This is a genomic window from Gemmatimonadota bacterium, from assembly GCA_021295815.1.
Classification (GTDB): Bacteria; Gemmatimonadota; Gemmatimonadetes; order Longimicrobiales; family Gaopeijiaceae; genus JAGWBQ01.
The window spans coordinates 1-55983 of record JAGWBQ010000020.1; the positions used below are offsets into that span (position 1 = coordinate 1).

General features: G+C 66.6%; 55 protein-coding genes (1 of these 55 only partly in view). 33 read left to right on the forward strand and 22 right to left on the reverse strand.

The window, feature by feature from the left end; genetic code table 11:
• Positions 1–216: 216 nt before the first annotated feature.
• Entirely contained in the window at positions 217–942 is a 726-nt protein-coding gene (locus tag J4G12_08750; GenBank protein ID MCE2455884.1) for an SOS response-associated peptidase, read from the reverse strand.
• A 466-nt stretch (positions 943–1408) separates the two neighbouring features.
• On the opposite strand from J4G12_08750, the gene J4G12_08755 reads away from it, so the two are divergent.
• From J4G12_08755 to J4G12_08795, 9 genes are all read left to right on the forward strand, one after another.
• Positions 1409–1831 (forward strand): 6-carboxytetrahydropterin synthase, encoded by a 423-nt coding sequence (locus J4G12_08755; GenBank protein ID MCE2455885.1) that lies wholly within the window; start codon positions 1409–1411, stop codon positions 1829–1831.
• 32 nt (positions 1832–1863) lie between these two features.
• A complete protein-coding gene (gene folE / locus J4G12_08760; protein MCE2455886.1) occupies positions 1864–2409 on the forward strand; it encodes a GTP cyclohydrolase I FolE in 546 nt (181 codons plus the stop codon).
• 6 nt (positions 2410–2415) lie between these two features.
• Positions 2416–3030 (forward strand): hypothetical protein, encoded by a 615-nt coding sequence (locus J4G12_08765; GenBank protein ID MCE2455887.1) that lies wholly within the window; start codon positions 2416–2418, stop codon positions 3028–3030.
• A gap of 151 nt (positions 3031–3181) precedes the next feature.
• Entirely contained in the window at positions 3182–3634 is a 453-nt protein-coding gene (locus J4G12_08770; GenBank protein ID MCE2455888.1) for a tetratricopeptide repeat protein, read from the forward strand.
• Positions 3631–4062 carry an OsmC family protein gene (locus tag J4G12_08775; GenBank protein MCE2455889.1) on the forward strand — a complete coding sequence of 144 codons (432 nt, stop codon included), beginning with the start codon at positions 3631–3633 and terminating at the stop codon, positions 4060–4062. Before J4G12_08770 ends, J4G12_08775 begins: the two co-directional genes overlap by 4 nt.
• Positions 4055–5992 carry a long-chain fatty acid--CoA ligase gene (locus J4G12_08780; protein MCE2455890.1) on the forward strand — a complete coding sequence of 646 codons (1938 nt, stop codon included), beginning with the start codon at positions 4055–4057 and terminating at the stop codon, positions 5990–5992. Before J4G12_08775 ends, J4G12_08780 begins: the two co-directional genes overlap by 8 nt.
• The gene (locus tag J4G12_08785) at positions 5989–6303 is read left to right on the forward strand and encodes a divalent-cation tolerance protein CutA (GenBank protein ID MCE2455891.1); all 315 of its coding nucleotides are present in this window, start codon (positions 5989–5991) and stop codon (positions 6301–6303) included. Before J4G12_08780 ends, J4G12_08785 begins: the two co-directional genes overlap by 4 nt.
• A gap of 194 nt (positions 6304–6497) precedes the next feature.
• On the forward strand, positions 6498–6650 hold the full coding sequence (locus tag J4G12_08790) for a hypothetical protein (GenBank protein MCE2455892.1): 153 nt from the start codon (positions 6498–6500) through the stop codon (positions 6648–6650).
• Entirely contained in the window at positions 6647–7024 is a 378-nt protein-coding gene (locus tag J4G12_08795; GenBank protein MCE2455893.1) for a hypothetical protein, read from the forward strand. Before J4G12_08790 ends, J4G12_08795 begins: the two co-directional genes overlap by 4 nt.
• Positions 7025–7108: 84 nt before the next feature.
• Here J4G12_08795 and J4G12_08800 read toward each other — a convergent pair whose 3' ends face one another.
• Genes J4G12_08800 through J4G12_08810 form a run of 3 tightly spaced genes read right to left on the reverse strand, consistent with a single transcriptional unit; the run spans position 7109 to position 10195 of the window.
• The gene (locus tag J4G12_08800) at positions 7109–8668 is read right to left on the reverse strand and encodes a DUF445 family protein (protein MCE2455894.1); all 1560 of its coding nucleotides are present in this window, start codon (positions 8666–8668) and stop codon (positions 7109–7111) included.
• Between the two features lie 34 nt (positions 8669–8702).
• Positions 8703–9641: a hypothetical protein gene (locus J4G12_08805; protein MCE2455895.1), complete on the reverse strand. Its 939-nt coding sequence runs from the start codon at positions 9639–9641 to the stop codon at positions 8703–8705.
• Positions 9642–9655: 14 nt separating this feature from the next.
• Positions 9656–10195, reverse strand: a complete 540-nt coding sequence (locus tag J4G12_08810) for a hypothetical protein (GenBank protein MCE2455896.1) — start codon at positions 10193–10195, stop codon at positions 9656–9658.
• A gap of 309 nt (positions 10196–10504) precedes the next feature.
• Here J4G12_08810 and J4G12_08815 point away from each other — a divergent pair, with 309 nt between their 5' ends.
• The 14 genes from J4G12_08815 (at position 10505) to J4G12_08880 (ending at position 26600) form a co-directional block, all read left to right on the forward strand.
• Entirely contained in the window at positions 10505–13300 is a 2796-nt protein-coding gene (locus J4G12_08815; GenBank protein MCE2455897.1) for a TonB-dependent receptor, read from the forward strand.
• A 46-nt stretch (positions 13301–13346) separates the two neighbouring features.
• Positions 13347–15143 carry a fibronectin type III domain-containing protein gene (locus tag J4G12_08820; GenBank protein MCE2455898.1) on the forward strand — a complete coding sequence of 599 codons (1797 nt, stop codon included), beginning with the start codon at positions 13347–13349 and terminating at the stop codon, positions 15141–15143.
• A 34-nt stretch (positions 15144–15177) separates the two neighbouring features.
• On the forward strand, positions 15178–15687 hold the full coding sequence (locus tag J4G12_08825) for a hypothetical protein (GenBank protein MCE2455899.1): 510 nt from the start codon (positions 15178–15180) through the stop codon (positions 15685–15687).
• Positions 15632–16990: a 2-isopropylmalate synthase gene (locus tag J4G12_08830; GenBank protein ID MCE2455900.1), complete on the forward strand. Its 1359-nt coding sequence runs from the start codon at positions 15632–15634 to the stop codon at positions 16988–16990. The genes J4G12_08825 and J4G12_08830 overlap by 56 nt, the downstream gene beginning before the upstream one ends.
• The gene (locus tag J4G12_08835) at positions 16987–17733 is read left to right on the forward strand and encodes a response regulator transcription factor (GenBank protein ID MCE2455901.1); all 747 of its coding nucleotides are present in this window, start codon (positions 16987–16989) and stop codon (positions 17731–17733) included. The genes J4G12_08830 and J4G12_08835 overlap by 4 nt, the downstream gene beginning before the upstream one ends.
• A 57-nt stretch (positions 17734–17790) precedes the next feature.
• Complete coding sequence (locus tag J4G12_08840) at positions 17791–19590, forward strand: PAS-domain containing protein (protein ID MCE2455902.1); 1800 nt, start codon at positions 17791–17793, stop codon at positions 19588–19590.
• Positions 19574–20587 carry a PstS family phosphate ABC transporter substrate-binding protein gene (locus J4G12_08845; GenBank protein MCE2455903.1) on the forward strand — a complete coding sequence of 338 codons (1014 nt, stop codon included), beginning with the start codon at positions 19574–19576 and terminating at the stop codon, positions 20585–20587. Before J4G12_08840 ends, J4G12_08845 begins: the two co-directional genes overlap by 17 nt.
• Entirely contained in the window at positions 20584–21537 is a 954-nt protein-coding gene (pstC, locus tag J4G12_08850) for a phosphate ABC transporter permease subunit PstC (protein ID MCE2455904.1), read from the forward strand. Before J4G12_08845 ends, pstC begins: the two co-directional genes overlap by 4 nt.
• Complete coding sequence (gene pstA, locus J4G12_08855; GenBank protein MCE2455905.1) at positions 21534–22472, forward strand: phosphate ABC transporter permease PstA; 939 nt, start codon at positions 21534–21536, stop codon at positions 22470–22472. Before pstC ends, pstA begins: the two co-directional genes overlap by 4 nt.
• 4 nt (positions 22473–22476) lie before the next feature.
• On the forward strand, positions 22477–23259 hold the full coding sequence (gene pstB / locus J4G12_08860; GenBank protein ID MCE2455906.1) for a phosphate ABC transporter ATP-binding protein: 783 nt from the start codon (positions 22477–22479) through the stop codon (positions 23257–23259).
• The gene (gene phoU / locus J4G12_08865; protein ID MCE2455907.1) at positions 23259–24008 is read left to right on the forward strand and encodes a phosphate signaling complex protein PhoU; all 750 of its coding nucleotides are present in this window, start codon (positions 23259–23261) and stop codon (positions 24006–24008) included. The genes pstB and phoU overlap by 1 nt, the downstream gene beginning before the upstream one ends.
• A gap of 104 nt (positions 24009–24112) precedes the next feature.
• Positions 24113–24628, forward strand: a complete 516-nt coding sequence (locus J4G12_08870; GenBank protein ID MCE2455908.1) for a TRAP transporter small permease subunit — start codon at positions 24113–24115, stop codon at positions 24626–24628.
• Positions 24625–25980, forward strand: a complete 1356-nt coding sequence (locus tag J4G12_08875) for a TRAP transporter large permease subunit (GenBank protein ID MCE2455909.1) — start codon at positions 24625–24627, stop codon at positions 25978–25980. The genes J4G12_08870 and J4G12_08875 overlap by 4 nt, the downstream gene beginning before the upstream one ends.
• A complete protein-coding gene (locus J4G12_08880) occupies positions 25980–26600 on the forward strand; it encodes a DNA-3-methyladenine glycosylase 2 family protein (protein MCE2455910.1) in 621 nt (206 codons plus the stop codon). Before J4G12_08875 ends, J4G12_08880 begins: the two co-directional genes overlap by 1 nt.
• A gap of 93 nt (positions 26601–26693) precedes the next feature.
• Here the strand turns inward: J4G12_08880 and J4G12_08885 are convergent, their stop codons facing one another.
• Positions 26694–27920, reverse strand: a complete 1227-nt coding sequence (locus J4G12_08885; protein ID MCE2455911.1) for a 6-bladed beta-propeller — start codon at positions 27918–27920, stop codon at positions 26694–26696.
• 1501 nt (positions 27921–29421) lie between these two features.
• On the opposite strand from J4G12_08885, the gene J4G12_08890 reads away from it, so the two are divergent.
• Positions 29422–29910, forward strand: a complete 489-nt coding sequence (locus J4G12_08890; protein ID MCE2455912.1) for a hypothetical protein — start codon at positions 29422–29424, stop codon at positions 29908–29910.
• A gap of 369 nt (positions 29911–30279) precedes the next feature.
• Here the strand turns inward: J4G12_08890 and J4G12_08895 are convergent, their stop codons facing one another.
• The 7 genes from J4G12_08895 to J4G12_08925 form a co-directional block, all read right to left on the reverse strand.
• Positions 30280–30432 carry a hypothetical protein gene (locus tag J4G12_08895; GenBank protein MCE2455913.1) on the reverse strand — a complete coding sequence of 51 codons (153 nt, stop codon included), beginning with the start codon at positions 30430–30432 and terminating at the stop codon, positions 30280–30282.
• A gap of 40 nt (positions 30433–30472) precedes the next feature.
• The gene (locus J4G12_08900) at positions 30473–31669 is read right to left on the reverse strand and encodes a M56 family metallopeptidase (protein MCE2455914.1); all 1197 of its coding nucleotides are present in this window, start codon (positions 31667–31669) and stop codon (positions 30473–30475) included.
• The gene (locus J4G12_08905; protein ID MCE2455915.1) at positions 31666–32052 is read right to left on the reverse strand and encodes a BlaI/MecI/CopY family transcriptional regulator; all 387 of its coding nucleotides are present in this window, start codon (positions 32050–32052) and stop codon (positions 31666–31668) included. The genes J4G12_08900 and J4G12_08905 overlap by 4 nt, the downstream gene beginning before the upstream one ends.
• A 52-nt stretch (positions 32053–32104) precedes the next feature.
• Positions 32105–33010 carry a hypothetical protein gene (locus J4G12_08910; protein ID MCE2455916.1) on the reverse strand — a complete coding sequence of 302 codons (906 nt, stop codon included), beginning with the start codon at positions 33008–33010 and terminating at the stop codon, positions 32105–32107.
• Between the two features lie 171 nt (positions 33011–33181).
• The gene (locus tag J4G12_08915; protein MCE2455917.1) at positions 33182–35428 is read right to left on the reverse strand and encodes an acetate--CoA ligase family protein; all 2247 of its coding nucleotides are present in this window, start codon (positions 35426–35428) and stop codon (positions 33182–33184) included.
• An 8-nt stretch (positions 35429–35436) separates the two neighbouring features.
• Positions 35437–36249: an enoyl-CoA hydratase/isomerase family protein gene (locus tag J4G12_08920; protein ID MCE2455918.1), complete on the reverse strand. Its 813-nt coding sequence runs from the start codon at positions 36247–36249 to the stop codon at positions 35437–35439.
• 20 nt (positions 36250–36269) lie between these two features.
• The gene (locus J4G12_08925; GenBank protein ID MCE2455919.1) at positions 36270–36455 is read right to left on the reverse strand and encodes a hypothetical protein; all 186 of its coding nucleotides are present in this window, start codon (positions 36453–36455) and stop codon (positions 36270–36272) included.
• Here J4G12_08925 and J4G12_08930 point away from each other — a divergent pair.
• Together J4G12_08930 and J4G12_08935 are read left to right on the forward strand one after the other, a co-directional pair.
• Positions 36421–36933 carry a metal-dependent transcriptional regulator gene (locus tag J4G12_08930; protein ID MCE2455920.1) on the forward strand — a complete coding sequence of 171 codons (513 nt, stop codon included), beginning with the start codon at positions 36421–36423 and terminating at the stop codon, positions 36931–36933. The genes J4G12_08925 and J4G12_08930 overlap by 35 nt on opposite strands.
• 144 nt (positions 36934–37077) lie before the next feature.
• Positions 37078–37983 carry a cache domain-containing protein gene (locus J4G12_08935; GenBank protein ID MCE2455921.1) on the forward strand — a complete coding sequence of 302 codons (906 nt, stop codon included), beginning with the start codon at positions 37078–37080 and terminating at the stop codon, positions 37981–37983.
• Between the two features lie 48 nt (positions 37984–38031).
• Here J4G12_08935 and J4G12_08940 read toward each other — a convergent pair whose 3' ends face one another.
• A complete protein-coding gene (locus J4G12_08940) occupies positions 38032–38880 on the reverse strand; it encodes a Ku protein (GenBank protein MCE2455922.1) in 849 nt (282 codons plus the stop codon).
• A 35-nt stretch (positions 38881–38915) separates the two neighbouring features.
• Between J4G12_08940 and J4G12_08945 the strand changes: the two genes are divergently transcribed.
• Together J4G12_08945 and ligD are read left to right on the forward strand one after the other, a co-directional pair.
• Positions 38916–39242 (forward strand): TipAS antibiotic-recognition domain-containing protein, encoded by a 327-nt coding sequence (locus J4G12_08945; GenBank protein ID MCE2455923.1) that lies wholly within the window; start codon positions 38916–38918, stop codon positions 39240–39242.
• On the forward strand, positions 39239–41707 hold the full coding sequence (gene ligD / locus J4G12_08950) for a DNA ligase D (GenBank protein MCE2455924.1): 2469 nt from the start codon (positions 39239–39241) through the stop codon (positions 41705–41707). Before J4G12_08945 ends, ligD begins: the two co-directional genes overlap by 4 nt.
• Positions 41708–41746: 39 nt before the next feature.
• Here ligD and J4G12_08955 read toward each other — a convergent pair whose 3' ends face one another.
• The 5 genes from J4G12_08955 to J4G12_08975 form a co-directional block, all read right to left on the reverse strand.
• Positions 41747–43276, reverse strand: coding sequence for a peptide MFS transporter (locus J4G12_08955; protein MCE2455925.1), 1530 nt, complete (start codon positions 43274–43276; stop codon positions 41747–41749).
• Positions 43277–43472: 196 nt separating this feature from the next.
• Entirely contained in the window at positions 43473–44252 is a 780-nt protein-coding gene (locus J4G12_08960; protein MCE2455926.1) for a VOC family protein, read from the reverse strand.
• Positions 44253–44343: 91 nt separating this feature from the next.
• The gene (locus tag J4G12_08965) at positions 44344–45285 is read right to left on the reverse strand and encodes a DUF1684 domain-containing protein (protein ID MCE2455927.1); all 942 of its coding nucleotides are present in this window, start codon (positions 45283–45285) and stop codon (positions 44344–44346) included.
• Positions 45286–45440: 155 nt separating this feature from the next.
• A complete protein-coding gene (locus J4G12_08970) occupies positions 45441–46646 on the reverse strand; it encodes an efflux RND transporter periplasmic adaptor subunit (protein ID MCE2455928.1) in 1206 nt (401 codons plus the stop codon).
• 17 nt (positions 46647–46663) lie between these two features.
• Complete coding sequence (locus tag J4G12_08975) at positions 46664–48199, reverse strand: efflux transporter outer membrane subunit (protein ID MCE2455929.1); 1536 nt, start codon at positions 48197–48199, stop codon at positions 46664–46666.
• 259 nt (positions 48200–48458) lie between these two features.
• Here J4G12_08975 and J4G12_08980 point away from each other — a divergent pair, with 259 nt between their 5' ends.
• The 3 genes from J4G12_08980 (at position 48459) to J4G12_08990 (ending at position 50464) form a co-directional block, all read left to right on the forward strand.
• Positions 48459–48677, forward strand: coding sequence for a hypothetical protein (locus J4G12_08980; protein ID MCE2455930.1), 219 nt, complete (start codon positions 48459–48461; stop codon positions 48675–48677).
• Positions 48678–48785: 108 nt separating this feature from the next.
• Complete coding sequence (locus J4G12_08985) at positions 48786–49934, forward strand: glycosyltransferase family 1 protein (GenBank protein MCE2455931.1); 1149 nt, start codon at positions 48786–48788, stop codon at positions 49932–49934.
• Complete coding sequence (locus tag J4G12_08990; GenBank protein MCE2455932.1) at positions 49931–50464, forward strand: phosphatase PAP2 family protein; 534 nt, start codon at positions 49931–49933, stop codon at positions 50462–50464. Before J4G12_08985 ends, J4G12_08990 begins: the two co-directional genes overlap by 4 nt.
• A 17-nt stretch (positions 50465–50481) precedes the next feature.
• Here the strand turns inward: J4G12_08990 and J4G12_08995 are convergent, their stop codons facing one another.
• Genes J4G12_08995 through J4G12_09005 form a run of 3 tightly spaced genes read right to left on the reverse strand, consistent with a single transcriptional unit; the run spans position 50482 to position 53317 of the window.
• Entirely contained in the window at positions 50482–52488 is a 2007-nt protein-coding gene (locus tag J4G12_08995; protein MCE2455933.1) for a PQQ-binding-like beta-propeller repeat protein, read from the reverse strand.
• On the reverse strand, positions 52485–52862 hold the full coding sequence (locus J4G12_09000) for a cupin domain-containing protein (GenBank protein ID MCE2455934.1): 378 nt from the start codon (positions 52860–52862) through the stop codon (positions 52485–52487). The genes J4G12_08995 and J4G12_09000 overlap by 4 nt, the downstream gene beginning before the upstream one ends.
• A 44-nt stretch (positions 52863–52906) precedes the next feature.
• Entirely contained in the window at positions 52907–53317 is a 411-nt protein-coding gene (locus tag J4G12_09005) for a hypothetical protein (GenBank protein ID MCE2455935.1), read from the reverse strand.
• 109 nt (positions 53318–53426) lie between these two features.
• On the opposite strand from J4G12_09005, the gene J4G12_09010 reads away from it, so the two are divergent.
• Positions 53427–53915 (forward strand): low molecular weight phosphotyrosine protein phosphatase, encoded by a 489-nt coding sequence (locus J4G12_09010; GenBank protein ID MCE2455936.1) that lies wholly within the window; start codon positions 53427–53429, stop codon positions 53913–53915.
• Positions 53916–54032: 117 nt separating this feature from the next.
• On the opposite strand, the gene J4G12_09015 is transcribed toward J4G12_09010, so the two are convergent.
• Complete coding sequence (locus J4G12_09015) at positions 54033–55214, reverse strand: pyridoxal phosphate-dependent aminotransferase (protein ID MCE2455937.1); 1182 nt, start codon at positions 55212–55214, stop codon at positions 54033–54035.
• A gap of 260 nt (positions 55215–55474) precedes the next feature.
• On the opposite strand from J4G12_09015, the gene J4G12_09020 reads away from it, so the two are divergent.
• Positions 55475–55983, forward strand: the 5' portion of a protein-coding gene (locus J4G12_09020) for a 6-bladed beta-propeller (protein ID MCE2455938.1). It continues 109 nt past the right edge of the window; the window shows 509 of its 618 coding nt (coding positions 1–509); its start codon is at positions 55475–55477; its stop codon lies beyond the right edge, outside the window.

Genomic DNA, 55983 nt, shown 5'->3' on the forward strand with positions numbered 1-55983 from the left:
TCGAGGGCGTCCGCAACGAATCCCCCACCGCTCCCGCTCGCCAAGGCCTCAGACTCAGGCTCGACTTCGTCTTCTGAGTCGCAGCCGACGCCGCGAGCGCCACCCGCCATGCGTTCCGCCCCACCCAGGCTTCCGGCGACCTCCGCCTCGACCTCCGTCGTCGCCGGTCCGCCACAAGATCCAGTGATTCCGTAGGGCTATCTCTGGAACGCGACACTAGAAAAATGATCCCTGTTCCTCCGCAGGGGGGCGGGTGTCCCAATCGGTGGGCTCCCTGATCGTTTCGCCGCACGGGTCCGCGCAGGACGGATCGTCGAAACGCACGTTGTTGACTCGACGGCCCACGGGGACGAGCTCCAGCCGGTCGTCGGCCGAGGGGTGCAGGCACGTTCGGGCGACGTCGTCGAAGCGGCCGGTGAGCCAATCCTCTTCGGTTCTCGCGTCGAGCACGACCGGCATCCGACCATGAAGGGGGCGCAGCAACCGGTTCGCGGCGGTGGTCAGGATCACGCCCGACCTTGCGCTTCTCTCCGCCGAGGCGGGCGCAAGCAGCGCGGCCAGCGCCATGGGCCTACCGTCCCTGCGCCGAACAAGGTAGGCGCGCTTCACGCCGGACTCATTGCGCCACTCGTAGAAGGCGTCCGCAAGCACCGCGCCCCGATCCGAGCGTACCAGGTCCCTGAAGAGCGGCCGCCTGGCTACGGTTTCCGAACGCGCGTTGATGACGAGCCTAGATGCCGGCCCATCCGGCCGGATACCCCAACTGACGAACTCCAGGGCGCGTCCACGCCTGCCTCCGCCGCGAACGACGAGGATCGGCTCGGTCGGTGCGAGGTTGTAACGTGGGCGGGGAGGATCCGGGAGTTCGAGGCGCGGAGGAAGGGCGCCGAAGATCTCGGCCAGATCCTCGGGGAGGCTCCAGAGAGCGATTCTGCCGCACATGCCCGATCTTACTTGGAGGGGACCTAGGCCGCCACCTACCGGCTCGATGGGGTTCCGGCCACGGTGGCCGGTCCCCGCCTCCTCTCCCCGGGGCACGGGGGCCGGGAGGCCTTCCGACATTACCCCTTGTCACCGGGCCTCCGTCCATGTACCTTCCGGTCGCGTGTGGGAAGGCCGTGTTTTGAGCCAACACTTGAGACTTCGGGACTGATCTCGCGGTGGACGTCAAGCCCCCGATGAGGGGACTTCGGAATCTGCGGGGATGTTGCAAAACTTACTCCCGGGCTTCAGACCAGCCCTTCCCATGCGCCGAGGGTCGGGCATTTTGCCGCATGGCGGGTGCTCGGCCCCGTTTTTTCTCCCGGCATTCCATTCGGCCCGTGGACAAAATTTCGCACGGAAAAGCGGCGCGGCGCATCGGCGGCTTGCGCGGAGTGTCCGTCACCGCCGGCCGCCCGTTGACGTGATTCCGCGAGTGCGGGTCACCCGCCGCCTTCACTTTTCGTCCGCGCACCGCCTGTTCAATCCGGATTGGTCCGACGAGCGGAACCGGGAGATCTTCGGCGACTGCTCGAATCCGGCCTGGCACGGACACAACTACGACCTCGACTTGACGGTCGAGGGGCCGGTGGATCCGGAGACCGGATACGTCATCGACCTCAAACTGCTCAAGGACATCGTCGAGCGTCGGGTGATCGCCCATGTGGACCATCGCAATTTGAACACGCAGGTCGATTGGCTGGAAGGCGTCAACCCCACCACCGAGAATCTCGCCGTGGCGATTTGGGATCGGCTGGAAGGGACCCTGCCCGCAGGCGTCAACCTCTCTCGAATCGTCCTCCACGAGACCGAACGCAACTCGGTCGAGTATGCCGGGCCGGGCCGTTGAGCCCGTCCCCCGGGAGCCTCAGGGAAGCCTCGCTGGAAGAGATCTTCGTGGAAGTGCTCAGGCGGATCGGCGAGGACCCGACCCGGGAAGGGCTGCTGCTGACGCCCCAACGGATGGCCGAAGCGTACGCCTTTCTGACCAAGGGTTACGCCGAGGAACCGCAGGAGGCGGCCGGGTCGGGCGTCTTCGAGGCCGAGGGCGGCGGCATGGTGATCGTGCGCGACATAGAGCTCTACTCCCTCTGCGAGCACCATCTGCTCCCGTTCTACGGCAGGGCCCACGTCGCGTACATACCCGACGGACGCATACTCGGGCTCTCCAAGCTCGCTCGCCTGGTCGAGGTCTTCGCGCGCCGCCTTCAAATACAGGAGCGTCTGACCGATCAGGTGGCCGACGCGATCCGCGACACGATCGCGCCCCGGGGCGTGGGCGTGGTGATCGAGGCTTCGCACCTGTGCATGATGATGCGGGGTGTGGAGAAACAGAATTCGGTTACCATCACCTCCGCCATGCGCGGCGTCTTCCTCGACGACGTTCGCACCCGCTCGGAGTTCGTCGAGCTGGTCAAGAAGCGCTGATCGGAGGTGCATCCCTACCTCACCGACGTGCTCACCTGCCCTCGCTGCGGTCCGGACTTCGGCCTCGTGCTTCGGGCGGACGAGATGGCGGACGGGCGGGTGCGCGCGGGGTCCATGGGATGCCCGAACTGCCGCGACGCCTTTCCTGTCGCCGCCGGATTCGCCGATCTGCGGGCGCCGCCCCGCCGCGAGCTCCTCGGTCCGACACCTCGCAAGCCGATGATCGACGCCGCGAACCTCCCGGCTCTGCTCGGCCTGGTCGACGGAACCGGCCGGATTGTCCTGGCGGGCGCTCCAGCGGTCCTGGGAGAGGAGATCGCGCAAGTGCTCCCGAACGCCGACGTGGTGGGGATCGACGACTCTCTCGGCGGCCGGCCCGAGTCGCGGCTCTGGAGCCGCATGGCGGCGCGCCCCGGCTTTCCCTTTCGCACCGGCGTAGCTCGCGGCTGCGTGGTGGATGCCCGGCTCGGAGATCGGATCCTTGAAGAAGCGGTGCGCGTCGCGATGCCGAGGTCCCGGATCGTGATCACCCATGCGGACGAGGCGGTCGCGGAGTGGATCGCTGAAAGCCCCGCGAAAACGCTCGTTTCCGGAGGTATCACCGTGGTGGCGACGGGGTAGAAGGACGCCTGGTGCAGGACCGCACGCGGCGGGCTCCCTCAAGGGTGCGCATCGGTTATTCCGTCCGGGGCATCTTGGTGGTACGTTATCCTGCGTGCCATCGCTACCGAGGGCATCGCCGAGCACCGGGATCGGAGCTATAGGATCATCCATGGCCATCTGGGGCAACATCTTCAAGCGTCAGCGACGAACCTTGGAAAAGGTGGATTACCTGCAGGAGGGCGCCGACCTGCTCTCCAGCGGCAAGTTCAAGGAGGCGCTGACCTCGTTCAAGTTGGCCCTGCGAGACGCCCCCCGCGATGCCTGGATCCTCCAGCAGATCGCGATCTGCCATACCAGGATCGGCATGACGCACGAGGCCGAGAGGAATTACCGGCTCGTCCTGGAAGCGGATCCCGACGCCCCCGGAGCTCATTACGGGCTGGCCTTTCTCCTGCTGCGAGAGCAGAAGGTGGAGGAGGCCGCTCAGCACCTGGAGGCATTTCTGGCAAAGGCCCCGACCATACCGGAGGCTGCCGAACACGTCAACCACGCCGCGACGACCCTCGAAGGACTGAAGATCGAGCTGGCCCGGGGCGGGGCGGGCGAGGGAGGTCGGCGATGACGAAGTCCGATCTGAGAAGAGCTCGTCTGACCTGGTCCGGCGAGGGTCTGAGTTTCACAGGCGGCCCGGAGGGCGTTCCGGCCGTGACCATCGACGGTGACCGCGGCGACGGGCCCTCCCCGATGGACACCCTCCTCCTGGCGCTCGCGGGGTGCATGGCTATCGACGTGCGCTACGTGCTGGAAAAATCGAGGGTCCCGCTCACGGCTCTCGAGGTGGAGATCAGGGGAAGGCATGCCGAAGATATTCCCCGTAAGTTCACTCACATCGAACTTCTCTACCTGGTCGACGGCCCCGAGGCCGAGCACCGGCCCAGGGTGGACCGGGCTATCGAGCTCTCCCGCGACAAGTACTGCTCGGTCCTGCATTCCCTCGACCCGGCCATCGCTTTCAGCATCGAGGTCGAGGTCGGCGGGCACGATGGATGACGACCTGAAGGCATTTTCAACCCAGGGATCTCTGCCGGCGGACGCCACCCTCACCGGGTTCTTCGCCGAAGCCGTGGATCGCCATGGAGATGACAGGGCTCTCGAGTACGTCGATTCCTCCGGGACGCCGAGGGGATACACGTACGCGCAGGTCTTCGAGCTGGTGCGCCGCATAGCCGATGCGCTCGCGAGAAGTGGAATCGAGCGCGGGGAACGGGTCGCGATCATCTCCGGCAATCGTCCCGAGTGGGCCCTGGCGGATTACGGCTGCCTGGCGGCGGGGGCGGTGGTGGTACCGATCTACCCGACGCTTACCGCGCCGCAGGTCGCCTACGTGCTTCGCGATTCCGGGGCCCGACTCGTCATGGCGGAGAACGACGAGCAGGCCGAGAAGGCGGTCCGGGCGAACGAGGAACTCGACACGCCGGTCGAAGTGGTCCGTTTCGAGACTCGACCGCCCGGCGGCTCCTGTCCGCTGGGAATGGACCGGTTGGCCGGAGGGATGGACGGGCTGGCCGAACTGGGCCGGGTGGTGGAGCCCGACGGATCCGAAGCCCCGCCGCACGGGCCGGGTGGACAAGACGCCCCGGTTTCGTTGGGAGCGTTCATGGCCGAGGCAACCGACGAGGACGCCTCCGACCCCGAGGCCTTCAGGGCCAAGCTTCTCACCGTCGCGCCGGACGATGTCGCCACCATCATCTACACGTCGGGGACCACCGGTGACCCCAAAGGCGTCGTGCTGAGCCATCACAACATCGCCTCGAACGTCCACGCGAGCGCCGAGGCCATCAGGCTGGGACCGGAGGACACCACCCTCTCCTTCCTGCCTCTCTCCCATGTCTTCCAGCGAATGGTCGACTATCTCTGCTTCTGGAGGGGATGCAGGATCGCCTACCCGCGCGTGGTTCCCGACACGCTCATGGAGGACATGCGCATCCTCCGGCCCACCATGGTCGCCGCGGTTCCCAGGATTTACGAGCGGATACACGCCCAAGTGACCTCGGCGCGGGGCCTGAAGGGCCGATTGGTCGGCCGGGCCGTCAAGATCGCCGACCGGGTGGCGGAGCGCAGGCTGGCCGGCAAGGAGCCTTCCGCCCTCCTTCGCCGCGAGTACGGTCTGTACGACAGGATCGTCTTTTCCAAGGTGAAAGCGGCAGTTGGCGGCAGGGTGCGTTTCTTCGTAAGCGGAGGCGGGCCCCTGGCCCCGGAGCTGAACCGCTTCTTCTACTCCATCGGGCTCACCATACTCGAAGGATACGGCCTCACCGAGACCAGTCCGGTGACGAACGTCAACTCGGACGAGCACTTTCGCATCGGAAGCGTGGGCCGGCCCGTGGCGGGAACCGAGATCCGCATCGCGGACGACGGCGAGATCGAGATCCGGGGACCGCAGGTGATGCAGGGATACTTCAATCGTCCTGAGGCCACGGCGGCCGTGATCGACGAGGACGGATGGTTCGCGACGGGCGACATCGGAAGGATCGACTCGGACGGATTTCTCCACATCACCGACCGCAAGAAGGACCTGATCGTCACCGCCGGTGGCAAGAACGTTGCTCCCCAGCCCGTCGAAAACCGGATCAAGCTGCATCCGCTGGTCGAGCAGGCGGTGATGATCGGCGACCGCCGGCCCTACTGCATCGTGCTGATCGTTCCCGACTTCGCGGCGCTGGGGGCCTGGGCGGCCGACAACGGGATCGACCGGCACGGCAGCGACCTGTCGAAGGATCCGGCCGTGGTCGCCCACATCGAGACTGCGGTGGCCGCGGCGTGCGACGGTCTGGCCTCCTTCGAAACGCCTCAGCGCGTCGCGTTGCTCCCCGGGGATCTCACCATCGACAACGGGTACCTGACCCCGACCATGAAGGTCAAGCGCAACGTGGTCGCCGCGCGGATGTCGCGTGTCATCAACAACACCTATGCCGGATGATCGCCCTGGTGCTGGTGACGGCGCCGGCGGCCGAAGCGGCCGGCCTGGCGAGCGTACTGGTGGAGGAAGGACTGATCGCCTGCGCCAACCTGAGTCCCGTTCGTTCGATCTACCGGTGGAAGGGTGAACTGTGCGACGACGCCGAGACGTTGCTGGTGATGAAGACGACCGCCGAGCGACTCGATGACCTGGAATCCCGGGTCGGTGAGCTCCACTCCTACGATGTGCCGGAGTTCGTCGTCGTCCCTACGAGCGGCGGCAACGAAGACTACCTGCAATGGGTGCGGGGGGAGACGGCAAGTCCGGACTGACGGGGTCCCGTTCCAGGAACCGGTAGCGAACCCACCCCTCTTTACCGCCGTACCAGCCTGAGCTCGAGGAGCAGCCCACGTGGCGCAAACCCCCTTCCAGCGGTATATTCCGGTCGCCTTGGAGTGAGACGGGCCGAGTCGCCCGGAACCCCGGGCTTTCGCCCACCACCTCCCACTCGCAACCCACTCCCGACATGCGCGAGCTTGTTCCCGGCGGCTACCTCTTCACCCACGGAGTCTTCTGGGCCGTAGTGGCCTTGGTAGCGGTCGGCACCAACGCCGTGCCGATCATTCTGGCGGTCGGGATCCTATTGCTCGCGTTCGAAACACTCTTCAAACAGGGGTGAGCTTCGGCATCCTCTCGGCCGGCGCCCAGGTCGTCCGTTCCGTTCAGGAGGCTGCGGATTCGCTGAACGCCGATTCGCTGGTTGCGGAGCTGACTTCGGATTCGGCTGCGGTGGAGCCGTTCTTCCAACTGCCCACCGGACCGGCGCTGTTCGTGCTGATCGCCGGAGGCGCCCTTTCTCTGCTCCTCGGGTTGTGGATCGGGCGTCCGACTCCAGGCGAACTGCGGGAGAACGCCGAGGAGATCATGTCGTCGGGCTACGGCCGCCGCAGGAAGGTCGCGCGAGCCTTCACCCCGATCGCCTGGCTCCAGCGCAACATCTCCGCGAGACGAGACCGGTCGGGAATCTCGATCAAGCGTCCGGGGGAGGACTGAGGGGGCGGAGCTCATCCCCTCCGGTCACCCGCTCGGCGGAAAGCGTGCCCGGGCCGGCGACAGGCGGTACCCGAACAGGCGCCGTCAGCCGAGCACCATCTCCACCAGGGCCAGCCCGCCACCGATCGCGCCTCCAAGAAGGAATCCGAGCCGGATGATGAGGCTGATCTCCCGTCGGCTCACCTGACGGATAAGCTGTTCCACCCGGGACATGGGGAAGTTCAGCACCTTGGCTTCGACGCGTCTGGAGATGTCGATCTGCCGCACCGCGCTCGGAATCTGCGTTTGCAGCCAATCCCACAACGGGTCGCCCAGGGCTTTCTCGATCCGTTCCGCACTGTCGGCCGGAAGCCACTCGGCCGGCAGGCCGACGGGTCGATCGACGAGGCCGCCCGCGATCTGGTGCACGGCCCGTTCGAGTTGCGTGCGGACTCCGTCCGACCGGGCGGTATCGACGATGAAACCGGCGATCTTCTCGGGGGGCACGTACTCCATCACCTCGCCCCAGGTCTTCCCACGCAGGTTGTCGACGCCCGCGAGCAGGCTGTCGTCGAGAAACTCCCGGGTCGCCGGGTTGCGAATCAGATCGACGAGCCAGACGCCGAGCGAATCCCGGGTCTTGGCGACGGCTTCGGGACCGACGACCTCGGCGATGGGTCTGCGAGCCAGGTCGGCGATCCCGTCTCTGATCCGCCGCGAGATCACCTGCTGAACCGCCGAGTCGCGTAGGAGCTCGGTAAGTCGGTCGGCCCCTTCGATCCGGATGGCGCGCACGACCTGGTGAACCGCGGTGTCGTTCACGAAAATCTTGGCCATGACCCGCTTGGGGAAGGCCTGCTCGCCCACGAAGCGCTGGATGACCTCGCTGATCGCGGATTCGACGCGCTTGCGCACCGCACGGTCGTCGAGGAGCTCTCCCAGACGGCCCGCCGCTAGCGGCAGGTAGGCCGAAATGACCTCTTCGACGGGATGAATGAGGTCGGCGGGCAGGGCCTCCTCGAAGCTCGTCCCCTTCGCCACCAGACCTTGGCTCGCAGACTCCAGGCAGTGGCCCACGGCGGACTCGATCCCCTTGCCGGCCACCACGTCCTTGAAAATGGTTCCTGCGGTTTCCTGCAACGACTGGGTCCTGCCGGGGGTCAGAAATCGCCCCACCCGCACCGAACTGATCTCGGCCGATGCGGCCCGCGTGCGCTCCAGGGTATCCCGGGTGAAGCTCTCGGAGCCGATGTATTCCTCGAGCCCGGAGACCACGTTCGCCGCCACCTGTTCCAGCAGCCGCGCCAGATCTTCGGACACCGACTCCGGCACCAGTTCGCGGAGGGAGCCGTGTCGGGTGTTGAGGGCGTCGTCGATCACCTGGGCCAGTCCGGTGTCGAACGCTCGTCTGAATTCCGGCTCGCCGAAGGTGTCCGCGAGGTCGGCGGGCGTGAGCAGTCTGTTGCCGACCATCCCGCCCACGGCCTTTGCCAGACGAGGCTGCGACTTGGGGATCGCGCCCTGGAGGTGGCGCACGGTCCAGCGCCCGAAGAGTTTGGGCGGTCGGTAGGGGTGGAAGAGCATCCAGACGGCCAGCGTGTTGGTGATGCCGCCGGCCAGCGCCCCGAAACCAACCTTCAACAGGACCGCCAGCAGAGGCGTCACGAACGGTTGGGGGTTTCGAGTCGAGGCCTCGGGATCATTCCCTTCCCTGTATGACCGCGCCCCGGGCGGGAGACGCGCCGCTCCCCGAATCCAGGGTTCCGGAAACGCCGAAGGCTGCGAGCCCCGGAGCTCCGGCCTCGTTCCGTTCCGGCACTGACGCCGCTCCGGTGAGGACCACGAGCTCGCCGTCGAGCGCACCGTTCTCCGAGGAGAAACGGATGGATTCCGTCTCGCCCTCCTCCGTTCGCGTGGCGATCACCCGGGCGGCGAGAGCCGGACCGGCGAACGGTTCCCCCTGGACGACGGCCCACACCTGACCGAGGGAGTCGGCCTCGGCTCTCGGGAGCTGAAGCACCGCCATGGTGCCGTCCTCGGTGGTCACGAAGAGCCAGTCGGCGGGACGTTCGGCCTCGCTGGGACGAGCCCTCGTGTGTTCGAGAATCACGCCGGGACGCGGGTCGGGCCCGACACCGCGAAACCGGGCCCGGAAGAGCCTGAAACGGGCACCCCCTCCGCTTCCCTCCGCCAGAATGGCGAGCACCTCGAGCTCCATGGCGGTATCGGCCATCGCGATGATGCTTTCGGGTTCCCCGCCGCTCCCCACGATCAGGCGCAGCGCGTCCCAAGGCAGGAGGCGTCCCGCCGCCCTCGTGTAGGGCGTGGTCCAGCGTTGGTCGAGGATCGGAACCGGTTCGGAGCCTGAGAGGATCCAGGCCCGGGCCGACCTTTCCACGTCCGCCCCCCGCGTCCGAGCCTCGATGAGCCAGGGCGATACCACGTCGCCCATGGGTTCCACGAAGACAAATGCCAGCTCGTGGATCGAGTCTGCGGCGGGTGCCGGGGGCGAGAGCTCGGGGCCGCCGCCGTTCGACTCGCCGCCGTTCCGCACCTGGTCGCAAGCGGCCAACAGGACGATGCAGAACGCCGCGGCCCAGCGCGGATGCGGCGTCGTTCGACCGCAGGCAGGCCTCATGCGCCAGGTCGGCCTCATTTTTCAAGGGGCCGGACGACGCGGCCGGCCTCGGGCGCCGGGATGAGTATGAGGCCGGGAAGGGCTTCAACCGCGAGATCGAGACGACGAAGGAAACGGTTGACGTTGCCCCGGCCGAGGTACGACCTGCCGAAGAAGACCTTCCGCGCCTCGACCCGTATGTCGACCTGGGTCTGACCGCAGGCGTCGAGCCGGATCCGCACCCGAATCTTCTGCTTGCGTCCGCCTAGGAAGTACCGCCGCGAAATGTCGATGGCGCCCGCCTCGTCGTCCGCCCGGACCGCGGACCAGCCCCGCAGATCCGCGACCAGCGCCATCGCCGCCGTCCAGACATCGTCAAAGGGTATGGCGTACGTGCGCCCGCGAAGGCGGGGTCGGGGGTAGTCGGGGGCGGTCGATACGCGACGCGGTGCGGCGGGGCTTGCTCGGCCCAGGTCAGCCCCGGGGGCCTGCGTCCCGATCGCCCTTGTCCGGTTCGCTTTCTCCCCGGCCGGCGCCGACCCGCGCAGCCCGACCTCGCTCACGGCGAACGGCATTCCGATCGAACGTGTGTCATGGGCGGTCCCTTTCGATGTCTCATGGTCGGTTCTTCGCGCGGTCCGCAGACAACTTACACCGCGGAGGCCGCACGGTACCGCCGCCGCGCGCGTCTGTCCAGCAGTCCGGGGCCCAGGCCGCCTGCGAAGTCCGACGGCCGCCCGCCCGGTGACAGCCGGCAGCCGCCTCCGTGACGGAAAACCGCCGCCTGCCCGGATTTACCGCTCCGTTACCGAAGCCCCCTAAGTCCGTTTACGTAGCCGCCCTATCCTTCCCGTACCGACACCGCAGCCTCATCCAAGGAACACATGAAGCCAACCCACACGGTCCGGACCCTGCCCACCCTCCTCACCCTCTTCCTGGTCGCGTCGCCCGGCGCGGCGCAGGAGTCGGCAAGGATCATCGGTCGCGTTCTGCACGCGCAGACAGCCCAACCCATCGTCGGCGCGCAGGTCGCCGTCGACGGTGGCGCCTTGGGCGGGGCGCTCACGGATCTCGATGGACGGTTCGTCACCCCCCCGGTACCTGTAGGCACGGTCACGGTAACCGTGAACATGATCGGTTACCACACCAAGACGGTCACAGATGTCGAGATCGCGGGAGATCGTCCGACCGTTATCGATTTCACCATGACCGAAGCCACCCTCGAACTGGAGGGGATCACGATCTCCGCGCGGCGCGAACGAGGCAGCCAGGCCTTCCTGCTCGACGAGCGTCGAACCTCCGCCTTCCTGGTGGACGCCGTCGGTTCGACCGAGATCTCGCGCCGTCCGGATTCCGACGCCGCCGAGGTGGCCAGACGTCTAAGCGGCGTGACCGTTTCCGAAGGCAAATACGTCTTCGTGCGCGGCCTGGGCGAACGTTACTCCCAAACCACCCTGAACGGCTCGTCGCTGCCCTCGCCCGAGCCCGAACGCGAGGTCGTCCCGCTCGACCTCTTCCCCTCGGGCTTCCTGCAGAGCCTCCGGACTCAGAAATCGTATACGCCGGACCTGCCCGCCGACTTCTCGGGCGGCTCGGTCAAGATCGAGACCAAGGACTTCCCGAGCGAGACCGTTCTCCGTTTCGGCGTGGGCTCCTCGGCCAACACCAACTCGCAGTTCAGGAGCGGCTATCTGAGCTACGCGGGCGGCGGTCGCGACTGGATCGGCATCGACGACGGCACCCGCTCGCAGCCCCAGGCTCTCGAAGAGGCTCTCGGTCCCATAGACAGCGGCGAGCGCCTGCCGGCCAACGCAGGCCAGATCATCACGCTGGGCGAGACGCTGCGGAGCTACGGACAGGGGTTCAACCCGTCCTCCGGCGCCACGCCGGTCAACCGCAGCCTCAACGCCTCGATCGGAGGGCGCACCGACCTCTTCGACGAGGGCGAACTCGGGTACTTCATCGCCGGCACCTACGGCGACAACTACACGCTGCGCGAGAACGAGCAGGAGCGGAAGTGGCGGAGTTCGGGCTTCGATCCGCAGATTCCCGAAAACCTGCGCACGCCAAACGTGGACTACAACTTCACCCGGGGCACGCGCAACGTCACCTGGGGCGGGATCGGCAATATCACGTTCAAGTTCAACCCCGAACAGAAGCTCTCCCTTCGCACCACCGCGTCGCTATCGGCCGACGACGAGGCGCGCAGCTACATCGGCGAGAACCAGGAGGACATAGGCGGCGTGGTTCGCTCCGAGCGGCTGCGCTTCGTATCGCGGCTCATGCTCTGGAGCCAGCTCTCCGGCGAGCACGCCATCGCGGGTTCGCGTCTCGAATGGAGGGCCACCGGCGCCCGGGCCACGCGCGACGAACCCCTCATGCGCGAGGCGGTCTACCTTGAAGACGACGGCGAATTCTTCCTCCTGCCCATCGGCGAGTCCGGCCGCTACTTCTGGAGCGACATGTCGGATCGGGATGTCTCCTTCGCTCTCGACTGGCAGCTCCCCCTCGACTTCCTCGGGGATCGAGCCTCTCTCAAGATCGGCGGAGAGGGGCGCGAGCGCTCGCGCGACTTCGCCGCCCGGCGTCTGAACTGGAATTTCCTCGGTACCACCGTGACCGACCTCGACGCCGCACTTGCCAATGCGCGGATCGTCTCCAACGCCCGTCGTCGAGGCGAGTTCGCTCTGCGGGACATCGTCGAACCCGGCGATCTCTACGACGCCACCGACCGGCGCTTCGCCGGCTACGGCCTCCTCGACTTTTCGGCAGGCAGACTGCAGGCCGTCCTCGGCGCTCGCGTCGAGGCGTACGAGCTTGGGCTCCGCTCGCGCGGCGACACGCTTGCCGGCATCGATCAGCTCGACATCGCGCCCTCGGTCAACCTCGTCTTCGCCGCGCGCGACGACTTCAGAATCAGGGCGGCCGGAAGTCGCACCGTGGACCGTCCCGAATTCCGCGAGATGGCGCCCTTCCAGTTCACCGAGGCCACCTCCCTTCGCCAGCTCTTCGGCAACCCCGATCTCGTTCCCGCTTCCATCACGAGCGCCGACCTGCGCTTCGACTGGTTCCCCGGCCCGGGCGAGATGCTCTCGGTGGGCGGGTTCACGAAGCGGATGACCGACCCTGTCGAGCAGGTCTTCATCGCTGCCGCCTCCACGGCCTACTCCTTCCAGAACGCAAAGGACGCCACGGTCCTGGGCATCGAGATGGAGGGTCGGCTCCGGCTCGATCGAATCGCGGAAGCGCTCCTTCCCTACTCGGTCCAGGCCAACTATTCGCTCATCACCTCCGAGGTCGAGGTCAGGGAAGGCGCCGGCGGCTTCAACCCCACCAACCTCACCAGGCCTCTGGAGGGACAGGCGGCGTACGTCCTCAATGCAGGCGTCAACTACGGCGACGGCCGTGTGGAGTGGGGACTTTTCCTCAACCGTTTCGGCGACCGGCTCACGGCGGCCGGCGGAGATGGCGTGCCCGATCTCTTCGAGAAGGCTCGCAGCCAGGTGGACGCCACCTTCGGCTTTCCCCTCCCGACCGGAGCCGCCGCCAAGTTCAAGGCCACCAACCTACTCGACGCCGGCTACCGATTCGAGCAGGAAGCGAACGGCATCGTCCAGGTGCAGAGACTCTATACGACCGGCCGCACCTTTTCGGTCGGGCTCTCGTGGGAGCTGCGCTGACCCTGCTCCCCAACCCCAAACTCCCACATACGGAGAGAACTGAAGTATGAGCATCCGCAACCAGGCTGTAGTTCTGACCGCAGCCGCCCTCCTCGCCACGAGCATCGGCGCCTGCGGCGACGATCCCGTCGAACCCCCGCCCACCCCGCAGCCGCCCGGGGCTCCCACCGGCGTGAGCATGCTTGTGAGCGGCAGGAGCATAACGATAAGCTGGGGTGCAGGGGCCGACGCCACGAGCTATCGAGTCACGCTGGCGAGCCCCGGCGAGGTAACCCGCACCGAGAACACCACCGAGACCGCGGTCACCTTCGACGACCTGACCGCAGGCGCGACCTACACCGGCCAGGTTTTCTCGATCAACTCGGAGGGCGAGGCGGCGTCGGCCGCGGCCACCGCCTCCATTCCCGAGGATCCACCCGCCTTTCAGGCGGTGGTCGACGACATCCTGGAAGACGCGCACTGGAGCGCGGACAAGGTCTGGATCCTGACCCGGCCCATCTTCGTCGGCAGGGACTGCGGCGCGGACGGCGACAAGGATGGCTGCGTGCACGCCACCCTCACCATCGACCCAGGCACGACCGTCGTGGGCAGGACCGACCTCTCGCAGGGAGTTCGCGGCGCCTACCTGGTCGTCAGCCGAGGCTCGAAGCTGATCGCCGACGCCACCGGCGAGAACCGTCGTCCGACGGCCGACGAGGTCATCGTCTTCACCTCCGACAAGCCTCGCGGCGACCGCGATCGGGGCGACTGGGGCGGCCTCGTCATCAACGGCATGGCGCGGACGAACGCTGGTGACGAGGCCGAGGGCGAAGGCGACTCAGGCTTCTTCGGCGGAAACGACGACGAGGACGACTCGGGCATCCTGCGCGGCGTGCGCATCGAGTACGCCGGTGACGACGTAACCCCGTCCGACCAGCTGAACGGCCTGGCCCTCCAGGGCGTCGGCTCCGGCACCACTATCTCCTACGTCCAGATCCACTACAACGTGGACGACGGCATCGAGCCCTTCGGCGGTGCCGTCTCCGTCGACCACCTTGTGGTCACCGGCATCGGCGACGACTCGGTGGACGGCACCGACGGCTACCGCGGCTTCATGCAGTTCATCATCGGCCAGCAGCGAGGAGACAAGGCCGACAACGGCATGGAGCTCTCGAACAGCGGCTCCGAAAACCCGAACGCCTCGCCCCTTTCGACGGCGGTAATAGCCAACGCGACCATGATCGGCGCGGACGAGGATTTCCAGACCGGCGAGATCGGCGGCCCGAACGGCGACCGCGGCGTGCAGTTCCGCGAGGCTTCCCGCTATCGGGTCTACAACTCCATCTTCCGCGACTTCGGCGACGCCGGCTTCTGCGTGGAAGGCGGTCCGGCCGTGCTGGCGGCCAACTCCAGAGTCTCGGGGGTCGCCGATCCCTCGCAGACGATCTCCCTGGAGGGCTCCGTGGTCTGGAACAACGCCGGGGCGGCCGATTCGGACGAAAACTTCGAGGGCTGCGACGGCTACACAACGGCCCAAAACAAGGCCTTCTTCACGACCGACGGATTCAACAACCTCGTCGCCGATCCCATGCTTCGCGACGGCTACAACGACATCGGCACCATGGCCTCGCCGCCCGACATCGTGGCGAGCGCCGCTCCGTCGGGCTACGCCGCCTTCGACCTGAGCACGGTCGAGTTCGACGGGATCAACCTTTTCGCTCCCGCCGACGGTCGGACCCTGGTGGCGACCGACTATCCGGGTGCGGTGGCGCCGGGCACGACTCTGGCCGACGCCTGGTACTACGGCTGGACGATCTGGTCCATCGACGGATCGGACTCTCGCGCCAACCACACCGGCAATTGAAGAGACGGACACGTTGAGCACGGCCGAGATGAAGATGCCGGTTGCGGCCGTTGCGAAAACAGCCGCCGTGCTCGTCGCGGCGGCTGGCGGCCTGGCGGGATGCGGGGGAGCCGGCGAAGTCAGCCTCGCCAATGCGCACGAAAGCGAGGTGGCCTTGGCTGCGGCGGTGTCGGCGGCTTTGGAAACAAGCGACCGGGGTGCGCTCCAGGGTCTCCTCGTGACTCGCGACGAGTACGAGCACGTGCTCTGGCCCGAGATGCCGGACGGCGAGTACACGCCGTTCGATTTCGTGTGGGGGCTGAACGAGATCAACAGCGGCAAGGGCCTCCGCGACCTGCTCTACGACTTCGGCGGGCAGAGCCTCGAGATCGTGAGCGTCACCCTCCCGGACGAAACCGAGAGCTACGAGACCTTCACACTTCACAAGGGGGTCGAAGTCGTCGTTAGACGCACCGACACCGGGGAAGAGGGTATCTTGAGTTCGTTCGATGTTTTCGTCGAGCACGAGAGCGGCTGGAAGCTCCTCAATTACGACGAGCTCTGAGGGCACGGGTGTCTTCCGGCTCCTGAGGCGACCTCCTGTCGCCTGCCAGCACAGAGGAGGCACGGTGAAGGAATCGGAGCTCATACACGACTGGAACGCGGTCGGAGCGGATTTCGACTGGGGCGGCCTCAAGGGAGTCCAGCTCAACGACGAGACTCTGCGCGACGGTCTCCAGAACCCGTCCGTCGTCGATCCCGCCATCGAAGACAAGATCGAGCTTGTCCACCTCATGGACCGGCTCGGCATACAGTGCGCCGATGTCGGTCTTCCCGGAGCCGGGCCCCGCGCCATGGGTGCGGTCGAGGAGGTCTGCCGCGAGATAGCCGGGCAGCGGCTGGCCTTACGTCCGAACTGCGCCGCGCGCACGGTGGTCGAGGACGTCGTACCCATAGTCGAGATCTCTCAGCGGGTGGGGATGCCGGTCGAGGCGTGCATCTTCATCGGGACCTCGCCGATCCGGCAGTACGCCGAGGAGTGGACGCTCGACGACATCCTCCTCCGATCGGAGAATGCGGTCGCTTTCGCGGTCGGTAGGGGCCTTCCCGTGACAATGGTCACCGAGGACACCACTCGAACCCGCCCCGAGGACCTGAAGGCGATCTACCGCTCGGCGATCTCCTGGGGGGTGACGCGCATCTGCCTTTCCGACACCGTGGGTCACGCGACCCCGGCCGGTGCGCGGGCGCTCGTCCATTTCGCGCTCAGGGAGATCGTCGCGCCATCCGGAGCGGAAGTGGGCGTGGACTGGCACGGCCATCGCGATCGGGGCTTCGGGGTCGTCAACGCTCTCGCCGCGATGACCGCCGGGGCCACCAGGCTGCATGGCACCGCCTTGGGCATCGGCGAGCGCTGCGGCAACACGGAGATGGATCTCCTTCTCGTCAACCTCAAGCTCGTGGGAATCCACGACGCCGACCTCACGGTGCTTCCCGAATACTGCAAGCTCGCCGCCCGGGCCTGCCAGGTGCCGCTCGTCCACTCCTATCCGGTCGTTGGGCGCGACGCGTTCCGCACGGCGACCGGCGTTCACGCGGCGGCCATCGTCAAGGCCGAGGTCAAGGGCGACTCCTGGCTCGCCGACCGCATCTACTCCGGCGTGCCCGCCTCCATGGTGGGGCGCGAGCAACGCATCGACATCGGTCCCATGTCGGGCATGTCCAACGTGCGCCACTGGTTGCGCGCCCACGGCTACGACGCCGGCGACGACGCCCTCTGCGAGCGTATTTTCCGCGCCGCCAAGAGAACCGATCATACGCTCACCGAGGAGGAGATCGGCACGGTGGCGGCAGCGCACTACGAATGAGCGTCGAGGATCGCGGGAAAAGCAAGCGCCACTACCGGATCCTGGTGGTGGAAGACGATCCGGCCATCGCCGCCCTCGTCGCCTACCAGCTTACCAAGGAGGGCTTCCGGGTCGAGACCGCGGTCGACGGCGGCCAGGCTATCAGCTCCTGCAACCGCGCGCCCCCCGACCTCGTGGTCCTCGATCGCATGCTCCCGAAGATCGGCGGCGACGAAGTGCTCCGCCAACTGCGCTCCGAGGCGCGGTCGATCCCGGTGCTCATGCTGACGGCCAGGCGTGAGCAGGAGGACAGGGTGGAAGGGCTGGAGATGGGTGCCGACGACTATCTGACCAAGCCCTTCTCGCCGAGAGAGCTCGTGCTGCGGGTGAGGGCCATCCTGCGCAGGGTGTCCGAGTCCGGAAGAGGCGCCTGCGGACCGGTCCTGAGGGCGGGCGGCATCGTCCTCGATCTCGGCTCCTTCGATACCGACGTGGACGGAGAGCCCATCGCTCTGACCCCGACCGAATTCCGTCTTCTCCAAGCCCTGATGGAGCGACCCGGGCACACCCAGTCGCGGCGGCTCCTGCTCGAAAAGGCCTGGGGCTACTCGAGCGAGATCTCCTTCAGAATGCAGACCCGGACCGTCGACATGCACGTCAGGCGGCTGCGCACCAAGCTGGGACCTGCCGGCGAGCAGATACAGACCGTCCGCGGCTTCGGCTACCGATTCGGGTCTTCGGTCGCGCACGGATCGAGGCGGTGACGCGGCGGTCGTGGAAACTCCGGTGTTCACGTCAGATCGTCCGCAGGCCGCCGACTGATGCGCATTCGCCTTCAGCACACGCTCTTCACGGCGTTCGTGGTCCTGTGCGTGACGATCACGACCATCGCCGTCGCGCTCATGGAGTCGGGTTTTCAGCGCGAGCTGCGCGACGTGTACCGGGAACGGATCACCTCACAGCTCGAAAGGATCGCGGAACAGGTGCGCCTCGCTGAGGGCGCGGATCCGGCCACGCTGGCGAGCGATCTCCGGGGCGCCTTGGAGGACCGGGTGACGATCATAGACTCGGCCGGGTTCGTGCTCGGTGACTCGAACGTGCCGAGCGGTCAGTTGGGCGGCGTCGAGAATCACCGGGGAAGACCCGAGGTGCGTGACGCGCTTGCGGCATCGGCGGCGGTCGCCTTCCACGAACGCCCCAGCGCCACCCTAGAGGGTCGGGATTTCCTCTACGCGGCCAGAATGTCCGTGCTCGACGGCGAGCCCGTCGTGGTCAGGGTGGCGACGCCTCTGGAGAATATCGACCGGGTGATGGGCAGGATCAGACTGGTGATGGTCTGGGCGTGCGTGATCACCGTATTCCTCCTCGCCCTGCCCGTGGCCATTCTGGGTGGCCGACTGGCGGACCGCCTGGTTCTCCTGGTCGACCGTCTGAAGGGAGCGGCCGACGGCACGGCGACCCCGCACCGTCGCAGCCGGATCGTCGAGATCGAGTCGCTCCACGAGGGCGTCGACCGGGCGGCGCTCCAGGTACGGGCGGGACTGGAAGCCCTCGAGCGGGATCGTCGGCAGGCGGAGGATCTGATCGAAACGGCCACGGAGGGCTTCGTTATGCTTTCGCCCGAGGCTCGCGTGATCCGCAGCAACGAGGTGGCGCGCGGCATTCTGGGCATTCCGGAAGGCGCGGAATCCGACGGGGGGATCCCCTTCGCGGGCGTGGTCAGGCATCCCGCCCTCCGGGCTGCGGTCAAGAGGGTGCTGAGAGGGACTTCGGCGGACGGGCCGGGCGTCGTTCCAAGGGAATCCGTCGAACTGACCGACAACGGCTCCACCGTCGCGGTATCGGTGAGGGGGCTGGCCGGCGGCGGCGTGGTTCTCACGTTCATCGACATCTCCGAGATCCGCCGCATGGAAAAGGTGCGGCGCGACTTCGTCGCCAACGCTTCGCACGAACTGCGCACACCCATCACCGTGATCGTGGGTCTCGTCGAAACCCTCGTCGAGGACGAACCGCCGAAGGAGCTGCGCACTCAATTCCTGGGCTACATCGCCGAGAACGCCGAGCGACTGGAAAGCCTGATCGAGGATCTTCTCGATCTTTCGCGCCTCGAGGGCGGAGGTTGGGTGGCGGACCGCGAAGAAGTGGAGGTCATGAAGGCGGCGCGGGAGGCCTGGGGGCTGGTTAGCCCGCGCTGGGAAGACAAGCGCATCTCGTGCGACTTCAGCGGAGACGCCATAGCGCTCTGCGACCCGGCGGCGCTGGTGAACGTCTTCCGCAACCTGCTCGACAACTCGAGCCGCCACGTCGACGAGGACGGCAGGATCACCGTGCAGGTGGCGGGGGAGCTCGACGACGAGGGCCGCGTTATCGTCGAGGTGACCGATGACGGCGAGGGCATCCCCTCGAACCTGATCGGCAGAGTCTTCGAGCGCTTCTTCCGGGCCGACCACTCGCGGGCACGGGAGCGGGGCGGGACGGGGCTCGGGCTCGCGATCGTGCGCCACATCGTCCAGGCCATGGGCGGGGTCGTCGGCGCCGAGAGCACGCTCGGAGAGGGAACCACCATTCGATTCACCTTGCCGGCTTGGAGGCCGAATTACGGAGATGATGAGACGACTTAGCGGCCCGTGGCGTAACTCGCACGAGCATGGAGAGCGGCGCAGCGGCCGTGCGCGGCCTAGTCCACGGGCGGTTGGTGCAACGACCCTTTGGGCGGGGGCGGTTGTTGCCGCCGGCTGCTGGGGCCGGGACGCCGGAAGGGTGATCATCGACGGCTCCTCGACGGTGTTCCCGGTGGCCGAGGCCGCAGCCGAGGAGTATCAGCTCGCCCATCCGGGGGTGCCTGTCACCGTGGGAGTCTCGGGCACGGGAGGCGGCTTCAGGCGCTTCTGCGCCGGAGAAACCGATCTCGCCACCGCCTCGCGGGAGATCACCGAAGGCGAGAAGCACGATTGCGAGCTCGCCGGGGTGGAGTGGATCGAGCTCTCAGTCGCCTGGGACGGCCTCTCGGTGGTCGTCAATCCCTTGAACGACTTCGTCTCCTGCCTCACGACAGACGAACTCAGGAGGGTCTGGCGACCGGGATCGGCGGTTCGGCTCTGGCGAGACATCCGGCCCGAGTGGCCTGCGGAAGAGATCAGGCTATACGGTCCCGGCACCGATTCCGGCACCTTCGACTACTTCACCGAGACCATCAACGGCGAGAGCGGGGCTTCCCGCCCCGACTTCCAGGCCAGCGAGGACGACAACATACTGGTGCAGGGCATCACCGGCGACCGCTATTCGCTGGGCTACCTCGGCTACGGCTACTACACCGAAAATTCCACGCGCCTGCGACTGGTGGCCGTGGACGGCGGGAACGGGTGCGTGGAGCCCAACCCCGAGACCGTGCGCGGCGGAAGCTACGCGCCGCTCTCGCGACCGCTTTACATCTACGCCAAGAAGGCCGCGCTCCAGCGTCCCGAGGTGGCTCGCTTCACCGATTTTCTGCTGAGCAACGGAGAGGCTATCCTCGACTTCACCGGCTACGAGGCGCTGACCACCGAGCAGTACGCGGCGGAGAGGCTCAAGGTGGAGTCGGTTCTGGGCGCCGTTCCGGCGCCGGACGGACTTCGGTGAAGGGGAGCGTCCGGGACCTGCCCGGCGCGAACAGGGCGACGGAGCTGGCGGGCATCTTCGCTCCCCGGCAGTCACGCTCGTTCAAGGAGCGGCTGATCGGCGCCACGCTGATGTGCTGCGCGCTCGCGTCCGCCCTGGTGACCGTCGGGGTCGTGGTCGTTCTGCTGAGCGAGTCGATCAACTTCTTCCGGCAGGTGCCGCTCGTCGACTACCTCACCGATACCCGGTGGGAGCCGATGTTCCAGGACAAACGTTTCGGGGTTTTGCCGCTCCTGTCGGGCTCCTTCATGGTGGCCGCAGGGGCGGCGGTCGTGGCTCTCCCGCTCGGCCTGCTGGCGGCCATCTACCTAAGCGAGTACGCCCACGAGCGCACCCGCAAGATCGTCAAGCCCGTCTTGGAGATTCTGGCCGGCATTCCCACGGTCGTCTACGGCTACTTCGCTCTCACCTTCGTGACGCCCGCGTTGCGCGGCGTCTTCCCCCAGACCGACATCTTCAACGCCGCCTCCGCCTCCATCGTGGTGGGGATCATGATCCTGCCCACGGTCTCGTCCCTTTCCGAGGATGCGCTGCGGGCGGTGCCGACGGCGTTGCGCGAGGGGGCCTACGGCCTGGGAGCCACACGTCTGGAGGTGGCTCTGCGCGTGGCCGTGCCCGCCGCCCTCTCCGGCATCACGGCATCGTTCATCCTCGCGATCTCGAGGGCGATCGGGGAGACGATGGCGGTGACCATCGCGGCCGGCAATCTCCCCAACCTGACCGTCGATCCTCTCGAATCGATCCAGACCATGACCGCATACATGGTCCAGGTCTCTCGCGGCGACACGCCGCAGGGGACGGTGGTCTACCAGACCCTCTTCGCGGTGGGAATGACTCTTTTCCTCATTACGTTGGCCATGAACGTTCTTTCGCAGAAGGTCATGCGCCACTTCCGGGAGGAGTACCAATGAACGGCAGGGCGACGGGCGCCGCCGCGGAGGTGGACGGCGGTCGGACCACACCTTCCGACGAAGCGGCCAAGCCGGTCGAGCCTCTGGTGAATCGCGGAAGGGGGCGGGTCTCCGGGACGCTGTTCCGTATCGCGGCCGTCCTCGCCACCTTCGTCGGGATAGGGGCGCTCGGGGTCCTGCTCTTCGACGTGATCGTCGACGGCGCGGGCCGGCTCGACTGGGGGTTCATCACGAACTTCGCGTCGCGTTTTCCCGAAAGAGCCGGGATAAGGGCGGCGCTCGCCGGCTCCACCTGGATTCTAGTCCTCACCGCGCTCTTCGCCTTTCCCTTAGGCGTCGCGAGCTCCATCTACCTGGAGGAGTACGCGCCCGACAATTGGGTCAGGCGGCTGATTCAGACCAACATCACCAATCTGGCCGGCGTTCCTTCGATCGTCTACGGCGTGCTCGGCCTGGCGCTCTTCGTCCGCTTCTTCGCCCTCGAGCGTTCGGTGCTGGCGGGAGCGCTCACCTTGGCGCTGCTCGTCATGCCCGTCATCATTCTGAGCTCGCAGGAAGCGATCCGAGCGGTGCCCGGCACTATCCGGGAGGCCGCCTACGGGCTGGGAGCGACCAGATGGCAGGTGGTGAGCCGTCAGGTCCTGCCCATGGCCTTGCCAGGAATCCTCACCGGCACCATCCTCTCGCTCTCCCGGGCGGTCGGCGAGACCGCACCGCTGATCATCGTAGGCGGAGTCGGCTTCATCGCCTTCACCCCTTCCGGGCCGCTCTCCTCGTTCACGGTGCTGCCCATCCAGATATTCGGCTGGATTTCACGGCCGCAGGAGGAGTTCCGAGAGATCGCCGCCGCCGGCATCATCGTTCTTCTCGCCCTGCTGCTCACCATAAACGGAGCGGCGATCATTCTTCGCAACCGATACCAGACCCAACGCTGACACCATGGCAATCACCCACGAGATCGAGTTCGGCGACGGATCTCCCGCACTTGCGGCCGAGGGGCTCTCGGTCCACTACGGATCGACCCAGGCAGTGAAGGATGTGGCTCTCGCGGTGCCGGCCCGCAAGGTCACCGCCCTGATCGGCCCCTCCGGCTGCGGCAAGAGCACGCTGCTGCGCTGCTTCAACCGCATGAACGAGCTCGTGCCCGGGGCTCGCGTCAGCGGTCGGGTCACCTTCTTCGGACAGGACATCTACGGCAAGGGCGCCGATCCGGTCGAGGTGCGCAGGCGGATCGGCATGGTCTTCCAGAAACCCAATCCCTTCCCCAAGTCCATTTACGACAACGTGGCCTTCGGAGCCCGGGTAAACGGCTTCAAGGGAGACTTCGACGTCCTGGTCGAGGCCTCTCTCCGGCAGTGCGCGCTCTGGGACGAGGTCCAGGACAGACTCGACGACTCGGCCTACGGACTCTCCGGCGGGCAGCAGCAGAGGCTGTGCATAGCGCGGACTCTCGCGGTCAAACCGGACGTGGTGCTCATGGACGAGCCGGCCTCGGCGCTCGATCCGATCGCGACTCAGCGAATCGAGGAGCTGATCCGCGAGCTGAAGAAGGAGTACACCATCGTTATCGTCACGCACAACATGCAGCAGGCGGCTCGGGTTTCGGACTACACCGCCTATCTCTACCTGGGAGAGCTCGTCGAGTACGGACCCACCGAGGCTATCTTCACCAATCCTCGTGACAAGAACACCGAGGCGTACCTGACCGGGAGGTTCGGCTGATGATGGACGGCGCTGGAACAACGGATTCCGAGAACACGGCGGTTCGCAGGCACTTTCACGACGAACTCGACCAGCTCCAGGTGCGGCTCATGGCGATGGCGGGTCTCGTCGAACAGCTCGTGGTAAAGGCGACCAGAGCCGTGCTCGAACTTGACATCGAGCTCGGTGAGCAGGTCGGGGTCGAGGACGACGCGGTCGACGAACTCGAGCTGGAACTCGACGACCGGGTGGTGCGATTGCTCGCCCTCCATCAGCCGATGGCGGTCGACCTGCGGCAGATCGTTGCGACGAGCAAGGTGGTCAACGACCTGGAGCGCATGGGAGACCACGCGGTCAACGTAGGCAGGGCCGCAACCCACCTGGCGCGCCGGACGCCGCTGCCCGAGGTGCGTGAAATCGAGGAGATGGTCGCCATCGTACGCGAGATGGTTTCGGACGCGCTGGCAGCATATGTTTCGAGGAACGTGGTTACCGCGCGCATGGTGTGCATCACCGATAGAAAGGTGAACGACCTGCGCAATTCTCTTCAACGCATCCTCATCTCCTACATGCTCGAGAACCCCAAGAGCATCAGCGCCGCCCTCGAAATGCTCTTCGTATCGCAGAATCTGGAACGCATCGCCGACCTCGCGACCAATATCAGCGAGGACGTGGTGTTTCTGGTGGAAGGCCGCTCGATCAAGCACGGAGCCGATCATGCCGAGGGCGACGACGAGGGTCACGGTTCAGGCGCCAGCGCGGCTTCTTGAAGGCCGTCATCCGCCGGATCGTCCGCCGGCTCGGCCCCGTCGGCCGTTTCGTCGACAAGCTCAACGACGGCATCGGCCGCGTCATCCGCTGGCTGGCCCTCGCGATGGTGCTGATCGGGGCGGGCACGGCCGTGGTCCGCTTCGCCTCGGGTCAATGGGGCTTTTCCATCAACCTGACGCCGCCCACCGAGATCCAGTGGTATCTCTTCAGCATCATCTTCCTGCTGGGCGCGGCGTACGGACTGCGCCACGACGTCCATGTGCGGGTGGACGTTCTATACGAACGACTGAGCGCCAGGACGCGCGCGGGCATCGACTTTGTGGGAGGGGCGCTCTTCCTGTTGCCTTTCTGCGCGGCCATGCTCTACTTCTCCTGGAGACCGGTCTGGAGTTCCTGGAAGATCCGCGAGGTCTCTCCGGACCCGGGCGGACTCTCGCGCTGGCCTATCAAGGCGCTCATCCTGCTGTCGTTCATGCTTCTCGCCGCCCAGGGCATCCGGCAGATCGTCAAGCACGGGGCCGTTCTCTTCGGGACGGCGCCGGAAGAGGATGAGGACGGAGCCGACGAAGCAGGTGCAGGCGCGGCCGACCACGGCGTTCCCATGGAACCGGTCCGATGAACTTCTGGGGACCCGCGATGTTCGTCGCGGTCCTGCTGATGATCTTCAGCGGCTATCCGGTGGCGTTCGCACTGGGCGGCACCGCGCTGATCTTCGCGCTGTTGGCCTCGCTCTTCGGCGTATTCGACCTCGGACTTCTCTTCGCCCTCCCCGAGCGCACCTTCGGAACCATGTCCAACCAGGTTCTGCTGGCAGTGCCTTTCTTCATCTTCATGGGGACGGTGCTCCAGAAGAGCAAGCTCGCGGAAGAGCTGCTGGAGACGATCGGCGTCCTCTTCGGACGCTTCCGGGGCGGGCTCGCCATCGGTGTGGTCGTCGTGGGCGCGCTCATGGCGGCGGCGACCGGCATCGTAGGAGCCAGCGTGACGGCGATGGGGCTGATCTCGCTTCCCGTGATGCTCCGGAACGGTTACGACAAGAAACTCTCGCTCGGCGTGATCGCGGCCTCGGGCACGCTCGGACAGGTCATACCGCCTTCGATCGTCCTGATCGTCCTCGCCGACCAGATGGACGTAAGCGTGGGCGATCTCTTCCGGGCCGCGCTGGTGCCCGGGCTGATCCTGACGGCGGGTTACGGTCTTTACGCGGGAATCCTCGCCGCCGTCCGTCCCAAGGTGGCGCCGGCGCTGCCGGCCGAGATGCGGGCGTCGGGCGGCAGGCTCGCGCGTCGGGTCGCCAGCTCTCTCTTTCCGCCTCTCGCGCTCATCGTGGTGGTGCTGGGTAGCATATTCTGGGGGGTCGCCACTCCGACCGAGGCGGGCGCGATGGGTGCCGTGGGTGCGATGGCGCTTGCGGCCGCGACCCGGCTGCGCTGGCGGAAGGGCGGCTCCGGCGCAGGCGGCGGATTCCCGCTAACCGTAACCGGAGAGTGGAAGCGCGAACTCAGCGAGTCGCTGGAGTCGGCGACGAGACTCACCATAATGGTCGTGTTCCTTCTCATAGGCTCGACCGCCTTCGCGCTCGTATTCCGAGGGCTCGACGGCGACATCTGGATCGAGGGAGCCCTCACCGGCATTCCGGGAGGCGCACTCGGATTCCTGATCATCGTGAACGTCGCCGTCTTCCTGCTCGGCTTCTTCATCGACTTCTTCGAGATCGCTTTCATAATCGTGCCGCTGATCGCCCCGGCCGCCCTCGTCCTCGGCGTCGATCTCACCGTTCTCGGGATAGTACTTGCGGTCAACCTCCAGACCTCCTTCCTTACGCCTCCTTTCGGGTTCTCCCTCTTTTACCTTCGCGGCGTGACTCCGGCCAGCATCCCGACCACTACGATTTACCGGGGCGTGATCCCCTTCATCCTCATCCAGCTTGCGGTGCTCGCGTACCTGACCTGGAGAGCGGTGCCCGCCTAATGGCGACCTTGCCGAAGCAGGAGTGGTTGATGGGCAGACGACGCCTTCTTCGCGATCCGGATTTCCGACCCTGGGTGGTCAAGGCGGGGCCGATCCGCATTCCCCGGTTCAACGGCACTCCCTTCGAGTATCTGGTGAGGTCGATCTGTCATCAGCAGTTGGCGGGGAAGGCGGCGAGCACCATCCACGGACGTCTCGTCGACCTGATGGAAGAGGTCGCCCCCAAACCGATGCTCGACCAGTCCGACGAGGCCTTGCGCGGCGTCGGACTCTCCCGCGGCAAGATTGCCGCCGTCAGAGATCTTTCGTCGAAGATTCTGACCGGAGAAGTCGGGGTCGACGATCTCGACGACCAATCGGACGAGGAGATCGCGCGCCGCCTCCTCAGAGTCAGGGGCATCGGCGACTGGACCGCTCACATGTACCTGATGTTCAAGCTCCGTCGTCCGGACATCTGGCCGACGACCGACCTGGGGGTTCGGTCGGGTTTCCGGAAGATCCATGACCTGCCGGAGCTGCCTGTTCCCAAGGAGCTTGCCGACCTGGGCGAGCCCCACAGGCCGTGGCGGAGCGCTGTCGCCTGGTATTGCTACCGGGCGTTGGAGATCGAGTTGGACTGAGGGCGCCGCCCACGTGTCCGAGGCGCTCCGGCGGAAGTCACGATCGCCCTCGCGGCGCTGTCTCGGCGCGGCGACTCGGGATTGGAAAGTCGTTCAGCTGTCGCGCACGAGCGGCAACATAACGACGAACGGAACACCAAGTTCGTCACGCTCTAGGCCGAGAAGGTAGTCCGCGCCGATCTCGAAGACCCTCAGGCCCCTCGGAACCGCGAGTTCGCCAAGCCACACTCCCCGCTCGTCGAAGACGTACCATGAGGAGCCCTGCTGCCAAGGTGGCCGGTAGCGCTCGGCCCAGAGGTTGCCTAGGGCGTCGATCAGCAAGCGTGCGTATGCAGGCATCCGGTCCGAAAACGGCGTCTCTCCCAGATAGCGATTCCAGCTAGCAGGATTGATCCCCTGTGGCGGCTCGGAACGGGCCTCGCGATAGCGACCCCGGTCCCGGCTGGTCACCCGGAGGTCCGAAGTCGGCCAGCGAGTCACGCCCGTCAGTTCACCGTCGCCACTCCAGCGTTCGATGCTCCCCCCGGTGGGATCTCCCGTATAGATATGCTCTCCATGCGCCGCGTAGGGGTTTAGCCCCAGAGACAGAGGAAGATACGGAAACGACGGGAGGCCGGGGATGTCGTGTCCCCAGCGATCCGACTCCTTCACGAAACCGATGTTGTTAATGAACCGGCCGTCGCGCGAATACCGGTCGAGCCGCCAAGTACTCCCTTCGATGATGCCGAGGGTAAACGCGAGCCCGCCGCTTGGTGCGCTGAGGATCAGGAGCGTTCCGTCGGAGAGCTGGCTCTGCGCCGCCGGGCTCCCCGCCCCTTCAGCCACTTCGATCCGCGTGTCTTCGAGGACCTCGCCACTGCGCCCAAAAACCGAAATCCGTTTCTGCAGGTTGCAGAAGCCGAAAATGGTGTCGCCGCTTACCCACATCTCCGTCAGAAAACGGAACTCGCCGGGTCCTTCTCCGGTCCCGCCCAGATTGCGCACGAATTTCCCACCGCTGTCGAAGAGCCGGAGTTCATTCGTGCCGCCCTCCAGCACGACGACCGTCCCGTCGTCCATGCGCGACGCGCTGCGGATCTGCTCAAACATGTGGTTCGGATCGCCTGCAACCTTACCGATCCTCAGAATTGGCCGGGTCCCAATTCGCCATTCCGCTCCCCCCGACCACGCCGGGCCGCTGCTCACGACGACGGGCACGCCTGCGCTGTCGCGGATGGCGAAGGAAGCCTGGGCGACGAGCTCACGGTTGCCTGAACCGGTGGCGACCATCACCAAGAGAGAACCCGTGATGGAAAACAGAATGGAGTACGTCGGTCTCATAGTTAGTGTCCTCACGAAAGGGATCGGCCTCGCGACAACCTTAAGACGCGGCGGATGGCCCGAGGGTTGCGAAGAAGGGCGACCGCTGGGCGGCGCTGGAGCCGGTCCGCCAAGGGGTGCCAACGGCTGGCTTCTCCAGCGCCACGGGTATCTCATCCCTGCCCGGGCCTGCGAGAAGTTCAGCCGAAAGGCGGCCTGATGTTTAAGCCGTCCATTTGTCGAGAAAACCGGAACCGGTACACCCGCAGTTGTCTATTAGGGCGAGGGCACGATCTCACACGGGGATCGCCCGAACCGCGGAGTTGCCCGGGTCGCGACCGGGCTCCAAGATCAAGGAGAGATCAAATGAAACCGCATCACGATGAAACTGGCGCCCATCGCAGCCGCCTTGGCCTTGGCCCTGGCCGTGCTGTTGACACCGTCCCAAGTAGATGCAGCGGAAGTGCCGTCACCTTCGCTCGTCGCACCGAGCGCGATCAAAGCTGAGGCGGTCCTGCGATCGTCTTTCCTGTCTCGGATTTCGAGATGGAATGCACGGGAGACCATGTGAAGACCGAGAGCTTCAAGTTGGGGGCCAATTAGGTCTTACACCGGAATCCCGGAGGTCGTCGACAGCCCTTGTAGGGTAGAGTGACGCTCCTTCTAGACCCACAAGCTCGCGGCAATTGGGTGGCGGGGATGGTCGTGCAACAGCAGGCAGGTCCGACACCGAAACCGCCGGGGGCGATGCTTTGAATTCCCGCCACTTGATGGCGATCATCCCGCGATTCGCGCACGGTGGAACCCGTCGTGCACCAACGGCAAGAAACGCTGGCGGTGAGGGCGTCGGTAAAGACGGCGAAGGTGGCGGCGTCGGGCGAGTCGGTTACTCGGGTGGCTATCTTCCCGGTTTCCCCGCATTTCGCTCCTACGATGGGTATCTCGCCCCAGTGCCGACACCGCAGGCTATGCGCGTCAAGTACCCTTGACGGCTGCCCGGGTTCGCCGTCCACACCTACGGAGCTTCCTTCCCCGCCCCTCCAGACTGGGCCATCAACAGCGCTCTGGCGAGGGGTGCTCCGCCCCCCTTCGATCCCCCCGGAAAAACCCCCGCTCCGGCAGCGTTCGTGGTTAGGGCGTTCGCCTGCTTTCGCCTGGCCGACGTCCAATCGGCCAGGCACTCCCGACGACCACCGGTCGAGGCCGTCGCTCTTCGTGGGCGAGTCTCCGTCGTGACCGGCGGTCGGCGTGGCCGGCGCTGCCACCGCTGCGGCGCCGGTCCGCCCGGCCTCCGGGACGGGACTCTGCTCGTCCCTCCAGCCGGGGTCGAGCCCCTTCCCAACCCGACACACAGCCCGATTGTCCGCGACGGACGCCCCCAAGGCTGACGGGTGCCAGCTGCCTTCCCGGACTCCTGGAAACTGGACACCTGGAAACTGGACATGGCCATCCCCGACAATCGGTACCATATTCCTGTCGCGGCCTGTTGAGACAGTTCGCAGCCCACCGTTTGGAGCGATCGATGACATCAGGATCCCCCGGTTCCCGGCTTTGCGCCGCGAAGGGCGCGGCCTTGATCGCGCTTCTGGTCGGTATGCTCGCCGCGCCCGGCTGTCGCGAATCGGCGCTCGGGCCGGATGTCCCCGAAGACGACGTGGTGGTCGCCGACGGCCGCGACTGGGGAGACGACCCCTACGTGGTGAACGCGGCCGCCGTCGAGGGACACCAACTGACCATCGAAGTCTCATTCGGCGGCGGCTGCCGCCGGCACGACTTCACCCTGGTGATCTCGAAATCGTTCAGGGAGTCGGATCCCGTGCAGCTCCCTGCCGTGCTCGCCCACGATGCGAACGGCGACACATGCCAGGCATATCCGACCGAGTCCCGCGTCTTCGACCTCGCTCTCGTCAGGAACCGCTACCGGCAGTTCTACGGACCCGGTCCGGGCAAGATCGTGCTGCGAATCGCGGGCGTGCCCGGTGACGATCTCGTGTACGAATTTGACGAATAGGGTCGGCGGATCCCACCTCGCAGACAGGGGGACGCACTCCGTGCTCGCAAAAAACCGAGGTGCCGTCGCCGGGGGCGGGGTGAGGTTGGGGATCGACGAAACTGCCCTTGGAGAGGGTGGGAGATCGACCCGGTTGCACTTGTCTCACGTCCCTCCACACCCGCAACTTCGTCCGCCGCCGTCCAATTCGATCCGATGGAATCCGGCACATGTTTGCATATCGTAAGTGGTACACGGTTGGTTGTGACAGATCATAACCCGCTGGCATATATCAGCTTACGGTATTCGCGTATAGTTCTGTAAGAACTTTACGCAACTTCTTGCCTTGATCGACCCGCACGTCCGCGACCGCCGTCGTCGTCGTGTTGGTCACGGACCCGTAGAACCGCTGGTCGCCGGATCGTACGAGATCGACAGGTCGACGCCCCTGCGGCTGTCGGTGGCGGTTTCGTCGAGATTCCAACGCTCGCCACCTTCCCCCGGTTCGGTCGAACCGGTCGTGCAGGCGGCGAGGAAGGCCACGAAGGCCGGATCGCCGCACGGACAGCAGGTGTCATTCCTGTCATCGGTTTTCTCCTTGCGCAGTAGTGGATGTCTGGGCCTCCGGGGCAGGCGACGCGGAGTAGCGCTCCCGGCGCTCGCGGACCAAATGCGCCTGCGGTTGCTCGTGTTCGGGCGGCCGAGCGACTTCGGGTGTGTGCCGACTCTCGTGGGACCGGTCCGCACCGGGAGCCACCGCCGGAGCGAACGCCAAGGCGAGGAAGAGAAGGCCCGTTGCGCTCGCGTGTTGCCAGCGGCGCGATGGCGCCTGGAGCGAACGACGGTCGTTCAACAGACGCCGAACGCGGAGCTCCAATTGCGAGCGCCGTCCACCGATGCCGGGGACGGGGCTGTGGCGGTCGCTCCGCATCACCCAGCGGGCCACCTCCGCCAGACAGCTCGCCATGGCGAAACGGTCCTCGCACTGACTGGCCGCCCAGTCGTCGCACAGCTCTTCGGCGGCCAGGCGAACCTCGCGCACGGCCAGCCGAAAGAGCGGCTGGAAGAAGAGGACCGCCTGGAGGATATTCAGCACGGCCAACCGGATCGGGTCGCGGCGGAGATGGTGGGCGACCTCGTGGCCGAGGAGCGCGCGGAGCTCGTCTTCGTCCAATTCATGAAGTGCGCGCACGGGCACGCAGATCTCGCGACGGTTGCCAACGCCCAACGCAACCGGCGAGCCCAGGTTGTGGCTCTCCGTGAGACGCGGCAGCGGGTCCAGGGCCGCCTTGCCGCAGATCGACGCCAGCGCCTCCGAGACTCGCGGATCGACGACCGGCCCGCGGTCGGCAAGCCGCCGTCTCAAGTTCTCCAATCGGAGAGTGTGGGAGGCGAGAGACCCCAAGGCGAACACAACCCACACGGTGCCGGCCCAGGCCAACCAGCCTGGAGCGACCGCGGTTTCCCCGTCGTGGGCATCCTCGCCGCGGGCTTCCGCATCCTCGGGGTAAGCGGAAACCGCCCTGTCCTCATGGCCCGGCTCCCGCCCGACCTCGTGTTCCCCGCCCACGATGAACGCGGACACCGGAAGACGCCAGACCGCCGAGTCCGACGAGGTCAGCGAGTGGACGGTCGGCGTGATCAGGCTGGCGGCGAGCGCCGTGTACCAGATGGTTTCCCGGAGACGCGCCGGCGTCCTGGGAAAGAGTCGCAGGCCGAGCCACGCGCCGCCGCACCACAGGGTGCTGTGGACGAGAAATGTCAGGAGCCACACCGTCATTTTCCGGCCTCATTCCGCTTCGTCTCCACGATCTCCTTCAGGCTCGCCAGATCGTCCGGTTGGATCTCCCCGGACTCGGCCAGGTGGTTGACCAGGGCCGTGCTGTCCCCGCCGAACAGGCGCTGCACGAGGGCGTCCACCATCCCCGCGCGGACGTCGGTCTCCGCGATCGCAGGCCGGTAGATGAACTGCCGTCCGTTCGTTCGGTGCTCCACGCACCCGTGCCCCTCCAGCTTGCGCAGCATCGTCTTGATCGTGGTAACGGCGAGACCTCGTTCCTCGAGAAGCGCCCGGTGAACCTCGATCGCCGGGGCTTCGCCACGCTCCCAGAGCACGCGCATGATCGCGAGCTGAAGGTCGCCAAGCTGTCGTTTCCGTCTCATCGTCTTTCCGCGGTCGAGCCGGGCTCTGGCCCGGGCGGTCGCTGTCCGGGATTCATTCGCGATCGTCCCGCCCGGACCTCGCCGCCAGATCGACGGCGAACGCCTGCATCTCGCCGCGCAGGATCTGAAGCTGGTTGTAGACCGGCCGGAAGGCCGCTCCGCCCGGGCGCGAATCCTCTCCCCCGCCGTGTTCGCCTGCCTTTTCGCCGCGTCCTTCGCCGCCGTGTTCTCCGGCGCCCTCGCCGCTCTCCTCGCCGCCGCCACCGCCGTGGCCTTCCTCGACGCCGGTTTCCGGGTGGCTGACCCAGGCGCCGAACTCGTTCCCGAAGGCGCCAAGTTCGACAGCCACCGTCTGCCCGGGAGCGACATCGACGCGCCTCGTCGGACCGAGCTCCGTGCCGTTGTCCAGGTGGACCTCGACGCGCACCTGCGGAAGGACCCGGGGGGTCGTGTTCGTTACCGAGCCGACAAAGACCTGCGTCCGCGGGTCGAACTCCAGGACCAGGCGTGCTCCGTTCACGAAGAGACGGTTCTGCTTCGTCATCTTCGGAACGTAGGCGCCTTCCTCCTCGCCTTCCTCCCCCTCGGCTCTCTCCTCTCCGCCTCCCTCCCCGCTATGACCATGTTCGTCGCCGCCGCGCTCCTCACCGCCCTCGCGACCGACGTGCTCGCCTTCGCCTTCGCCGCCTGCCCGGCTCTCCGCCCGGCCTGCCTGCGGCGCGGCCATATGGATTCCGAGTCCCGCCTCGACCCGTAGTTGACGCAGGTCGGCGCGGGCCTGCATCACCAGGTCGTGGAGTTGGTCCGCGTCCGGGCTATCCGCTACCGGTGGTTGCTCCCGCACCTCCTGCACCGGCTCCTGCGCGTCGGACGCGAGAGCCCTTTCGCCGTCCTGGCACGCGACGATCCCGAACCCGGCGACCCCGAGCGTCATCAGGTACATCTTCGTGATCTTCATCCTCGATTTCCTCCTGGAGCTGGGCAGCGCTCGGGGCGTCATCTCGCACCCCGCGCAACGACTACCGCACTAGTTGACTACCGTCCTAGTCCAACGGATCGCGAAGGTTCCGCACGGAGAGGAAAAGACGGTGCGGTAACCGGTCGGGACCCTCCCCGGCGCACGCCACCTTCACTCCGACCGCAACACCACCAGAGCATCCGCGGCAACGGCACGGTCAGGTAGAGCGAAGAGCGGGTTTATCTCGGCTTCGAGCAGGTCCTCCCTCGCGGCTAGGGATGCGGCCAGCCCCTGCGCCGCGCGGATGATCGCGGTTTCGTCGGCGGCCGGCCCTCCGCGATAACCCTTCAGGACCCGCGACACTCTCAAGGAACGGATCATGGCTCGGAGGTCCTCTTCTTCAAGGGGAAGAAGGCGGTGGACAACGTCGCCCAGCGCCTCGGCCCGGCGACCGCCTGCCCCGAGGGTCAGCACCGGGCCCACCTCCTCGTCCCTGCGCACGCCGATCAGCAGCTCGGCCACCGGCGAGGCGAGCATCCGGGCAACGAGCACCTCTTCGATCTCCGGCCGATCCGACAACTTGCGCTCGGAGGTGGGAGGGCGCCGGGCCAAATGGGCGCCGGCGTCCGCCACGATTCGCTTGAACGCCCTCTCGGCCTCGGCAGGCGATCCGATGTCCGTAACCACCGCGCCCGCCTCGGTCTTGTGCGGAAGGTGCGCCGACACGGCCTTGAGCACGACCGGACAACCCAGCTCGGCGAGAGCGGAGGGAAGCTCCCCCGCGCTTCGGCAGACGACCCTGCGCGGGAATACCAACCCGAAGCCGGAGAGCAGGTCGGCCGCCTCGGGCTCGGTCAGGATCCGCCGCTCCGACCGAACGGCACCCCCATGCGACGGCCGAGGCCTCGAGCGCCGTCCGCCAGCCATCGCCGCGTCGAGAGGCTGCCAGGGCGGTCGCGCGAGCGCCTCTCCTCGCCTCCAGAGTTCGGCCGCGGCACGGACCGCGACCTCCAGCGACTCCACCACCGGCACCCCTGCGCCGGCGAAGGTGCGCAGCGGCGGCGTGTCGTTCCTCGCGTACGTGGAATGCACCACCACCGGCAGCCGGCTGCGACCCGCCGTCTCCACCATGACCCGCGCGGCTCGATCCTCCGCGTCCGCGAGCTCCGACGAGAAGCGGAGGGAGTAACCGCCGAAGAGCCCGATCACGAGGAGGACGCCCACACCGGGATCCTCGGCCAACACTCTCACGGTCCGCGCGAAGGCCTCGGGATCGGTATCAGCCGCTCCGGCGACGTCCACGGGGTTTCCCACGGCCGCCGCCGGGCCCAGCTCTCGTCTTAGCGCCAGCCTGGTGCTTTCGAGAAGGCTGGCCTGCGGAACTCCCAGCTCGCTGAGCAGGTCGGCGGCGAGGGTCGCCTGCCCGCCTCCGTCCGTGAGCACGAGCACTCCGGGCGCGTCGTCGGGGGCGCGTCCGCCCGAGCCGTCGTTTCCCCCCCTCCCGCCGTTCGGCCGGCCCGCGAGAGCGGTAAGGACGGGGACGATCTCGTCGGTTCGATCGATCAGAGTCACGCCCGCCTGCTCCAGTCCGGTGCGGAGAAGCTCGTGACTTCCGCCCAGGCTCCCGGTGTGCGAGATCGCAGCCTTCCTGCCCTCGCGCGAGCGTCCGCCCAGAATGGCGACCACCGGCTTTCGCCGCGACACCCGGGCGGCCACCCGAATGAACTTCCGGGCGTCGCCCAAGCCTTCGGCGTGGACCAGGATCGCCTCGGTCGCCGGGTCGTGGGCGAGGTAATCCAGGCACTCGGCGAATCCAACGTCGAGCCGATTGCCGAGCCCGACGCAGATCGAGATCCCTTCGCCGCCTCCGGCGCATAGAGTGTTGGCTATTTCGAGCGCGATATTGCCCGACTGAACCAGGAGGGCCATCCGCCCGGGAGCCGGCTTGCTCCACCCGATCAGATTCAATCCCGTATGCGCGTTCAGGATGCCCGAGGTGTTCGGGCCGACGATGCGGACCCCGAACCGGCGCGCCTCCTCGAGCGTGGCCCGAGCCAGCCTCTCGCCCTCCTCGCCCGATTCCCCGAATCCCACCGCCAGCACGACCGCGCCGGCGATCCCGCGGCGCCCGCACTCCGCGACCACCTCCGGAACGGCTTCGGCAGGTCTGCACACGAGGGCGAGATCGGGGGCCTCGGGGAGCGACTCTATCGAGGTGTGGACTCGGTGACCGCGGAGAACTCCACCCCGCGGGTTGACCGGATAGACCGAGCCCGCGTAGCCCCCCTCGCGCAGAGCGACCAGAACGCGGTTGCCCCGCTTTCGATGGTCGGTGGATGCCCCGACGACCGCGACGGAGCGCGGCTGGAAGATGGGTGCCAGCGGGTGGGGTCCCGCCTCGCAGCCGGGTTCGGACAACCTCGGTCTTACTTCCCCGTGAAGTCGGGCGGCCTGCCTTCCCGAAACGCCTTCAGTCCCTCCTGCCAGTCCTTCGTGCCGAAGAGCTCGTCCAAGGCTTCGGCCTCGTCCTCAAGCGCCTCCAGCCGGTGGGGGCCTCCGGCCGGACCGACTAGCTCCTTGGCTCGGGCGAAGGAGAGCGGCGCTACGGCAGCGAGTCGGTTCGCGAGCTCCAAAGCGCAATCCTCGACCTGTTCCACCGGCACGGCCCGGTATGCCAGCCCCATCTCGAAGGCGTCCTTGCCCGAGAAGAACTCACCCAGATACATGATCTCCCGAGCCTTCGCCACTCCCACCCGTTCGGCGAGCGTGTACACCGCGCCGCCACCCACGAAGGTGCCGAGCACCAGCTCGGGCAGCCGCAGCTTGGCGTCTTCGGCCACCACCATGAAATCCGCCGAGAGCGCGAGCTCGAGACCGGCCCCGACCGCCGGACCGTTGACTGCGGCGATTATCGGGATCCGACACACCTGAAGCAGGTAGTTGGTGCGCTGAGCGAGATCGATGTACTGCGCGCGCGCCGGACCGACGGGCGGCCCCTGTTCGGAGTGCGCCTTGAGGTCGGCGCCGGCGCAAAAAGCTCGCCCCTCGCCGGTCAGCACGATACACCTCACCTCGAGGTCCGTGACGGCCTGTTCCACGGCGCGTTCGAGCGTCTCGTAGAGTTCGGTGTTGACCGCGTTGAGTCTGGACGGTCGGTTGAGGCGGAGGACAAGCACCCGGCCCACGTAATCGTGAATGATCGCTCGCCGATGGAATTGGATCACCTGGGAGTGGCTCATCACTCCTCCGAATGCTAGGTTTACTTCAGATAACCGTATTTGGCGAGGAGCTCCCTGACTTTGCCCTCGCGTTCGGCAAGCTCGGTCTTGGCGATCACTCGGGCGATCCGGATCCGGTCATCCTCGCTAACCCGCTCCAGCACAACTATCGGTGCCCCGTACCGGAGCAATATGCGCTTGGCTTCTACGGCGACCGAGGTGTTCACGCTCCAATATATAGTGAATATACGAGGCTCAGGTCAAGGCGAGACCGGCGTCGGCCTGTCACCGTCCGTGGAAGATTACCTCAAGGTCATCCACGCGCTCCAGGAGACCAGGCGCGATTCAGCCGCCGGCGTGCCCACCAGCTCCATCGCCGATGAGCTCGACGTGCAACCGGCGTCGGTGACCGGCATGGTCAAGAAGCTGGCGGAATCCGGGCTGCTCAGACACGCTCCCTACCGCGGCGTTCGCCTGACCGAGCGGGGTCGAAGCGAGGCCCTGCGCGTCCTCCGCCGGCACCGGATCCTCGAGACCTACCTGTGCGAGCGGCTGGGCTACGATCACGCCAGTGTTCACCCCGAGGCCTGCCGACTCGAGCACGCCGCCTCCGAGGAGCTCATCGAAAGAATGTCCCTCGCGCTCGGAACGCCGAGCCACGACCCGCACGGCACTCCCATTCCGAGGGTGCAGAACGAGGAGTGAGGCCGCACCGGGTCTCATATCCCCTGTGACCCGGCATCTCGCCTGATGACCTGAACTTGCGCAACGACCATCGGTTGGTCAGTATAGGAAGTGACGGTTCGATTCGGACCGTCGTCGGCCAGCCCTTGAAAACCGGAGGTGACGGTGAAAGGTCGAATGCTAGCGGTGGCGCTGGTGGGATTCCTTCCGGCTCTCGTGCTCTTCCTTTTCGTGACGGCGAAGCAGCGCGAGTTCCGGATCGCGGAGCACGAAAACGAACTTCGGAGCTTCGCTCGAGTATCGGCGGTGGAGTACGGCCGATTACTTCACCAGGGGGAAGCCTTGCTCGGGGTTCTATCCGAGTTCCCGGAAGTGACCGAGGAAGGCTCCGCGTGTTCGAGGCGGCTCGCAGCGGTGATGAGGCACCTCGAGCACTTCACCACGGTGTCTCTAATCGGGCTGGACGGCTATCTCATGTGCGGAGCGCTTGGGGACGGCACCCTCTACATCGGTGACCGCGCCTACTTCCGGAGAGCGCTGGCCACCAACCGCTTCAGCATGGGCGAGTACGCCGTCGGCCGCATAACCGGGAAACCGATCGTGGGCTTGGCCATTCCGATCAACACGGAAGACGGAGTGGATGTCGAGTCGGTGCTCTCCATGTCTCTCGACCTCGACGCCGTAGGCAACGAGGCTTCGTCGATGAACATTCCGGTCGCGACCACTTTCACCGTCCTCGACGGCGCCGGCAACGTGATGGTCAGAGTCCGGGATGCGGCCGGATTCGCCGCGGACACCGTCGGCAGCGTGGCCCCTGACGAGTTCATGGCCATGATCACCGGTGTGGCCGGCACCGTCTACGGCACGGACCTGGACGGGGTGGAACGCGCAATGGCCGTCGAACCTCTGCGCGGCACAGGCGCGGGCATTCTCGGCTACCTGGTGGTGGGCGGCGCCACCGACGTGCTCGACGAGGCCGACGACCTCGCGCGAACCGAGCTCCTCATCCTCCTCGCCGGTCTTCTTTTCCTCGGCGCGGTGACCTACGGGCTGTCCCGAAAGCTCACCTGACGCCGGAACGCGAACGCGGGTCCTCCCGGGCCGCATTCGGACCGGCCGTCACGCCGCGCCGACGGCCCGGGTCTCAGCCTCGTCTTCGTCGTCCTGTCCGTCGGTCGATCCGGCCTCGGAGGTGGCGATGGACGCCTTGAGCGCCTCCATGAGGTCGATGATCTTCGTGGTCTCCCTCGGCTTCGCCGTCGTTACGATCCGCTCGCCTTCGACCTTGGCCTGAATCAGCCCGAGCGTCTTCTCGCGAACTTCGTCGCGGAACTGGCTTGGATCGAACGCGTCCGCCGAACCCTGCGCGATCAGTTGCTCCGCAAGGGCGAGTTCCGTATCCGACACCTCGCCTTCGTCGATTTCCAGGACTTCGACCGGGCGCACCTCGTCGGCATAGTAGAGCTGCTCCATGACGAGCGCCTGCGCATCCCGGTGCGGACGGATGGCGACGATGTGCTGCTTGCCGCGAGCCGCCTGCTTGGCGATCGCCACCCGGCCGGTTCTTCTCAGGGCCTCGGCCAGGAGTCGGTACGGACGGGCGCCGCCCTCTCCCGGGCCGAGGAAGTAGGCGCGGCTGCTGTAGAGCCGATCCACCGAGTCGGCCGGCACGAACGACACGATCTCGATCTCCGGCCGCATGGGCGTCTCGACCACCTCCAGCTCCTCCTTGGTGAAGGTGACGAAGCGATCCTTGTCGAACTCGTATCCTTTCACGATCTCGCTGCGCGGCACCACGGCACCGTCGGCGGGGTCGATGTACTGTTGCCGAACGCGTACGCCGCGTTCCTTCCATATCATATTAAACGAGACTCGACGGGAGGACTCGGCGGTCGAGTAGATCTTGATCGGCAGCGAAACCAGGCCGAAAGCGATCAGCGAGGTGCCGATGGGGCGAACGGAAGGCATAATCGGAATGGTTGCGGGGGGGCGATATTCCTGACATGAAGCTAACCAGGACGAACCTCGACGGAGCTCGCGGCGATGCGACGGAGGTGGCCTCGGCTCTCGCCGAAATCGTGGCGGATTTCGCCGAACTGATGGAAGCCGGAGCGAGGTCGGACGCCGAGAAGGCCGCCGAGCTGGCCGAGCGGTCGCGGCTCCTGCTCGACACCGTCTTCCCCTGTTCGCCGCACACCCATGTCAGGATCGCCGAGATGTACGAGACCGATCCGCGCTTTCTGGGCCGCTTCGAGGGCAGGGCCGACGGGCTGGCGTCGTTCATCGCGGACGCGATCCGGGCCAACCGCGAGGTGTCGGAACGCGAGTGACCGCGGACGCTCTCGCCGAATACCGCGCCAAGCGGACCGCGGCCCGCACGCCGGAGCCGTTCGGCGGGCAGGTGGTCGCCGGAGGCAGCGTCTTCGTGGCCCAGTTGCACGCGGCCACCGCCCTGCACTGGGATCTCCGGCTCGAACACGAGGGCGTCCTCCTCTCGTGGGCTGTGCCCAAGGGGCCGTCGCCTAATCAGGCCGACAAGAGGCTCGCCCTTCGCACCGAGGACCATCCGCTCGAATACGCCGAGTTCGAAGGCCTGATACCGGAAGGCGAGTACGGCGCGGGGCCGATGATCGTCTGGGACAGGGGGTTCTGGACGCCCGAGGGCTCTGTCGCGGACGGGCTCGACCAGGGCAAGCTTCTCTTCGCGCTGCACGGTCACAAGCTTCACGGCATGTGGACGCTGGTGAAGACCAGGCAGGCCCCCAACTCCTGGCTTCTCATCAAGGAACGCGACGAACACCTGCGCCCGGACGGAGGCACCGACGACTACCCGGAAGACTCCATCTACTCCGGGCTGAGGGTAGGGGAGCTGGCCCACGCGGAGCGGAAGGCGAACGAGATCGCGGCCGAGGCGACGAAGGCCGGAGCGCGGCCGGGGGCGGTCCGAGCCGGGAGGAAGCCTCCGATGCTCGCGTTCGCGGACGCTCCTTTTAGCGGAGACGGATGGATCTTCGAGGTCAAGTACGACGGCTATCGTCTAGTCGCCGAGCGCACGGGCGGCGAGCCGTACCTGCGCTCCAGAACCGGTGCCGACATCACCCGCACCTTCCCGGAGATCGCTCGTGCCGTGCGCGGACTTCCCTACTCCCTGACGCTCGACGGCGAGGTGGTGGTGAACGGCGCCGACGGCCTGCCCTCGTTCGCCGCGATACAGCGGCGCGGGAAGGTGACGAACGCGACCGACGCCCTCATCGCCGGCACCGAGTCGCCCGCCCTCTACTACGCCTTCGACCTGCTCTCCTTCGAAGGACTCGACCTGAGACCGCTTCCGCTCGTCGAGCGCAAACGACTCCTCAAGGCTCTGCTCCCCAGCGTGGGGCCGGTGCGCTATGTGGATCACATCGAGCGCGAGGGCGAAGCCATGTTCGCGCATGCCGAAGCGATGGGGTTGGAAGGAATCGTGGGAAAACGGTCCGGCTCGGCCTACCGGTCGGGACGTTCCCGGGCCTGGGTCAAGGTTCGGGTGAGCCGCGTCGGCCACTTCGTGATCGTAGGCTGGACCGACCCCGGCGGCAGCCGGACGGGCTTCGGCGCCCTTCATCTGGCTGGCGTGGAGGACGAGAAATACGTGTATCGGGGCAGCGTGGGCAGCGGCTTCTCCGAGGCCGCGCTCCGCGAAATCTCGGAGGCCCTTCGAAGCATCGGAGTCGCGGCGACACCGTGCAGCGAGGGGGACCCGCCTGCGGGCAAGTCGCACCACTGGGTCGAACCGTCGCTCGGCGCGGAGGTCGAATTTCGAGAGCTGAGTCCAGCGGGGCACCTGCGTCTCCCCGTGTTCAAACGGCTTCTGACCGACAGGGAGGTCGGCGCACCGGCGGGCCTGGAGCCCAATGCGGTGGCCGAAGAACGCATCGTGCCCTTCACCAACCTGGACAAGGTGTTCTGGCCGGAGGAGGGCTACACGAAGGGCGACCTTGTCGAGTACCACCGGCGGATAGCCCCGTGGATGCTTCCGTATCTGCGCCGGCGTCCGCTGGTGATGACCAGGTATCCCGACGGTATCACCGGCAAATCCTTCTACCAGAAGGACGCTCCCAAGTATGCGCCGACCTGGTTCAGGAGGCTGAAGGTCTGGAGCGACAGCTCGGGACGGGAGCTTTCTTACTTCGTCGCCGACGACCTCGACTCACTGCTTTACGTGATCAACCTGGGCACCATCCCGCTCCACGTCTGGTCGAGCCGGGTGGGAACGCTTCCGAATCCCGACTGGTGCGTACTAGACCTCGACCCCAAGGGCGCACCCTTCGCGGACGTGGTCGTCGTCGCCGGCGCAATTCGCGAGCTCTGCGACGACATCGGCCTACCGGTTTTCGTCAAGACCAGCGGATCCACCGGCATCCACGTTCTCATCCCGCTCGCGCCCGGCATGACTTACGAGCAGTCGCGCTTCCTGGGCGAGCTTCTGGCCAAGCTCGTGGTGGCCGACCTGCCCGAGCTGGCCACAGTGGAGCGCGCTCTCGACCGACGCGAAGGGAAGGTTTACGTGGACTTCCTGCAGAACCGACGCGGGAGCCTGATAGCCGCGCCTTTTACCGTGCGGCCGCTGCCCGGGGCTCCGGTGTCGGCTCCGCTCCGGTGGGACGAGGTCGTGCCGGGGTTGGCCATGAAGGATCACGACATGGCCTCGGTGGTGGAGCGGATGGAAGCGGACGGCGATCCGCTCGCGCCCGTGCTGACCGCGATCCCGGATATCGCCGACGCCCTCGGGAAACTGGAGAAGCGGTTGAGCGGATAGCGCGATTTCGCCCTGTTCCGTCCGGTCTCCCCGGAACGTCTATTCGTCCTTGAGCAGCTTGCGCACGAAGGGCGAAGCGAGCAGCGCGACGATCCCTACTCCGCCGACCACCCAGGTGATGGAGCGGAAGAGACCGGCGAAGCCTACCTCCTCGACGCCTTGGCCGGCGACCAGACCCGCGAAGAGGTTGCCCAGAGCCGCCCCCACGAACCAGATGCCCATCATCTGGCCGACTCGGCTCACCGGGGCGAGCCGGGTGACTGCGGAGAGGCCGATGGGCGAGATGCAAAGCTCGCCTACCGTGTGCAGGAAGTACATCACCACGAGCCAGGCAGGGCTTGCCAGCCCGTCGTCGCCCGCATTGGCCGCGCCCCAGGCGATCACCAGGTAGCCGAGGGCCAGTCCGAGAAGGCCCATCGCCGCCTTGAGCGGAATCGACGGATTCGCGTTCATTTTCTGGAGTGCGACCCAGATGCTGCCGAAGACCGGGGCGAGGATGATGATGAAGAGCGCGTTCACAGACTGGAACCACGAGGCCGGGATTTCGGACCCCATGAACGGCACCCATTCGGCGAGGCTTCTGTCGGTCGAGTCGCGGGCGAAGAGGTTGAGCGAACTGCCCGCCTGCTCGAATCCGGACCAGAAGACGGCCACGAGCAGGAAGAGCCAGAAGATCACTACCGTGCCCTTGATCTCGCGCACGGTGTGGCCTGCCAGGAACCAGACGTAGAGGAAGTAGAGGCCGACCAGAACGATCACGCCGTATCCGAGCCAGAGGGCGACCTCTTCGATGGAGACGGCGACGGTTCCGTTCGAGACGAGCCAGCCGAGGAGAACCACGAGCGCGACGACTCCGCCGAAGATGGTGAAGAACCGCCTTTCCTTCGCCTTGATCGCGACCCGAGGCTCCTCGGTCTTCAGAAGACCGGCGTCACCCAAGCGGCTCTCGGTCAGACGGTACTGGATGAGCCCCAGGAGCATGCCCACTCCTGCGGCCCCGAATCCCCAGTGCCAGTTGTAGTTCTCGGCCAGACCACCGGTGACGAGCGGCCCGAGGAAGGCGCCGAGGTTGATCCCCATGTAGAAGATGGAGAACCCGGCGTCGCGCCGGGCGTCCGCCGAGGCCGGGTAGAGCTCTCCGACCACCGTGCTCACGTTGGGCTTGAGCAGCCCGGTGCCCATAATGACGAATACCAGCCCGAGAAAGAAGGTGAAGTTTGTCGGGACGGCCATGGTGAAGTGGCCGAGGGTGATTATGCAGCCGCCGACGAAGACCGCCTTGCGCTGCCCCCAGAGATTGTCGGCCACCCAGCCGCCCGGCAGCCCCATGATGTAGACGAGGGCCGTGTAGAGACCGTAAATGGCTCCTGCGGTTACCGTCGTGAGCCCCAGACCAGCGTGCGGCGAACCGTCGGCGAGAGTCGCGGTGGTCGCTTCCGTCATGAAGAGAATGAGGAGCGCCCGCATCCCGTAGTACGAGAAGCGTTCCCACATCTCGGTGAAGAAAAGCGTGGCCAGTCCGGCCGGATGCCCGAAGAAGGTCCGGCCGTTGAGGTCGCTGTTGGTCATCTTGGATCCGGGGAACGTGCGTGGACGACGGCTGGACGTGAATATCTCCAGCGGGTCCGGCAACCTACGAAAGCACGTCGTCCGCCGCAACCAATGCCACGTCCCGGAACGCGATCACGCCCCGCCCCGCAACCTGTGTCTCCGACGACAGGTCCGGTTCGCCCCGGCCCGGACGGATTCTCGCCCGCGCGGCCCCTCAACCGGTCGCGGTGGAGTGAACCGCGAAGCGCGCTCCCTGCGCATCCGCGCAGACCGCGACCATGTCGCCGTCGGGTACCTCCATCGGACCTTCGACGACCTTGCCGCCCAACTCCCCGACTCGCGCCGCCGCAGCCCTTGCGTCTTCCACTCGGAAGTAGTTGAGCCACATGCAGGCCGGCATCTCGGGGGGGCGGGCGAACATGCCGCCGAGCTCCTTCTCGCCCCGCTTGAACATCATGTAGGGCCCCACCCCCTCGATCTCGAAGTCGGAGCTCCGCTCCCACCCGCACATCTCGGAGTAGAAGCTCCACGCCTCGTCGACGTCTTCGGTCGCGAGCTCGTGCCATGAGACCTCGCCGATCCTCGGTTCTTGGTCGTGGCCTGGCGCTTCGTCCGCTGGCTGATAGGCCGCGAAGCATCCCCCGCTCGCCGGATCGCTCACGATGGCGATGCGTCCGACGCCGTCGATGTCGATCCGGTTGAGGACGCCGCCCCCGAGCCCCTCGGCCTTGGCCGTGAAGGCGTCGACGTCCGGTGTGGAGACATACATGAGCCAGTGCGGCGGCACCTCCCTGGGAATGCTCGGCGGCATCTCCATCATCCCGCCGATGGGCGTGCCGCCGTTCATCCAGGACGTATAGGGATGTTCGCCCGCCTGGAAGTCGTGGGCGCCCCAGCCGAAGAGCTCGGTATAGAAGGTGAGCGCGCTCTCGGCATCGGTGGTCAGCAGTTCGTACCAGCAGGGTCGTCCGGTCGGGATCGTGCGGTTCTCCATCATTCGTCTCCCTTTGTGATTTTTTCGAGGGCCTCCCCGATAATTTCGCCGAGCCGAGACGGCGTCCGGGTCGCGGTTTGGCCGCGAGCCGTCAGTAGGTGGAATCGGTCGGTCGCTGTTCGCCGGCCGTGACCGCGAGCGCGAGGCGGTTTTCTCGTGGCGGCAAGCTGCAGACGGAGAACTGCGTAAAGACGCAGGGAGGGTTGTAGGTGCGGTTGAAGTCGATGGTGGTGAAGCCGGTCGAGTCCGCGAACGGCACCCTGAGATAGCGACCGCCCTGATAGGTGTTCACCACTGCGGTCGAGTCCCACAGGCTGACGAAGAAGCTCGAACTGGTGGGGGAGGCGAAAGCGACTAGCCGGTGCTCGCGGCCGGCCGCCCTGAATGCGAGCTCGCCGGGAGATTCGTTCTCGACCTGTCCGTCGGTCACGTCGTCCAGCTCGAAAATGCGCGGCTCCGGGTAGGGCTCGAAGCGCGCCGTGACGCGCCAGTCCTGGGTGACCGGGTAGTACGGCGGTAGCGTGAAGCTCCCGATCTGCGGGTGTTCCTCGTCCCAGACCCGCAGCCAGAGCCGCTCCGTGCCCCGTTCGGAGTGAATGCGCATGCCAAGCGAGCCGAGACGGAGCAGCGTGGGATTCTCGCTCCGATCGTGAGCAAGCTCCAAAACGGTTTCGACCGGAGTGCCGTCCTCGGACGCGAAGCCCTCGTTGGGCTCCAGCGTTATCGCGCCGTCTTCCATGCGGATGGTCCCTGCCAGCTCCGGAACGTCGTTCGCCGCCAGAAGGATGGAGACCTCGTCGCCGGCGCCGACCGTATTCGCGCCTTCGCGGAGCTCCCAGAGGCCAATCCAGATCACCGGCCCGCTCGGCGGCACGGTCTGTCTGCTTTCCCGATAGGCGTGCCATTCGGCGTGCGAGGCCGCGAACTCCTCCTCGGAAACGGGTGGCGGCTCCGGCCAGGGCTCCGGAGCGCAGGCCGACGAGAGTGCGGAGATTACGACAAATGCGAAAATGCGGCGGTTGAACGACGTCATGGTAGGCTTGGGAACGGTTAGGTCTCTGAACGGCTCGCGCGACGAGCAAGCCCTTGCGGGCGTGCTTATACTGCGGTACGGGAGAGGTATTTCCTCCCGCGACTTCCCTCCCGGAAGATGCGGGTTCGGTGGACTGGGCGCCAGCCCGGGGCGCCTTACCCGGGCCCGTCCAGGTTCGACCGGACCACCATGCCCTCGGTCGCGAACTGGATGCCGCTCAGCACCACTGCCTGTCCGTCCTCCAGAGCTCCGGTGACGTACACGAGTCGGTCGGTACGCTGCAGGATGTTCACCGGAACAATGGTGACCGACGAGTCCGGGCGAAGCGCCCAGACTTCGTTCCCGGTCCGAAGCGCCGCGCGCGGAACGGTGAAGTACCGCCCCGGGGCGGTCCCGTCGATGAGCACCTCCACGAACTGACCGACCAGAAGGGGCGGACCTCTCCGCCCGTCGTCGACCTCCGAGCCGTCCTCGTCGGCAGTCGCGCGACCGCCCGCGAACGGGTCGGGAATGCGGACCACCACGTCGATGGTGCGGGTCTGCACGTCTACGGCGGCCTCGGCGCGATCCAAGTAGCCGGACCACGAGTAGGAAGCGCCTCCGTACTCCGAGAACACCCTGGCCTGGACGCTCCGGTCGCCGTCGCCGGCTTCCAGCGTCCACAGGTCCGGGATGAGGGCCGCGTCGGCGTCCGACAGGGGAACGACCACCTCCACGGCGTCGTCGGCGTAGAGCCGGCCCACGCTTTGACCGGCGGCCACGAACTGCCCGGGGTCCACCATGTCGGTCCGCACAACGCCGCTGAAGGGAGCGCGCACCTCGGTCCGCGAGAGCGCCAGCTCGGCGTCGGCCAGCGTCGCGCTGTCGCGCGCCAGCGCGGCCCGGGCGGCCTCCAACTGCGGCTGCTTGAGCGTAAGCGGGCTCGCCTCTCCCGGTGGGTCGCCCGCCCGGCGGCGGACGAACCCCTCGTATTCGGCGCGGGCGATGCGGGCCTCCTCCTCCGCCTGCAGGAGCGCGACCTGCTGCGCGGCGACATTCGCGCGGGCCTGTTGCACCCGGTTCAGATAGTCCGCGTCGTCGATGCGGAAGAGCGTCTGTCCCTCGCTGACCTTCCCGCCGCTCTGAAACGTCGGGGCGACCGACGCGACCTGGCCGCTGACCTGCGCGATGACGTCGATCTCGGCCCTCGGACGCACGGTCCCCGCGCTATTGACGGGAATCGCGCCGCTCACTTCGTTGGCCTCGGCGGTCGTGACGAACGGAACCCGCGAGGGAGGCTCGCGCACCGGTGGGGCGGGACGCAGCACGACCATGAGGGTCGCTAGGACTGCGGCGCCCCCAAGGATACCGACGACGGTCAATCGATTGCGGAGCCGGCTCACCTGGATTGTCCTCCGGTTCGCGGGCCCGACCCTTCGGATAGGGTGGCAGTCAGCATGCGCCGGCCTTCCGAGTCGGGCGGTTCGGTCCAGTCGCCGCCCAACGAACGGTGTAGCGCCAGGCGCGCCAGAGCCAGGTCGCGACGCGCACCCGCGAGCGTCGACTCGACGCCGAGGAGCGCTCGCACGGCGTCAAGATAGTCGATGTAGCCTCCCACACCGGCTGCGTAGCGGCGCGACTGGAGCTCGACCGACGCGAAAGCCTCGTCCCTCTGCGAGACCAGAAAGTCGTGGCGAAGCCCTTGGTTGCCGAGCGCTGCCAGCGCCGCTTCCACCTCGTGCACCGCGGTAACCACCGTGCGACCGTAGGCGGCCGCCAACTGATCGAACCGGGCCTGCGCCAGATCGATGTTGCTGCGAATGCGGCCGCCCTGGAAAATGGGAGCTGTGAGGTTGCCGAGCAGGTTGCTGAACCACTGATCGACCTTGAAGAGCCCGTCGGCCTCGGAGGACTGCACCCCGATGGTTCCGGACAGGGAAAGGGAGGGAAGCAGCTCGGCCCGGCGCGCTCCGATGCTGAAACGGGCGGCCTCCAGCCGCAGACCCGCCGAGCGCACGTCCGGCCTCTGCGCAAGCAGGTCCGCAGGTACTCCTGCGGCCACGGGATCGTCCGACGGTATCGGGGCCAGCGAATCGGGAAGGATCGCGTCGAGCTTGTCGCGAAATCCGCCCAGCAGGACGGCCATGCGCCCCTCGGCGTCGACCGACCGGCTCTCCAGTTGAGGAAGCGCGGCCTGGGTGTTCCGAAGCTCCTGGCGGAGCTGGTAGAGCTCGAAGGAAGTGATCAGCCCTCGGTCGTAGCGGGTCTCCGAGAGCTCCATCCGTTCCAGGAGAACGTCGACGGTCTCGCGAGCGAGGGCCTCGCGCCGGCGCAGGTCGGCGATCTCGAAGTAGGTCGCGATGGTCTCGGCCAGCACCCCGATGCGGGCCGCGTGGTAATCGGACTCCGATGCCAGGTACTCGTGCCCGGCGGCCAGTCGGTCGTTGCGGGCGCGTCCCCAGAAATCCAGTTCGTATGCGAAGTCGATGCCCAGCGACCAGGTTCGGATTCCGAGGCGGTCGGGAAGAGCGTTGCCGAACAGGCTGTCGCCCACGATGTCACGGAACTGCTGACCGACCCCGACGTTGGAGGGGCTGTCCTGATCGCTGGCAGTCGCCCCCGCCTGCACGGAGGGAAGAAGGGCCGCGCGCGCGATCCCCGCCTGAGCCCTGGCCTGCCGCACCCTGGCGACGGCCTCCGCGAGGTCGAAGTTGGCGACCAGCACCGAGTCGATGACGGTGTTGAGCGCCGGGTCCTGGAAGGCCGTCCACCACTCCCTGGCTTCGTAGACGTCCGCCTCTTCCGCCCTCTCGAAACTCTCGGGAAGCTCGGCCACCGGCTCCGGCACCGAGGGCGCCGGCGCAAGTGTGCACGATGCGGCCAGGAGCAGGAAGGATCCCGCACCAGGGAGCGCAAGCCCCTGCCGAGAATTCATGGTCGCCTCACCTGATTTCGTGTGCGGAAGCGGTCCGAAGAAGTACTCCGAATCTAGGTAGCGGACGGCGATGAGGCAAGCTGCCAAGAGTGGCTTGTTCGGGCGTTACCGGAGCCTGGCACCTGATCGCCGGCGGAGGGTCTGCCGCGTGTCCCTCCCCGCTCCCTGACACATTTCCCCCGGTTCGGCGGTAGGATTGAGGCTGCGCCCGGCGTCCCTCGGCAGACGCGACCAGTACCGACACGAGCCCGACCATCTCATGGAAAACATCCGCGCCTTCTTCGACTACCTGCTGGAGAACCCGGTTTTCCTCGTTCCTCTGCTCATCCTGGGCGCCGTTCTCGTCTACGGCATCCTCAAGAGACTCTTCAAGGTCGTCGCCATCGTCGTCATCGCGGCCGGCCTATACTACCTCCTGATGGAGTATTTCGGACCCGGTGCGCCCGATCTCGGTCTGGACCCGGCTATATTTTGCTGACCTGGCCCAAGCCGGATCGCGGACATGACCGGGCGGTCTTGATGAACACCCTCCACCAAGGCTCGACTCTCCGGTCTTTCTTGAGCCCTCGACCATGAAGGTGGCAACGTGAGAGTGGCGCTCTTCACCGACACGTATCCATCCGACCTGAACGGGGTAGCGATGACGCTCGGCAAGCTTGTGGCTCACGGCAGGTCCCGAGGGCACGAATTCGCTCTGGTGACGCCGAAGGTCTCGGAAGAGCCGTGCGCGAACGCCGCCGTCCACCTTCGGAACCCGAGTTGTCCGGTCCCCTTCTATCCCGATCTCAACCTGGCCTGGGCCATGGGGGGGCAGGTTCGTAAGGTCATGACCGCCTTCAACCCGGACGTGGTGCACGTGGCCACCGAGGCGACGGTCGGCATCGCGGGCAGGCTTTGGGCCGAGCGCAAGCACGTACCGCTCGTCACCTCCTACCACACCAACTTCGTGGAGTATCTGACTCACTACGGCATGGGGATCTTCGCCACCTCGCTCTGGCGCTATCTGCGCTGGTTCCACGATCTGGCGGAGGTGACCTACTGCCCGAGCTCGGATACCTTGGCCGATCTGCGTCAGCACGGCATGCACGATCGCTTGAAGGTGTGGTCGCGCGGCGTCGACACCGACCGCTTCGATCCGGGGCGTCGGAGCATGGAGGTGCGAGAGCGGCTGGCGCCCGGGGCGGAATACGTCATGGGGTACGTCGGCAGACTGGCCGGTGAGAAGCGCGTCGAGGTTCTTCTCGAAGCGTTCAGGGTCGTGCGGGAGCGTTACGGCGACCGGGTCGCGCTCGTGGTCGTGGGCGACGGCCCCCGTGCGGCTGCTCTGAGGGCCGAGGCCCCGGAGGGCGCGCACTTCACCGGATACCTGCGCGGTGACGCTCTCGCCGAAGCATACGCCTCCTTCGATCTCTTCACCTTCCCATCCGATACCGAGACCTTCGGCAACGTCGTGCTCGAGGCCCTGGCATCGGGCGTTCCGGCCGTGGTCGCCAACAGGGGTGGCGTGCGCGAGACCGTCATTCCGGGTCGAACCGGGATCCGGGTTCCGCCTCTGGACGCGGACGCCTTCGCCGAAGCGTGCATTCGGCTGCTCGCCAACGACATGGAGCGGCGCACCTTGGCGCGAGGGGCTCGGGAGGAGGCCCTGAGCCGGAGCTGGAGCGCCGTCCTCGACGGGGTTCTCGACGGATACCGGTCGCAGTTGCCCGACAGATTCCGGGAAATCCGGGCGTGAACGCCATCAAGCTCGCGCTGGGCAGCTACGACGAGCGCATCCTGATCGCGTTTCTGACCCGTCGGCGCCACACCGCCGACATTTTCATGCGCCTCGTCACCAAACTCGGCAACGCGGCGGTCATCATTCCGATCACCCTCTCGACCGCCTTCGGTCTGGTACCGGGACCGTCGGAGCTGGCGACGGCCGGGCGGCTGGCCGCGTGGAGCCTCGCGATCTCCCATCTTCTGGCGCAGATCCTCAAGCGGATGGTCGGAAGGAAGCGTCCGGATCTGCCCGCCGGACTCGATCGGCTCATCGTGCCGGAGGACCGGTTCTCGTTCCCGTCCGGACACGCGACGGCCGGACTCTCGGTGGCGCTTCCGGTGATGCTGGTACTGTCCTGGCCGATAGCGGCCGTCGTTCTCGGGGTCGGTGTTCTGATCGGGATCAGCCGCTGCTACCTTGGGGTTCACTACCCAGGCGACGTGCTGGTCGGATGGGCGCTCGCCACCTGCACGGTATTTTCCGTTCAGGGCGTTCTGCTCTGACCCTTCCGCGCTCTCAGCTACGCCTCGGGCAGCGCCAGCGCGACGAGCTCCGCGCTGACCCCCCTTCCTCCGACCGAGAGCACGACGTACTGTCTCCCGCCGGCCATGTAGGTCATGGGCACGCCCGTCTGCGGGGCAGGCAAATCGATCTCGGCCACGGTCTCGCCTGTCGCCTTGTCGAGCGCCCTGAGGATCGGCGCCCCCCCGGCTCCTTCTCCGGCGAAGAGCAGCGAGCCGGTAACCAGCAGCCCCGAGCGCGAAGGCTTCCCGGTTCTGGGCAGGTCGGAAAGCTCCACCCCCAGGGTTTCCGCCACCCGCGCCGGCGTGTCGCCGTTGGCGACGGTCCACGAGACGCGACCGCTCGTCAGGTCTATGGCGGTGATCCGGCCCCACGGAGGCTTCACGATAGGGATGCCCCGGGCGACCTGACCGGATCTGGCACGGTGGACGTAGGCCATGTCGCTGGCGTCGCCCGCCTCCTCCAGAGCTAGGATGAAGGCGTTGGTCTGAGATCCGACGTAGAACATGCCGGTCCCGGGGTCGAAGGCGGCGCCCTCCCAGTTGGCGCCTCCCGTCGAGTAAGGCAGCGAGAGAGTTCCCTGGGTTCCGTCCGGCGCCTCCGCGAGCGAGGGCGGCGTGTAGAGCGGGCCCATGCGGAAGCGTGCCGCCACTTCACGGGCTCGTTCGCGGATCTCGGGCGTGAGATCGATGAGGAAATCCTCTTGGAACCCTTGCCGGTCGAAGGGCTCCGGCAGGGTCGGGAAGGGCTGGGTGGGAGAAGTCCGCTCGCCGGGAACGTCGCTCTGCGGTACCGCTCGCTCCTGGATCGGCCACACCGGTTCGCCGGTTTCGCGGTCGAAGACGAATGTGAAACCCTGTTTGGTGATCTGGGCGACCACCCGCCTGAAGACGCCTTCGATCTCGAGGTCGGCGAGGAGGGGCGCGGCCGGGTTGTCGTAGTCCCAGATGTCGTGGCGTACCGTCTGGAAGTGCCAGACCCGCTCGCCGGTCCGGGCGTCGAGGCAGACCAGGCTGGTCGAGAAGAGGTTGTCGCCCTGGCGATGTCCGCCGTAGTAGTCTCCCGTGCCGGCCTCGGTCGGCAGATAGACGTAGCCAGTCTCAGGGTCGTAGGTGATCGGCGCCCAGACCGCGGCGTTGCCGGAGTACTCGGCCGATCCGCCCTCCCAGCTCTCGTGTCCGAACTCGCCTGCCTCGGGGATGGTGCGGAAGGTCCAGAGGAGCTCGCCGGTCCGGGCGTCGAATCCGCGTACGTCGCCGGGAGTGTTGCGCATCGAAGGAGGCCTGAAGCCCACGTGGTGAGCCGATCCCACCACGACGACATCGCCCGCGACGGTCGGGGGCGAGGTGGCTCCGATGGTGCCGACCATGGGGACGCCTTCGCGGCCGCGATGGTTCTCCATGAGATCGACGACGCCGTTCTCGCCGAATTCCCGGATCGGCCTGCCGTTCGACGCGTCCAGAGCGACCAGCCGGTAACCGGGCGTCACCGCCAGTATGCGCGCATCGCCCGCTTCCGAACGCCAGAACGAGACGCCCCGACCGGGGTTGCGCCTGGGAGCCGCGGCGAGTCGCTCTCCCTCGTCCATGGTCCAGGTCCAGAGAGTCTCGCCGCTGGTGGGGTCGATGGCCACCACCGCTCTCCGAAGCCCGGCGGTGGCATATAGCGCTCCGTCCACCGCGATCGGAACGGTCTGGCTGGCTATGAAGGGGTTGGGGCCGAAGTTGCGCGCCGTCCATCTCCACGCGATCTCCAGACTTCCCGCGTTCGAGGCGTCGATCTGCGCGAGAGACGAGTACCGGGTGTGACCGTGATCGCCCCCGTAGGTGTGCCACTCGCCCGACGGCGCACCGTCCTGGCCTGGCGCGGCCGCAGCCGTCGGGGCCGCGAGCGCGAGCGCGAGGCCGAGAACGATCAGGAAAGCGGCGACCGACGGCCACTTCCCCAGGGGCCCGCGCAAAGGCGGGCGAGGCGACCGGTCCACCGGCAAGGCCGTTGGCCTCACTCTTCGGTGATGCGGATACGGTCCTCGCGGTTCGGGACCACGCATATGAATTCGAAGGGCTCGTCGGCATCGGCCCGATAGTCGTGTTCCACGCCCGCAGGAACGTAGACGGCGTCTCCCGCGCTGACGCGATGGACCTCATGGCCGATCCGCATGCGGGCGCTCCCGCGCAGCACGTACTGTTCGTGCTCGACCTCGTTGGTATGAAGCGGCATGCCGCCTCCCGGCTCCATGACGAAGCGACGCAGGCAGAAGTTGGGCGCTTCGCCAGGTCCGACCAGAACCTGCATCGACGTGCCCTCGCCCGCCGCGACCTCGTTCGCCGGTACCGATCCGGCCGGCCGCACCGGCCCTGTCTCCTCGATCTCGCTCATTTCTTCTCGTTCCGAGGGGGTGTGCGCTCGGCTCCATCGCGTCCCTACCCGTTCTCGGCGTAAATCCCCACCTGGAGCGACGGTGCGAGCGTGTACTCAAACTTGAGACGATTTTCGCCTTCCACAACCACCGTCGTGGTCCGCTGCCTGGTCTTGGGGTGATCCCGACCTCGGTCGTTCTCGATGACGGCGACCTCGTCGGGCCCGAGCCCGTCGGTGATCCGGTCGAGCTCGGCCAGCAGAAGCTCGAGCAGCTCGGCCTCGGCCTCGTCCTGAACGTCGCCCTCGGCGCTGGGCGCGAGCTCATGAAGCGTACGCCGTTCATAGCCGTCCGCGAAGTCGGCCGCGCCGATGCGAGCCGTGCCGGTGGAGCGGAATCCGACCTCGGTCAGAGCACGGGCGTTGAACTCCGGAACGACGCTCCTGTATGAGTTTCCGTACCTGCGTAGAATCATCTGCGGTGCCGTCTTCGGTGCGTTAGGGTTCTATCTTCGGTGCGTTAGGGTTCTAAATTGTCTCACGAGCGGGAACGAGCCTCCCGGTCTTCCTCCACCCCAGCATTCGATGTCGCCAGCGAATCCGAAACGCTTGAGAACCTCCGTCCTCTTCGTCTGTCTGGGCAACATATGCAGATCGCCCCTGGCCGAGGGGATCTTCGTCGGCCTTGTGAAAGACGCTGGTCTCGAAGAGGTCTTCACCATCGATTCCGCCGGAACAGGGTCCTGGCACGTCGGTTCTCCGCCCGACGCCCGCTCCGTGCAGGTCGCCGCTCAACACGGATTGACCTTGGAGTGCGCTGCGCGGCAGGTGTCTCCGAGCGACTTCCAGGACTTCGACCACATCGTGGCCATGGATCGCAGCAACCTGCGCGACCTGGAGGGGATGGCTCAGCTCGATGGTTCGAAGGCCGAGCTCTCGCTCCTGCGTTCGCGCGATCCGATGGGCGGTTTCGACGTGCCCGATCCATACTATGGAGGGGCCAACGGCTTCGAGCGCGTCTACCGCATGATCGAACGCTGTTGCCAAGAGCTCCTTCTCGACCTGCGCGGCTGAAACGGCCGGATCTCCGCCGTTCGACTCGCCGACCGTGACGGACGAGAGGGTCGCCGTCCGCGGCGTCCGGCGCGGATGCGGCGTCGCACTGCCGTGGGAGGTTTCGTCCACGGGCAGCTAAGCCCTGCCGACCATGCGGGCCATCCGCCGTATCGCCTCCTCGATGACGGAGTCCGCGGCGGCGAAGCTCATCCGCGACCAGCGATCATCGCCGAAGGCGGCACCGGGCACGAGAGCCACCCCTTCCTCGGAAAGCAGTTGGCGGCACCACTCGGTGGAGCTCTCGACGCCCAGCGCGTTCGAGCGGAAGTACAGGTAGAAGGCGCCCTTCGGGTAGACGAAACGCACTTCCGGCAGCAGCTCCTCGAAGAGCCCGACGACGAGATCCCGCCGGCGCTCGAAGGCGACTCCCATCTCGGTGATCGACGCGTCCGCGGCAGCGGGGTCTCCATACGCCCTCAGAGCGGCCATCTGGGTCGGCGTCGAAATGTTTGAAGTCATCTGGCTCTGGAGCGAAATCATCTTCTTCGCCAAATCGTTCGCTGAGAAGGAGTAGCCGATCCTCCACCCGGTCATGGCGAAGCACTTGGAGGCGCCGTCGACGAGCACGAAGTCTGGCAACGAGCCTTCCGGCAGGTCCAGAAGACCCGGGGCGTCGCCGGGGCCGTCGTGGTGGATGCGGCGGTAGATCTCGTCCGAGATCAGCCATGCCCCTCGTTCTCTCGCCCAAGCGGCGATTTCCGTCAGTTCGGACAGGGAATAAACCGCACCCGTCGGGTTGCTCGGCGAGTTGAGGATGAGCCCCTTGACGTTCTCGAAAGCGACTCGCTCCAGCTCGGTGGAAGTGACCTTGAAGTCGTTCTCCTCCCGACCGAAGACGACCTTGGGTTCGGCGCGGGCCAGCGTGACGAGATCCGGATAGGTCGTCCAGTAGGGCGCCGCCACGACAACCTCGTCGCCCGGACCGAAGAGCGAGAAGATGGCGTTGAAGAGGGCCTGCTTGGCGCCCGCCGTCACCACGAGACCGTTCCAGTCGAGCTCGCGCCCCGCCTGTGCGCTCAGCCTCGCGGTGATCGCCTGCCGCAGTTCGGGGAGTCCGGCGGGCGGCGTGTAACGTGTGCGTCCGTCCCTGATGCCCCGGATCCCTCCTGCCGAGATGAACTCCGGAGTGCGAAAGTCGGGCTCGCCGGCGCTCAGATTCAGAATGTCTCGACCCTCCGCCTTGAGCTGTTTGGCGAGGGTGCTGACCGCGATGGTCGCGGAAGGTTGGAGGTCCTTGATGTTCGACGAGAACTTCACGATGGGTCGCTGGGAAAGGTTGGAGTTCGGTGACGTCCAAGATAGCGTCTCCCGACCGGGGCTGGACAGACGCTGCCGACTGCGGGGTGAGCGTCCCGACGTGCCCCCCGAGCTGGAACGTCGGTCGGCTCGAAACGGTAGCAACCCTCTGGTTGAAGGGAGGGTCGGGCAACCGAAACACGCCCGAGTCGATCAAACCGTCGGACTCGACCGATTCCGGAATTCCTTTCCGTGAAACCAGCCTCCCACCGCCATCGCCAATGAAAAGCACCGGTTTTGCCACACCGACGGCCGTCCTTCTTGCGTTCCTGGCCGTACACCCCGCGCTCCCCGCCCAGGAGATCGTTGAAGTCACGGACCGCGACCGACGGATCGACCCCGCGTTCGAGGAGGTCTACCGAGTCGGCGTCCTCGACGGCGAGGCCTGGGAGATGTTCGCCTCAGTGGGCCAGGTCGCCTTCGACGCGAAGGGCGACCTGTACATTTTCGACGGGACGACCGGTCCGGCGATTGGCGGGGGGATGCTTCTGACGCGTTCCGGTGCGGTCAGGGTCCTCGTGTTCGACGCGGCGGGGCGATTCGTAACGGAATTCGGATCTTCGGGTCAGGGTCCCGGCGAGTTCAACCAGCCGATGGGCTTCGCGGTGTTGCGGGACGGCACCGTGGTCGTGAGCGATGTCGGCCATCGCGCCTACCAGCTCTTCAACGCCTCCGGCGAGTTTCTGCGTATGGTCCGGGCGGGCGAAGGGCCAGATGCCGTGGCGATTCC

What these genes read in the sequence shown, in the direction of transcription:
- J4G12_08750 (MCE2455884.1), bottom strand. Translation starts at nt 942, where the DNA reads ATGTGCGGCAGAATCGCTCTCTGGAGCCTCCCCGAGGATCTGGCCGAG.
- J4G12_08955 (MCE2455925.1), bottom strand. Translation starts at nt 43,276, where the DNA reads ATGACCAACAGCGACCTCAACGGCCGGACCTTCTTCGGGCATCCGGCC.
- J4G12_08905 (MCE2455915.1), bottom strand. Translation starts at nt 32,052, where the DNA reads ATGAGACGGAAACGACAGCTTGGCGACCTTCAGCTCGCGATCATGCGC.
- J4G12_09000 (MCE2455934.1), bottom strand. Translation starts at nt 52,862, where the DNA reads ATGAGCGAGATCGAGGAGACAGGGCCGGTGCGGCCGGCCGGATCGGTA.
- J4G12_08785 (MCE2455891.1), top strand. Translation starts at nt 5,989, where the DNA reads ATGATCGCCCTGGTGCTGGTGACGGCGCCGGCGGCCGAAGCGGCCGGC.
- J4G12_08835 (MCE2455901.1), top strand. Translation starts at nt 16,987, where the DNA reads ATGAGCGTCGAGGATCGCGGGAAAAGCAAGCGCCACTACCGGATCCTG.
- J4G12_08770 (MCE2455888.1), top strand. Translation starts at nt 3,182, where the DNA reads ATGGCCATCTGGGGCAACATCTTCAAGCGTCAGCGACGAACCTTGGAA.
- J4G12_08960 (MCE2455926.1), bottom strand. Translation starts at nt 44,252, where the DNA reads ATGGAGAACCGCACGATCCCGACCGGACGACCCTGCTGGTACGAACTG.
- J4G12_08920 (MCE2455918.1), bottom strand. Translation starts at nt 36,249, where the DNA reads ATGAGCCACTCCCAGGTGATCCAATTCCATCGGCGAGCGATCATTCAC.
- J4G12_08870 (MCE2455908.1), top strand. Translation starts at nt 24,113, where the DNA reads ATGGTGCTGATCGGGGCGGGCACGGCCGTGGTCCGCTTCGCCTCGGGT.
- J4G12_08790 (MCE2455892.1), top strand. Translation starts at nt 6,498, where the DNA reads ATGCGCGAGCTTGTTCCCGGCGGCTACCTCTTCACCCACGGAGTCTTC.
- J4G12_08815 (MCE2455897.1), top strand. Translation starts at nt 10,505, where the DNA reads ATGAAGCCAACCCACACGGTCCGGACCCTGCCCACCCTCCTCACCCTC.
- J4G12_08820 (MCE2455898.1), top strand. Translation starts at nt 13,347, where the DNA reads ATGAGCATCCGCAACCAGGCTGTAGTTCTGACCGCAGCCGCCCTCCTC.
- J4G12_08975 (MCE2455929.1), bottom strand. Translation starts at nt 48,199, where the DNA reads ATGAATTCTCGGCAGGGGCTTGCGCTCCCTGGTGCGGGATCCTTCCTG.
- J4G12_08845 (MCE2455903.1), top strand. Translation starts at nt 19,574, where the DNA reads ATGATGAGACGACTTAGCGGCCCGTGGCGTAACTCGCACGAGCATGGA.
- J4G12_08875 (MCE2455909.1), top strand. Translation starts at nt 24,625, where the DNA reads ATGAACTTCTGGGGACCCGCGATGTTCGTCGCGGTCCTGCTGATGATC.
- J4G12_08890 (MCE2455912.1), top strand. Translation starts at nt 29,422, where the DNA reads ATGACATCAGGATCCCCCGGTTCCCGGCTTTGCGCCGCGAAGGGCGCG.
- J4G12_08880 (MCE2455910.1), top strand. Translation starts at nt 25,980, where the DNA reads ATGGCGACCTTGCCGAAGCAGGAGTGGTTGATGGGCAGACGACGCCTT.
- phoU (MCE2455907.1), top strand. Translation starts at nt 23,259, where the DNA reads ATGATGGACGGCGCTGGAACAACGGATTCCGAGAACACGGCGGTTCGC.
- J4G12_08830 (MCE2455900.1), top strand. Translation starts at nt 15,632, where the DNA reads ATGTTTTCGTCGAGCACGAGAGCGGCTGGAAGCTCCTCAATTACGACG.
- J4G12_08965 (MCE2455927.1), bottom strand. Translation starts at nt 45,285, where the DNA reads ATGACGTCGTTCAACCGCCGCATTTTCGCATTTGTCGTAATCTCCGCA.
- J4G12_08805 (MCE2455895.1), bottom strand. Translation starts at nt 9,641, where the DNA reads ATGAGGCCTGCCTGCGGTCGAACGACGCCGCATCCGCGCTGGGCCGCG.
- J4G12_09005 (MCE2455935.1), bottom strand. Translation starts at nt 53,317, where the DNA reads ATGATTCTACGCAGGTACGGAAACTCATACAGGAGCGTCGTTCCGGAG.
- pstA (MCE2455905.1), top strand. Translation starts at nt 21,534, where the DNA reads ATGAACGGCAGGGCGACGGGCGCCGCCGCGGAGGTGGACGGCGGTCGG.
- J4G12_08780 (MCE2455890.1), top strand. Translation starts at nt 4,055, where the DNA reads ATGGATGACGACCTGAAGGCATTTTCAACCCAGGGATCTCTGCCGGCG.
- J4G12_08775 (MCE2455889.1), top strand. Translation starts at nt 3,631, where the DNA reads ATGACGAAGTCCGATCTGAGAAGAGCTCGTCTGACCTGGTCCGGCGAG.
- J4G12_08825 (MCE2455899.1), top strand. Translation starts at nt 15,178, where the DNA reads ATGCCGGTTGCGGCCGTTGCGAAAACAGCCGCCGTGCTCGTCGCGGCG.
- J4G12_08980 (MCE2455930.1), top strand. Translation starts at nt 48,459, where the DNA reads ATGGAAAACATCCGCGCCTTCTTCGACTACCTGCTGGAGAACCCGGTT.
- J4G12_08900 (MCE2455914.1), bottom strand. Translation starts at nt 31,669, where the DNA reads ATGACGGTGTGGCTCCTGACATTTCTCGTCCACAGCACCCTGTGGTGC.
- J4G12_08885 (MCE2455911.1), bottom strand. Translation starts at nt 27,920, where the DNA reads ATGAGACCGACGTACTCCATTCTGTTTTCCATCACGGGTTCTCTCTTG.
- pstB (MCE2455906.1), top strand. Translation starts at nt 22,477, where the DNA reads ATGGCAATCACCCACGAGATCGAGTTCGGCGACGGATCTCCCGCACTT.
- J4G12_08910 (MCE2455916.1), bottom strand. Translation starts at nt 33,010, where the DNA reads ATGAAGATCACGAAGATGTACCTGATGACGCTCGGGGTCGCCGGGTTC.
- J4G12_09010 (MCE2455936.1), top strand. Translation starts at nt 53,427, where the DNA reads ATGTCGCCAGCGAATCCGAAACGCTTGAGAACCTCCGTCCTCTTCGTC.
- J4G12_08930 (MCE2455920.1), top strand. Translation starts at nt 36,421, where the DNA reads ATGCGCTTGGCTTCTACGGCGACCGAGGTGTTCACGCTCCAATATATA.
- J4G12_08940 (MCE2455922.1), bottom strand. Translation starts at nt 38,880, where the DNA reads ATGCCTTCCGTTCGCCCCATCGGCACCTCGCTGATCGCTTTCGGCCTG.
- J4G12_08810 (MCE2455896.1), bottom strand. Translation starts at nt 10,195, where the DNA reads ATGCCGTTCGCCGTGAGCGAGGTCGGGCTGCGCGGGTCGGCGCCGGCC.
- J4G12_08945 (MCE2455923.1), top strand. Translation starts at nt 38,916, where the DNA reads ATGAAGCTAACCAGGACGAACCTCGACGGAGCTCGCGGCGATGCGACG.
- J4G12_08840 (MCE2455902.1), top strand. Translation starts at nt 17,791, where the DNA reads ATGCGCATTCGCCTTCAGCACACGCTCTTCACGGCGTTCGTGGTCCTG.